The following is a 46,748-nucleotide window of genomic DNA, read 5'->3' on the forward strand; positions in this document are numbered from 1 at the left end:
TCAGTCATTGAGACGATAAAGAAACTTGCCAGTTTGAAGCAATATGCCCTAAGCGACAGGCGCCGGTTCCAGATTCAACTTTCATTTGCTCTGCGAAAAACTAATTGCTCTGAATTGATCGATTTTCTGCGAATGGCTGCTGAATTACAAGTCGATGGTGTTTATGTACGGCAACTCTTAGTGCATTTCCCCTCAATGGCATCTGAAACCTTGATTGACAAACCGGAGATCCTTAATCCCCTGATCGAACAGGCTTCGCGAGAAGCCGAGAAATTAGGACTTTCGGTCTTTCTTCCCGCACTCATCAATGACTCATCACATGTGATTCATAGTGCGCCAGTGATAGAAGTTTTGAGTGAGGCAGAAGTTCCGCAGAAGCAAGTACCAGAACAACCATTGGATGCAAACCCACAAAGTAAAAGCCGTGTGAACTGTGCTTTTCTTTGGCGCTGCATGGGAGTTCGCTCAACCGGGCATGTTTTTTCTTGTGGTTGCTTGAGTGCTCCACTTATAGGTGACATTAAAACAAATAGCCTTGCAGAAATATGGAACTGCGAAACTTTGAGAGATATGCGCAAGAGACTGGATACTGAAGACCCCCACCCGGCATGCAGTCATTGTTGGTACCGTGAGGTGTCATATTTTGATTCATTTGAAGGATCCGATTTTTCTCTTCAAAACGTCAGCCAACCAAAAGAAAAAACTTACGACGATAGCTCTTTCAATTCAAAGGACGAAGGATGAAAATCTACCTTATAAATTAATACTGTATAGTGTGTTGGCACAATTTAAGGACCTACTATATCTGCAAATCCGAATCAGGCACAAACTACATCGACGTCAACCGACGCACAGTAGAAATCGTCCACCAGAAAGACGCCGTCATCACCAAACTTTACGAATCAATCTCCTGGAAGATTACCGCACCGCTTTCAGAAGGTTCATGACAAGCTGTTTGGCTGATCGATAACAATGTAACCTTGTCAGTCCCAGCTGCGAGATGCAAAGATGGCCAACCACATGCCTGATTCACTGAAAAAAATACTGCTTCCCCCCAACAGCCGTCGTCGGCTGCTTGTAGACCTCATCTCCCGCGCCGTTGCCCAGCCGCGTGATTTCTTCCGCTATGTCAATTTTTCTTCGCTCCGCTATTTCCTGAATTATTTGAGAAATACCGATCCCGAGCTCGTGGGGAAAATGGTTGACGAGGTTCTGGCGCGCGACAGGATGCAAGGTGACAAGGCGGCGCAGATCAACCATCACTTCCTTCAGGTTGTTGCTGGAGAAAGCAGCCGTTCGAAGTGTGTTCCTCGGTCTACACAGGTAGATATTATCATTCCGATTTTCAATGCACCGGATCTGACTGCGGCGTGTATTGCCAGCGTGCTGAACAATTCGGAAAACTGCCGGGTTTTGATTGTCGATGACGCCAGCACCGACCCGCTGGTTGCCGGGGTTATAGCTGCTTTGCAGGCGGTGCCTGAGCGAGGCATAGAACTAGTAACGCATCGCAATGAAAGCAACCTCGGCTTTGTGCGCACCGTTAATCATGCGGTTGCCATGACCAGTAATCATTTCGTCATCCTCAATTCCGATACTGAGGTCCCTCCAGGATGGCTTGACCGGCTGTTCGCCCCAATCTTTGCCGGGCCGGACAGGGTTGCCAGCGTAACCCCCTTTTCCAATGCCGCCATGGCCTGCAGTTTCCCAGTGCCGGACCGCGATAATCAGCTTTTCAAAGGATTAACAGTTGCGGAGCTTGACGGTTATTTCCGGTTATTCGGAACAGATGAGCCGATTGAGCTGTTCAGCGGGGTCGGTTTCTGCATGGCGTTCAACCGGAGGGTGGTTGAACGGATAGGGATGTTTGACGCGGAAACCTTTGGCAGAGGGTATGGCGAAGAGACCGACTGGTCTCTCAGGGCCTACGATGCCGGTTTCTCTAATGTTCTGGCTGCGAACCTGTTTGTTTACCATAAACACGGCGCTTCTTTTGCTGCTGATGAGAAGGCGCGGTTGCTGGAGGCCAATCAAGACCTCTTGTGGAAACGCCATGGTCGCCATATGCCCCGGTTGCGGGCGATGGTCAGCCAGGATGCTCCTCGCGCCATTCGCGAAACGATAATGGTTGGCATCGATGCCCGGACAAAGAATCAATTGCGGGTGGCGATTCTGGATGTGGATATCCCGGGAGGGGGTACTGTTTACAGCGCCAAGCTCTCTGAGGAGTTGCAGCGGGCCAGCATGGAGGTGGTGCATTATCGCTTCAACCATAGGCAAAAATACCTGAAGATGCAGCTGTCGAGCGATGCTGCATCTCTAAGCCTGGTATTGCCGCCTGACTCGGTTGGCGAGTTTCCTGGTTTTTTGTCATTCTGCGGCATCGATGTCATCGTGGTAAATGAGCTCTTTTCCTGGCCTGAAATATTGAAAATAATGGGATGGCTCGTATCTGGGCAGTTGCCTTATCTGGTTATGTCCCACGACTTTTTCATGCTCTGTCCAAGCTGGTTTCTCCTCGACAAAAACGGCAAATTCTGCAAAGTGCCTGATAACATGTCGCCTTGTGAGAGTTGCCTGCCTGCAAACAGCCAATCGATGCACCGGGAATTTTATGGCACTTGTCTGGATAACCCTGGAGTTTGGCGAGCAAAGGCTGGTGAGTTTCTCGCCAAGGCTCGCGCCGTAATCTATTTTTCGAACACTACGCTCGATTATTTCAAGAGAGTTTATCCACAACTAACCAATCACTTTTTGAACGAACACCCGATCCCTAACGCCGAAAGGTTTATCTGGAAAGAGCGCCGTTATGACGGTGATGGCATCCTGCATCTGGCTGTTATCGGTCATCTCTTCCCTGTCAAGGGTGAGCGGATTATTAAGGAGATGATCGAGTCGGAAAGGTTCAAATCCTTACCGGTCAGTTTGCAGGTGTTCGGTGAGTCACCTCTCTACCCTCCGGGGCATGTCTCGTCGGACGGCCGGGTGTCTTTTCTTGGAAGTTACCGGCAGGAGGCCCTCCCACAACTTCTTGAGCAGCACGTCATTCACGCTGTACTCTTGCCGAGTATATGTCCGGAGACTTTTTCTTACACTACTTCAGAAGCGATACTGCTCGGTTTCCCGGTTATCTGCTTCAATCTTGGGGCGCAGGCTGAGCGGGTGAGACAGCACAAATGCGGGTTGATAGTTGATGATGTCTCTGCCGAAGCTCTGCTCAACGCTGTCGAACATTTGCTGGGCAATCCGGCACTGGTTGCTGAGTTCAGCAAAAATTGCCGTCAATATGTTCCTGCGAGGGGAGAAGCGCATTATGACGCAATTGTTTCCCTGATAAAAAACAATGCTGCTATTGCCAAGATCGTAGAATCTTGCCCGGTTTGATTATGCCTTGATCTAGGTTCAACCCTTTCTGTGTTGAGTAGGAGCAGGAAATAACATAAACTGCCTGAATTAAAACCCAATACTCCAACCTCAGGATCCTGGTCTCATGCAATCAGCTAACTCCTTTAATCGAAACTCTGTTTACGCCTCTTTGGCGTTTACCCTGCTTTTTTGCATGCTGACCCTTCCCCTGCTAAGGCAGACGGTGGCACCTGTCTGGGATGCCTTGGATTTGGTCTATCCTTCGTTCTGCTATCTTGCTGAATCTTTGCGGGATGGCCGGCTCCCTCTTTGGGACCCTTTTACCAACTGTGGCGATCCTTTTCACTCAGATCCTAACCGGCTGACCTTAAGTCCAATTGCGCAACTCTTTGCGCTACTCTTTGCAAAGCCTTCCGCCGGCTTCACTGCCTACTGGCTTACCCATTGGTGGCTCGGGGGCATCGGCATGCTTTGGCTTGCCCGCATTTTTGGTGCAGAGGCCATCGGTGCTGTTGCCGCTGCATTTTGTTATGCTTTTTCAGGATTTTTTGTCGGCCACGCCGAGCACACCACCTTTATTGTAATTGCCGCGTGGTTTCCCTGGATAATCGGCCTAGCGGAACTGTCGGTGGTGCGCAAGAGAATTTCATATGCACTTCTGGCTGGAGCGGCTTTTGGTTTCTGTGCCATAGACGGTGGTTATCCCGGCTTGATAGCTATGACCGGAGTAGCTCTGGCCTTCTGGCTTCTTATTCATCATCTGGTACCATCAACAACAGGGAGAGTAGATTCTCAATTCACGATAATAAAATGGATCTTGTTGACGTTGATGGTTGTGGGGGCACTTCTGGTAATGGTTTGGGCCCCCTACCTCAATGCTTTTTTCGTAGAAGGCGCCGGCTTCACGGATCGGGTATCGTCGCTTGACTCCAATGCTGCTATTTATGGTAACCCCTTCACTCCGAAGGCCCTGTTGTCACTGTTGTTTCCCTTTTCTACAATCCTGTTTTCAAATGTCACCAACCTTTTCAACGGAGCAAACTGGATGGGGGCCGATCTGTCCATGACCAATGCCTATCTTGGCATTATCGGCATTCCCCTTGCCTGGATTTGGCTGCGGAGGGAAGGAGATGGCAAAAAAAATCTCTGGCTGGCCATTTTCGCAGGAGTAATGTTTCTTATTTCCATGGGTGGCTACGGAGGAATAAGGACTGTCCTATTTTACCTGGTGCCGCCTACTCGATTCATGCAATACAATGCCGCATTTCGCCTCTTCTGGATCCTCCCCCTTTGCCTTGCTGCCGGTTTGGGGGTTACGCAATTAACCAGGGATCCGGGATCAAGAAAGGTATTCCTGAAGGCTCTGATGCTCTGGCTGGGGCTATCGGCAGCGGTTGCCGCTGTTGTTGGCTGGTTCCCTTACAGCAAAGGCTTTCCGCCTGCAGACTATTTGCCGCGACTGCTTATGCCCGGCATTGTCGTTCTGCCATTGGCCCTTGGCGTTGTCTGGTTCTGGACACGGAACCGGTCACCACTTATGGACCGGATGTTTCCTTTGATGCTTGCCGGGCTGGTAGTGTGCGATCTGGGAGAACATCTCTATGTCAACAGCTTTACGGTGTGGAGTAGAGAGAATGCGGCAATTGTGCAACAACTCGAAACCAACCTCAATAAAAGAGGCCTGACCTCTCCGGGGGAGCCTCCCTCCAGAAGTGCGGAACGGCCGACAGGAAACACCAACTCCCAACAACTTACCAAGATACCGGTTGTCTCTGGCTACATGCCTTATCACGCATTCAATTTTAACGAAACCCTTGTCAAAAGCAGGTTCATTGAGGTTTTGACCGCTCCTTACCGGTTCTGGTTGTCTCCCGGTGCGGAGCCTGTGCCGAGCAGGGAGCAGGCGCTGGCAGTTTTAACTCAAAGCGGGCTATCATCTCCAATCCCGGTATTTGTTGAAAAGAGGACCCAGTTGCCCTCTTCCCGGGTTGTGCCTGGGAGTTATGGCATTGCCCGAATTACCAGTTATGCCCCGGAAGAGGTGAAGCTTACAGCCTTTGTTCCGGGCAGCGCAGGGGCGATCCTTGCCAGCACCGAAAGGTATGCACCTGGATGGAAGGTATGGATTGATGGGCGGCAGGAAGAATCACTGCGAATTAATTTATATTTCCGTGGGGTTCGGGTCCCTCCGGGGGAGCACTCAGTTGTTTGGAGATATCAGCCCGCTAGGTGGGTACCGCTGGTTGTTGCCGGCTACGCGACAATACTCTTGTCTGTTATTGTGGCCACTTTATTGCTAAAGCGTGATAATATCAACGCGCGGCAGCGCCTGAAGAAAAGCGGACCTTTTCAGTGAAACTATCAGTTTGCATGGCAACCCGGAACGGTGAGCGGTTCATCGGCAGGCAACTGTCGTCGATCCTCATGCAGCTTGGCCATGATGATGAAATAGTCATCTCGGATGATTCTTCCACCGATCGGACCATTGATATCATCCTGAGTTATGCAGACCCCAGAATCCATCTTCTTAGAGGGAATACCTTTTTCAGCCCGGTTTTCAATTTTGAAAACGCTTTGAGGCACGCATCGGGCGATGTTATTGCCCTGTCGGACCAGGACGATGTTTGGCTGCCGAATAAGGTGTCGGTAATTCACCGCCTGTTTGAGAATCGGCCTTCGCCTGTTTACTTGGTGGTGATGGACGGCTCGGTCATTGATGAGACCGATAACGAGATTGCGCCCTCAATATTCGGGAGCCTCCGGCGACCAGGCCGCGGTATAGCACGGAATATTTTCGATAACAGTTACATTGGGTGTTGTATGGCCTTTTCGCGGGAGCTGCTGCCTATTGCCCTACCTTTCCCTGGGAAAATTCCGATGCATGATATGTGGCTGGGGATTTTAGCAGAAGTATTCGGCGTGACAGCTTTCGTCAGCGACAAAACAGTTTGCTACCGTAAACATGGTGCAAGCATGACCGGTTTTGCCATTCGCTTCATGCCGTGGATCCAGATAAAGCGGCGATGGTTCCTTGCAATGAATCTATTGAAACGATGGGTTCTCATGAAGCGCAGAGGCTGAAATCCTATGAGTTCCCAGTTTTCCGTATCCAGCAATGATGTCGATTCTCTGTTTCCTGGGACTGTGCCCCGGGTTTCGGTCATAATCGTCAACTGGAATGGCCGTGAGCATCTGGTTGAATGCCTGGATAGCCTTGCTGCGCAGACATTTCGTGATTTCGAGGTGTTGCTGGTCGATAACGGCTCTACTGACGGTTCTGTTGCTTTGGTCAAAGAACGCTACCCGTGGGTTAAGCTGACGGAACTATCTGAAAATACCGGGTTTGCCACCGGAAATAACCGTGGGCTACTGTATGCAACCGGCGAGTATCTGGTAACCTTGAACAACGATACCAGGGTTGACCCTGCCTGGCTGACTGAATTGGTTAGCGTGGCTGACTCGCATCCCGCAGCAGGGATGGTCGGTTGCCGTATCTGTTCGTATGATGAGCCTGATATCATTGATTCGCTGGGGTTCGGCATCTGCAGCGACGCCATGTCAAGGGGGCTGTTCAGGCGGCAGAGGTATTCATCTCTGACAATGGCACCGGTTGAGGAAATACTGATGCCGAGCGCCTGTGCTGCCCTGTACCGCAGAGCAATGATCGAAGAGGTCGGCTTCTTTGATGATGATTTTTTTGCCTATGCCGAAGACACCGACCTGGGGCTGCGTGGCCGCCTCGCCGGTTGGAGCGCACTCCTTGCAACCAGGGCCGTGGTGCTACACAAGTATTCTCGAACCGGTGGGACTTTTTCGCCGTTCAAGATTTTTCTGGTGGAACGGAACCATTACTGGGTGGCAGTCAAGAATTTCCCGGTATCATCGCTCCTTATGGTGCCGATGTTCACCATTGCCAGATACTGGAGGCAACTGCAGCTGATAATGGTTGGTGCCGGTGCCGGCGGGGAGTTCAAGGAGAGCGGTGCCACCGGGATGATTGTTGCCGCGTTGTTAAAGGGAATAATGATGGCCTTGCTAGGAACTCCGCGCGCACTGGTAAAAAGGGCACGGATCATGAATAAACGCAGGCTGTCTCCTGAAGAGATGTCACAGTTATTGCGCAGATACCGGCTTTCGTTTCGGGAGCTGCTTGACGATGCCGGACCCAAATAGGCTTTACCATGGTGATCAATGTATTTTGAAAAGATACAAGCGTTTTCGTTGCTGTTCAGCCTGATAATTTTTACTTTTATCTTCGGGCTGGTGCAGAAGCGCCGGGTCAAGGAAGAGTATTCGATACTCTGGTTCCTGATGAGTATCTTTTTCATCTACCTGTCTCTGGACAAACACGCCATAGACCGCTTCGGTGACCTGTTCGGCGTAGCCTACAAGCCGAGCATTCTGATGCTTTTTACCACTGCCTTCACCTTCCTGGTACTGATTCATGTCTCAATAATAATCACAAAACTGTCCGATCAGAACAAGGAGCTGATCCAGGAACTGGGATTGGGCAACCTTATCGGTCATTATGCACGAGAGAAAAACGCTGAAATCCTTGTGATTGTTCCCGCTTACAACGAAGAAGCAAGTATTGCGGAGGTCATAGCCGATTTACGATCCAATCAACGACCATTGGACATCATTGTGGTCAATGATGGGTCTATTGATCGGACCAGCGCGATTGCCCGTTTGCATGGGGTTGCCGTGATTGATCTCCCGAAAAACCTGGGAATCGGTGGTGCCGTGCAGGCAGGATTCAAGTATGCCGACCGGCTTGATTACCAGGTGGCGATCCAGTTTGATGGCGATGGCCAGCATATCGCCTCAGAGATTGAGAAACTGCTGGCTACGATGGATGAGAAAAAAGCCAATGTCGTGATCGGCTCACGCTTTATCGGTTGGAATGAAGGATATCGTTCTACCTTTGTCAGGAGATTTGGCATTCACCTGTTCGATGCGGTCAATTCCATCCTTATTGGTCAGAGGGTTACTGACAATACCTCCGGTTTCAGGGCATACGACAGCCGGGCCATCTCATTTCTCGCGAGTCATTACCCGATTGATTATCCTGAGCCGGAAGCGGTCATTCTTTTGGGACGGAACGGGTTCAAGCTTGCCGAGTCATCAATCTGCATGCGGGAGCGACAGGGTGGGACCTCCTCAATCAGTAGTTTGGGCGCGATCTATTACATGGTCAAGGTGTTGCTGGCCATAGTAATGACGGCATTGCGCAAGCCGATTATTAGTGTCGATTGACCTCCTTCTTGCCAATTGCGGTAAAAAAGTGCACAATACCGACCCCATGTCCCTGATCGGACTAAATTAAGTTACTGGGAGCTGCCATGAAAGTCGTCATCCTGGCCGGAGGTTTCGGCACACGTATCAGCGAGGAATCGCACCTCAAGCCCAAACCGATGATCGAGGTCGGTGGCAGGCCGATTCTCTGGCATATTATGAAGATCTACTCCAGCTATGGTTTCAACGATTTTGTGATTTGCCTGGGGTACAAGGCCTACAGCATCAAAGAATACTTTGCCCATTATTTCCTTCATGAGTCGGATGTCACCTTTGATTTCCGCAAAGACAATCAACGGGTGGTTCATAGCCATACTGCCGAGCCCTGGCGGGTGACTCTTGTGGATACCGGCCTGGAAACCATGACCGGTGGCCGGGTGAAACGGGTCGCTCCATATCTGGACAATGAGCCGTTCATGCTTACCTATGGTGATGGTGTCGGCGACGTGAACATCCGGGAGCTGGTTGCCTATCATGAAAAGAACGGCAAGCTGGCGACCGTTACTACCACCCAACCGAGCGGCAAGTTTGGCGCGCTGAATCTTTCCGACAGCAATCAGGTCTTGAGTTTCCAGGAGAAACCCAAAGGTGATGGCCACTGGATTAACGCCGGGTTCTTCGTCATGCAACCCGAGGTCTTGGACTATCTTGGTGATGACAGCACTGTCTTGGAAAAGGAGCCGCTGGAGCGACTGGCAGCCGGTGGGGAACTGGTGGCTTTCAAACATCACGGCTTCTGGCAGCCGATGGATACTCTGCGGGACAAGAACCACCTTGAAGACCTCTGGAAGGATGGTACTGCTCCCTGGAAGCTGTGGTAACCAGTTTGGGACAGGAATAACGAAATGATCGATAACTCATTCTGGCATGGGAAAAAAGTTTTCCTGACCGGCCATACCGGCTTCAAAGGGTCGTGGCTGTCGATATGGCTCCATAGCCTCGGGGCGCAAGTGACCGGCTACGCCCTTGATCCGCCTACCAAGCCGAGCCTCTTTGAGCTGGCTCGGGTCTCGGAGCTGGTAAACTCGGTTATTGCCGATGTCAGAGATCTCGACAGGCTTAGGTTGGAAATGGCCAAGGCTGCCCCTGACATTGTAATTCATATGGCTGCCCAGCCCTTGGTGCGTGACTCCTACAAGATTCCGGTGGAAACGTATGCCATCAATGTCATGGGCACGGTGCACCTGCTGGAGGCGGTGCGTAACTGCCCGACGGTCCGGGCGGTGGTAAATGTCACCACGGACAAGGTCTACGAAAACAGGGAGTGGGTTTGGGGATACCGTGAGCAAGAGCCTTTTGGCGGCTATGACCCTTATTCCAACAGCAAGGGGTGCTCGGAACTGGTGACAGCAGCCTACCGTTCCTCATATTTCAACCCCAGCCACTATGACCGGCACCGTGTGGCCGTGGCTTCGGCGCGGGCCGGCAATGTCATCGGCGGTGGTGACTGGGCCGGCGACCGGCTGGTGCCGGATATCGTCCGGGCCATAATGGCCGGGGAAAAAGTCCTGATCCGCAATCCTAATGCCATTCGCCCGTGGCAGCATGTGCTGGAGCCTCTCTCCGGCTATCTGTTGCTGGCGCAACGGCTCTTTGCCAGCGGAGCTGACTATGCCGAAGGGTGGAACTTCGGCCCGGCTGATGATGATGCCCGACCAGTGGAGTGGATTGTCCGGGAACTCTGCGAAAAATGGGGAGACGGTGCCGGATACCTGATCGACAATGGTGATCACCCGCATGAGGCCCATTACCTGAAGCTCGACTGCTCCAAGGCTCGGGCGCGGCTCTGCTGGGTGCCTCGCTGGGGGCTTGCCGCGGCATTGGACCGGATAGTTTCCTGGACCAAGGAGTATATTGCTGGCAATGACTTGCGCCATGTCTGTCAGCAGCAGATTATTGAATACGGGAGAGGGTTTGATGAGTGATAACGCCAAGCGCGATGCTGAGCTGCGCAGTAAGGCCATAGCTGCTGCGACAGAATATTATCGGTTCAAACATCAAAACGACAAGGCTTTTGAGCCAGGAGACAGGGTTGCCTACGCCGGCCGGGTTTTTGATGAGAAGGAAATCAGTGCCCTGATTGATTCATCGCTTGATTTCTGGTTGACTACCGGTCGCTATGCCGAAAGGTTCGAGCAAGAGTTCGCTAGGTTTCTCGGGGTGCAGCACTGCTCGCTGACCAATTCCGGGTCATCGGCAAACCTGCTGGCATTCATGGCCCTTACCTCGCCAAAGCTTGGCGAACGGAGGATCAGGCCTGGCGACGAAGTGATCACGGTTGCTGCGGGTTTCCCAACCACTGTTGCTCCGGTGATTCAGTATGGTGCAGTGCCAGTGTTCGTTGACGTCACTTTCCCGACTTATAACATTGATGTCAGCCGTCTTGAATCGGCCTTGTCGCCGCTTACCAAGGCGGTCATGGTGGCTCACACCCTGGGTAATCCCTTTGACCTGACCTCGGTAAAGGCGTTCTGCGACCGGAATGGCCTGTGGCTGATCGAGGATAACTGCGATGCCCTTGGTTCCAGGTATATGTACAAGGGCAAATGGCAGTACACCGGGACCATTGGGCATATCGGCACCTCAAGTTTTTATCCGCCCCACCATATGACCATGGGGGAGGGGGGCGCGATCTACACCAATGACATGCAGCTGAAAAGGCTGGTCGAGTCTTTCCGGGATTGGGGGCGCGACTGCTGGTGTCCGTCTGGTCGGGACAACACCTGTGGCAACCGCTTCGGCCAGCAGTTCGGCGAACTGCCGTTCGGCTACGATCATAAATATGTCTACTCGCATTTCGGCTATAACCTGAAAGTGACCGACATGCAGGCGGCCATCGGCTGCGCCCAGCTGGAAAAACTCCCGGGGTTCATCGAAGCGCGCAAGCGCAACTGGCAGCTCCTGCGCAATGGCCTCGATCCGCTTGCCGATAGCTTTATTCTGCCGGAGGCAACTGAGAATTCCGATCCTTCCTGGTTCGGATTTCTGCTGACGGTGCGGGACGATGCCGGTTTCAGGCGCGACCAACTGGTCAACCATCTGGAGAGTAAGGGGATTCAGACCAGGATGCTCTTTGCGGGCAATCTTACCAAGCACCCCTGTTTTGACGAGATGAGAAAAAGCGGCACAGGCTACCGGGTTGTCGGTGAACTGACTACCACCGACCGGATCATGAACGATACCTTCTGGGTAGGGGTATATCCGGGCATGACCGACGGGATGCTGGAATACATGGTGCAGCAGATTACTGCCTGCTGCCGGGGTTGAGGTTATGAAACTTTCCGATTATGTCATAGATTTCACCGCACGGCAGGGGGTGAACCATGTTTTCGAGTTCATCGGCGGCGCCATAACGCATCTGATCGACTCCATTCACCATCGTGAAGACATGGAGTGCATCTCCGTGCATCACGAGCAGACCGGCGCCTTTGCCGCCGAAGCCTATGCCCGGATCAACGGCCGGCTCGGACTGGCCATGGCAACCAGCGGACCGGGTGCGCTCAACATGGTCACCGGTATCGGGAGCTGCTGGTTCGACTCGGTCCCCTGCCTGTTCATCACCGGCCAGGTAAACACCTACGAATACAAGTTCGACCGTCCGGTACGCCAGATAGGCTTTCAGGAAACCGATATCGTATCAGTGGTCAAACCGCTTACCAAGTACGCGGTGCTGGTGACCGAGGCCGAATCGATCCGGTATCATCTGGAAAAGGCTGTCTGGCTTGCCCAGAATGGCAGGCCCGGCCCGGTGCTGCTGGATATCCCGATGAATATCCAGCGGGCGCAGATCGATCCCGACACTCTTGCCGGTTTCCTCGGTTCTGCGGAGCATGCGGCGCTGGCAACCGTTCCTGGCATTGACCCGGACGCGGTGCGCCAGGTGGCAGCGATGATCGCCACTGCGCAACGGCCGGTAATTCTTGCCGGTGGCGGGGTCAGGACGGCACAAGGGACCGACGAGCTTCAGTCGCTTGTGGAGCTGACCGGCATTCCGGTGGTGGCGACCCTGATGGGGCTCGATGCCGTGCCGCATGACAATCCAGCGTTTTTCGGCATGATCGGCTCCTATGGCAACCGCTTCAGCAACATGACCCTTGCCAATAGCGATCTGCTGCTGATTCTGGGAGCGCGGCTGGACAGCCGCCAGACCGGCACCCGCCCAGATACCTTTGCCCGCGCCGCCACCAGGGTTCATGTGGATATTGATCCGAACGAACTCAATGCCAAGGTGCAGGTCGATCTTGCTCTGCAGGGTGATGTGCGCGAGTTCCTGGCGGCTCTCAACCGCGAACTTGCCGGGAGTGCCAAGCCGGACCTGAAGAGCTGGTATGCGGTCATCAACGGTTACCGAGCAAAATATCCGACCTATGCTGATCCCGAGGAGTTTCCCGGCATCGATCCGAACCGCTTCATGGAGATCCTTTCGGACCGTTGTCGCGAAGGGGACCTGATCAGTCTCGATGTCGGGCAGAACCAGATGTGGGCCGGGCAGTCGTTCCGGCTCAAGAAGGATCAACGGATGCTCATCTCGGGAGGGATGGGGGCCATGGGGTTTGCCCTCCCCGCAGCCCTGGGCGCGGCCAAGGCTGTTGCGGGAAGACGCTCTCTGGCCATTGCCGGTGACGGCGGAATCCAGGTGAACATCCAGGATCTGGAAGTCATTGTATCCCGCCGGCTGCCGGTGAAGGTTATCGTGCTGAACAACAACTGTCTCGGCATGGTTCGTCAGTTTCAGGATATGTATTTCGGTGGTCGGCGCCAGTCGACAGTTATCGGCTACGGCTGCCCGAACCTCGTGAAAATCGCCGAAGCTTACGGCCTGCCGGCGTTTACTATCGATTCGCTCGAAACGGCTGCTTCTGTCCTGGATCAGGCCTTGGCCCTCGACGGCCCGGCCTACGTCGAAGTGGCGATCACCCAGAACAGCTGCGTCAACCCCAAACTGGTGGTGAACCGGCCGATTGAGGATATGTCGCCCCATCTGGACCGCAAGGAGCTGGAGGACGCCATGCTCATCGACCTGGTGGACGAGGGTGAGGTGCCGGAATAGCATGGAGAGGGACTGTTGACAGGGTCACTGCGCGTGGCGATTCTTGGCGCCACCAGCCATATCGCCAAAGGGCTCATCGCAGCATGGCTGAATGATCCGCGGCGGATAATGCATCTCTACGCCCGTTCCCCGGAACTGGCAGGTGCATTCGTTGCGGGACTGGGCGGAGGGCAGGTTGAACTGTTTCCGGTCGAGGCGTTCGGCGCAGAGCCGTTCGACGTGGTCGTCAACTGTATCGGCATCAGCGATCCGGGGAAATTGCGCGATCAGGCAGCAACCATCTTTGCTCTTACCGAAACCTGGGACAACCGGGTCATTAAGTCCCTTGAGCGGTGGCCGGAAGCGTTGTACCTGAATTTCAGCAGCGGTGCCGCCTACGGGACCGATTTCAGCAAAGCGGTTGACGCATCAACCCCGGCCTGTTTCCGGCTCAATTGCCTGGCGTCGAGCGAGTTCTATGGGATTGCCAAACTGCACGCAGAAGCCAAACACCGGGCTTTGCAGTCGTTGAACATCGTTGATTTGAGGGTTTTCAGCTATTTCAGCCGGTTCATTGATCTTTCTACGCGGTTTTTGCTGAGTGATATCATTGTAGCGATACAGAGCGGGACGGAGTTGGTCACCACCCCGTCAAATATCGTTCGGGATTATGTCCACCCCGATGATCTTGCTGCCCTTGTGGATTGCTGCATTAAGGCTCGCCGTCTGAACGAGGTTTACGATGTCTACAGTGCAAAACCGGCAGCCAAATTTGAGATTCTCGAAGCGTTTGTCGCCCGTTTCGGGCTTCAATACCGCGTTACGGATGATGCCGTGACCGTTGATGCAACCGGCTCCAAGGATCATTACTACTCCAGAAACCACCGCGCCGAAACACTGGGGTACACACCCTGCCAAACCTCTCTCGATGCGCTCATGGGCGAAGCCGGGGCGATACTGGTAAAACAGGGCCAGCAGTTCACATAGGATCGTACATGCTCAAGAAACTTCTCCCCTACAGCCTCAGAAAGAACCTGCTCGACCTGCTGCAACCGGACCGGCCGGGAATCGGCCCGGTGTTGCGCCGGATGGACCGGGACAAGAAAGTGATTTTCGATATCGGTGCAAACGTGGGTGATGTCTCCTGCTACCTGCTGCATTATTTTCCACAGGCAACAGTCTTCGGCTTCGAACCGTGCTTGGATACGCATGCCCGGCTGCTGGAAAATGTTGCTGCTGCCGGATTTTCAGACCGCTTCAAGCCGTTTCGCCTCGGGTTTTTCGACCAGGAGACCGAGGGCACGCTCAATGTCGCGTCTGCACATGGCGCCAGTTCAATGCTGGAGCTGGGCGCTGAGTACCGGCTCCTCAATCCCCACATTGAGATGGTTGCCACGGAAAAGATTCCGTTGATGCGCCTCGATGATTTTGTTGCACGGGAGCGGATCGCCCATATCGATCTAGTGAAGATCGATGTCGAAGGAGTTGAACTCCAGGTGCTGCGTGGCGGTGCAGAAACCTTTTCCCGCCTAGTCGACACCGTTGTGATGGAAATCTCCTTTGTCCGAAGGCCACGGGAGGAGAGTGAGTATATCCGGTTATTCCAGATCCTCCACGACTACGGATTTGCCCCTGCTGAAATCTACGATGTTGCCCACGCCGGTGACGGCCCCTGGAAACTGGCCCAGTTCGACTGCGTATTCCGCAGGTTCTGACATGCCTGTTGCCACCATAGCTTTTCACAATATCTACGAGGAATTGAACCGCGACAATGCCCTTTTCGACCGGAACGATGCGCCGATAGGGGACGACCTGCTTCTTCCTTTCGGAGAACTCCGCCAGAAAGGTGCCGCACGGGGGGTGACCGTTGCGACAACCGCTGTTCTCAAGGCTGATCGAGTCGATGCGTATGTGTTTGTCGATATGCCCGACCCGGAGTCGCAACAGTTCCGTCAGGCCCGTGCCAGCGGCCGCCCACTATATCTTCTGATGATGGAGAGTCCGCTGGCTGTGTCGCGTAATTACGACGCTGCCAGTTATGACTATTTCAATAAAATTTTCACCTACAACGATGCACTGGTCGATGGCGAACGTTTCATCAAGCTGAACTATGCGTTCCGGCTGCCAACGGCTATTCCGAAAGACCTGGCCCGCAAGGAGCGGCTCTGTGTCACCATCGCGGGTTCAAAAAAATCACGCCATCCTCTGGAACTTTACTCCGAGCGTCTGGCCGCCATCCGCTGGTTCGAGGAGAACCACCCCGCGGAGTTTGACCTTTACGGCGTAGGGTGGGACGAGATCCGCTCAGCCCGAATACCGAAGCTGAGTCTCCTGAACCGTATCAGCTGGCTCAAGAACGCTCTTGCCCCCGCGTTTCCCTCCTGGCGCGGACCGGTGGCCCGCAAGCGCGACGTCATGGGGCGCTACCGCTTCGCCCTCTGCTATGAAAACATCCGCGATGTGCCCGGCTACATCACGGAGAAGCTGTTCGATGCCTTTTTTTCCGGCACGGTGCCGGTGTACCGGGGAGCGGACAATGTCGCCGATCACATTCCGGCAGACTGTTTCATCGACCTGCGGGAGTTCGGCGGCTATGGGGCGTTATACGATTACCTGACCTCCATGCCGGACGAACGCTATATCCGGTATCTCGAAGCGATCGAAAATTTCCTGACCAGTGACCGGGCAACGCCGTTTTCCTGCGATTTTTTCGCCGAAACCCTGCTAAAAGGGGTGCTGAATGACTGAGCGGCTGCTCCTCACCATTGCTGTTCCCACGTACAACGGCGAACGGACCATCGACCGATGCCTGGCCAGCGTGCTGCCGCAACTGAGGGGTGGAGTGGAACTGCTGGTCTGCGACAACGCTTCAACCGATGCCACTGCTACGGTGGTCGGCGGTCTGGCCGGGGGTGAGCCGCGGCTGCGCTATATTCGCAACGATGAGAATGTGGGGTTTGACCGCAATATCGATCTTTGCCTGCAGCGGGCGCATGGAGAATTTGTCTGGCTGCTGGGGGACGACGACATCCTTTGCCGGGCCGATGCGATCGAGATGGTCCTCCGGGTGATCGAGGAACATCCCGAAGTCTCCGCCATTTTTGCAGATTCACGCCATCCGATCCTGCTTGATCCCCGCGATTCCGGTCTTTGCCGGGATGGTGCAGATTTCCTGCGTAAAAGCCGCTTCAAGAGCGGACTCGTTTCGTCAAACATCTTCCGGAAGAGCGCCTGGCAGGCTGTGCCGCTTGAGAGCTATCTAGGCAGTGGCTGGTTGCATATGGGTTTTCTGGTCCAGGCACTGGCACGCTTTCCGTCGTATGTAATCTGCGAAGAGCTGGTTGCACAGCTGGTGTACGAGGAGGGGTTCGGAATCGGTCGCTGGGGGGGGACCGGCAGTTTCATCCATACCGGGCTGAACTTGGTGCGGATTTACCGGGAGATGCCCTCGCTGGGCTACGATCAGGCAACGGTGAGAGCCGCCTACATGACCATCAAGGGGGGGTATCCACGGTATATCCCGACTGCCAAGGCCAAGGGGTTGCGGGTGGATTGGCGGCTCATCCGGGAGTTCGCGGAGCTGTATCGGCAATTTCCGTCGTTCTGGCTGCTGGATCTTCCGCTCCTGCTGCTGCCGGGATGCCTGTTCCGGGCAGGGCGCGCCTTGCGGCTGGCGCTGCAGGGAAAGGGGCGCGCCAATGGGAAGTGACCGTCGCCGGAAGGTTATTCTCGGCACATCGTCCGGCTACCTCAGCATCCTGGTCACCAACCTGCTGTCGGTTGTTTCCGTGCCGTTAACCCTGGGCTATTTCGGCGCCGACCGCTACGGTGCGCTGGCGCTCCTGATGACCATGGTCAACTACCTGTCGGTCACGAATTTCGGCATCCCTTCTGCCTGCGCCATCCTGGCGGCAAAGTCCGCAGACCGTCGCGAACAGCTGGCCATTGTCGCACGCTCGTTCGTGATCCTTGCCGGTATCAGCGTGGTGGTGCTGGCGATTTTCCTGCTTCTGTCCGGCTATCCGGGATGGGTGGCCGTGCTGGGGAAGATTCCCGACGGAATTGCGGGTGAGATCAGCCGGGCCGCGTTCTGGACCGCGGTGCTGTTCCTGCTGAACCTGCTCGCCGCTCCGTTCATGTCCGGTTTCATCGCTCTCCAGAAGGTGCATGTGGAGCGGTTTTACAATACGGTCAGCACCAACAGCTATGTGCTGGCGCTGGCAGCCGTGATCTTTTTCAGAGGGGACCTTGCCGACTACGCCATTGCCAGGGGGGGATTGGTGCTGCTCTGCAACATGGCCGGCGTCATGCACTTCCTGTGCGGATATACGGAGAACCGGCGTATCTTTAGCGAGGGTTCCCGGCACCTGCTCCAGGCCGCAACCCCACCCGAGTTCGGCAGCCGTGCGATTATCGCCTCCGGCGGACGGCTGTTCGTCGCCGGGCTGGCTGCCCTGGTGGTATGGCAGACCGACAATCTGGTGATCAGCCATTTCATGGGGGTTGGCGCCGTAACCCCCTATCAGGTGACATTCAAGCTGATCACTATGACCTTTATCCTCTTTACGGCAATCAATCCTGCGATTTCGCCGCACTACGGTCGGGCCTGGGCAACCGGCGACATCGGCTGGATTGCCGGAACCTATAACCAGATCGCCCTGGCGGCCTCGGCTCTCGGCGGCCTGGTCTGGGTGGGGGCTTTGGCCTTTGCGGAGCCGATCATCGATCTCTGGGCAGGCCATGCCGCTTATGCCGGCCCGCTGGCGGTTTTCTCCCTGGGCGGCTATGGCTACCTGCTCTCCCTCATCGGTGTGCATGCCGCACTGCTCTCCAGTCTCAATCTGGTGAAGAATCTGCCGCTCATCTCGTGGCTGGAGGCCGGGGCCAACTTGGCGCTCTCCCTGGTTTTTGTCCGCCTGCTCGGACTGGGAGGGGTTGCGCTCGGAACGTTTCTCGCTGCGCTCGTCACGGTGTTCTGGCTCATCCCGGCGGAGATTGCCCGGCGCACGGACGGCAAAATCGCGCTTGCCTGGGGACCAGTCGCTGCCCAGACCGCTTTTGCCCTGTTCCCTGCCCTTGCCGGGGTGCTGCTGGCGAACCGCTTCATCCCCGCAATCTTGCCGAAGCTGCTGGTCAACTTTGCCATCGTGGCCGGATACCTGGCACTCTCCTGGTGGCGGCTGCCAGAGGCGATCCGGCAGCAGGCAGTGGAGCTGGCCGGCAGTATCCTGCCCCGGAAGCTGCGGAAAGGAGGCGGACCATGAATGGCAACCAGCCGCTGGTTTCGGTCTGCATCCCCACCCGGAACAGTGCGCGCTATCTGGAAGCAGCCCTGGACAGCATTGCCGCTCAGACCTGGGAACATCTCGAGGTACTCATCGGCGACAATGCCTCCACCGATGAGACGCTCGAAATAGCAGAACGTTACGTGCTTCGCTACGGCTGGAAGCTGCTGCGGAGCCCCCGCGATCTCGGGGCGTTCGGTAACTGGAACCGGCTTGTCGCTGCTGCTCAGGGCGATTATATCGCGATCTACCATTCCGATGACTGTTACGAACCGGCAATTGTGGCAGAGTCCGTTGCGGTCCTGGAGGGGAATCCAGAACTCGGGCTCGTTGCCGCGCTGGCAACGGTAATTGACGCCAAAGGGGTGGAGCAGTATCATGTCGAGCTCCCGGAAGGGGTGGACGTAGCCCCGTCATACCGGTTCGAAGACGTTTTCCAGGCCGTTCTCGGCAATGGGGGAGAGCGCATCTTTCTGGTCACTCCTACGGTGATGGTCAGGCGCCGCATGTACGACGGACTGGGCATGTTCGACACGAGCGGACGCTTTGCCTCTGCCGGAGATTACGAGATGTGGTTGCGGATCGCGGCGCAGAACCCGGTTGCGGTCATCCCGCGGCCGCTCATGCGTTACCGGGTACATGAAGGGCAGGGGAGCGAAACAGAGCTGCGCCGCAACCTTGAGCTTCCCGACCTGCTGGCGGTTCTGGAGCAGTACTCGGAGATGATCGAAGACCACGATATCCGGTTGGCGTACGACTGCTACCGCTCCCGGACCTATCTCAAAACAGCGCTCAAGCAGAACTGCGCCGGTGATTTCAGCCGCAGCAGCATGACGGCGGATCTCATCCGTTCCGGCCGGTATCTCCCCATCGCAAAGCTGGTCCAAGTAGCAAACCGTTTCGGAATCAATCTCCGCTGCTGGCCGGGGCGCTCCTGGCCATGCCGCATCCTTTCCGGGAGCGACTGATGGAGAAACCGCTGCAGGTGCTCTATGTCATTCACGATGCCCGTCGTGGTGGGGTGCAGTCGGTCATGCTGCGGGTCATTGCCGCTCTCGACCGGAACCGGGTAGAGCCGACCGTGCTGTTCCCTTTTGACGGACCGTGCGCCCGGGAATTGCGGCAGCTGGGGATCAGGGTTATCGCGGACGGAGCTCAGTTGCCGCTACTCTGGCGCTTAAAAAGGTTCACAATGATCCCGCGGCTGCTGGAACTGGCAAAGCAGGCGGATATCGTGCATCTGAACAGCGTGATGCTGGCTCTTCCCGCTCTGGCCGCGAGCCTGTTCGGGGCCAGGACCGTCTACCACCTCCACGAGCTGCCGGGAAAGATGGGGCGGCTGCTCACAGCTGCCATCATGATGGCTGACTGCGCAGCATTCTGCTCGCAGACCTGCGCAGACCATTTTGCCGCGGTCCGGGCGAAAAAAAAGGTTGTCCTGGTGAATGCCGTCCAACTGCCCGAAGCGCTTGATAAACCGGATTCCGGCAGGGTGCCGAAGGTTGTCATGCTCGGCAGCATCAATTACGGCAAAGGACAGGACCTGCTGCTGGATGCGTTCGCCCTGGTGAGGAATCGGGCAGAGCTCCACTTCTACGGCAATGTTGGGTTGTCTGCCAGAATGTATGCCCGGACCCTGCGGGCAAAAGCCGCTGAAACGCTGGCAGGCACGGTTTTTTTTCACCCCCCTACCGATGACGTCAGCGGACTGCTTGCCGAAACCGATCTTCTGGTGCATACTTCGCGGCGTGAATCGTTCGGAATGGCCCTGGTCGAGGCCATGGCTGCCGGGATACCGGTGATCGCCAACAATCTCGGCGGCATGCGCGAGGTCGTCGCTGATTGTGAAACCGGTTATCTTGTCGAGCCGGGCAACCCGGAACTGCTAGCTGCGCGGATCGATACCCTGCTTGCCGATCCCGGCCTCCGGAAGCGGATGGGGAGGGCGGGGCATGAGCGGGTCCGTGAGCGTTACGACATTGCCGTGCGGGTCAAGGATTACCATGAACTCTATGAAACCTTGCAGCATGCGGAGAGATAACCCTTGAAGATCGTTTTCCTCGCACCGTTCGGCATTCGCCCCAAGGGAACACTGATTGCCAGGATGCTCCCCCTGGCGGACGAACTGCAGCGGCTCGGGCACACGGTGACTATCATTGCGCCACCCTATACCAACCCTGAGGATTCCGGGAAGGTGGAGACGGTCCGCGGGGTGACCATCCGCAATATCGAGCTCTGCGGTGGCGGGCTGATGGCTCCGCCAAGGCTTGCCTGGCGGATGTACCGTGCAGCTCTCGCCGAACAGCCGGATATTGTTCACCTGTTCAAACCCAAAGGGTACGGCGGCCTTGCTGCCATGTTCCTGGCCCAGTTCCGCCGCATGGGGATCAGGCAGCCATTGCTGTTTGTCGATATGGACGATTGGGAAGGACGGGGCGGCATGAACGACCTGCACCCGTATTCCCCAACCGAGAAGGCGCTGTTCCAGTTCCAGGAAGATTGGCTTCCCCTGCAGGCACGAGGGGTGACAGTGGCGAGCAGGACCCTGCAGACCAAGGCCTGGGGGATGGGGCTTCCGCGGCAACGGGTGCTCTACCTCCCCAACTGCGTGGAGGATATCCCGCCGGGAGATGGTACCGGGGTGCGGCAGCGTCTGGGCATCCCTGCTGATGTGCCGGTTTTGCTTCTATATACCCGTTTTTTCGATTTCAGCCAGGACAAGCTCCATTTCGTTTTTGCCGAGATTTTCCGGCAGGTGCCTGAGGTGCGTTTTCTGGTGGTCGGCAAGGGGCGGAACAACGAAGAACAACTGCTGCTGGCAAAGGGGGAGGAACTCGGCTTTGCCCCTGCCCTGGTCATGGGGGGGTGGCTGGAACCGGAGGATATTCCGTCGTATCTCGCCGCGGCAGATGTCGCCATTTATCCGTTCAGCGACAACCTGATCAGCCGTTCGAAATGCCCGGCTAAGCTGACCGAAATCCTCCGGGCCGGAGTCGCCGTGGTGGCGGATGCCGTCGGACAGCTGGCCGAGTACGTCAAGCCGGGCGTATCCGGGGTGCTGTGCAATCCCGACGACTGGCAGGAGATGGCGGATCGGGCCGCGGGACTGCTGCTAGACGTGAAGTTAAGCCGAGAGACTGGCGCCACCGCTCGGAGATATCTGCTGGAAAAGTTTTCCTGGAGCGATTATGCTGCCAGGCTTGATCAATTTTACCTCAAGAGTTCCGGAGCTGAACAATGACAGAACGGAAAAAAGAACTGCTCGTCCTCGGCTCTCTGCTGGGGCTGTTGATAGCGTTCTATGCCCCAATTCTCTTTACCGCTAAGGTTATTCGCGCCCCCGACATCATCAACGAATTTTACTGGGGCGTGGTCGATATCTATAACGGCGGCTTGGTAAAGGCGCTCTCCATCGATTTTTCCAAGGCGGGCTGGGATATCTATACCAACAGCGGGTCAACGGCAGAGGGGGGGGGCGCGTCGCAACAGTTCCTCCTGCACCTGAAACTGCTATTTGCCTTGGTGCCGCCACCGATGAGCGTTTCCTGGTGCATTGTTCTGCATCTCTTTTTCGGCGCCTCGGGCCTGTATGCCTATTGCCGTCTCATCGGGATCAGCAGGCCGGCCGCTTTTCTCGGGGCGCTCATCTTTGCCATTGCCCCTGAAAACGCTTCCCTGATCAATGCCGGGCATGTGATGAAAATCGCCACGATCTCCTATGCGCCGTGGGCATTCTATTTCTTTGAAAAAGGGTTCCGCACGAGGCGGGTGTTCTTTTTCCTGTTCACCGGCTTTACCCTGGCGTTCCAGTTTTTCAACACCCATTGGCAGATCGCTTATTACACCTGCCTCGGCGTCGCGGTCTATGCCCTGATCCGAATCTTGGGACAGCTCCGCCGGAAAGAAGAAACACCGGCTGCCATGGGCAAACTGCTCGGGCTGAACCTGCTGACGCTGATTTTTTTCCTCACAACGGTTTCGATCGCCCTGCTCCCGTTAGCCAATTGGTCCAAGGATACCAACCGGGGGGCACAGAGCGGTGCCAATGCGGGCAAGGGAGGACTTGATCGGGAAGAGGCGATGTCCTGGTCGCTCCCGCCTGAAGAGGTTGCCGCTTTTGTCATCCCCGGTTTTTTCGGTCTTTCCCGCCAGGAAGGGGGTGAAAACCCGACCAATATCCGTTCCTATTACTGGGGGAGGATGAATTTTACCCAGACGGTCAGTTACATGGGGGTGCTCCCCTGGCTGCTGCTCCCGCTTCCTCTCCTGTTCCGGCGTGACCGCTTCACCTGGATCACCCTGTTTGCGGTTGCCGGAGGGATTGTTTTTTCAATGGGACAGTATACCCCGGTCTACAATTTCCTGTTCGACCATTTCCCGGGGATCAACCGCTTCCGCGTCCCCAAGATGATGCTGTTTGCAACGGTCATGGGGTTGGGGGTTCTGGCGGCCCGTGGCATCGACTGCCTGCGGGACGAGGAACTTCGCCGCACCCCGGCGTTTCGCCGTTACCTGACAGGAATCTGCACCCTCCCGCTTAGCCTGCTGATGCTGCTTGCCGTTGAGCTGTTCGGCAAAGCGCACTGGCTTTCCCTTTTTCAGGATATCCTGTCCCAGCCTACCCGCTTCGAGCAGGGGAGTTATCTCATAACTCAGCGTTGGGACAACCTGGTGCTGGAAACCGGGATTGCCGCTGGGTTTGCCCTAGCCTGCGTTGCTGTCCTTGCGGCACTGCACAAGCGTCTCATCCCTGTCAAGGTAGTTCTGCTGGCCCTGTTAGTTCTTTTTATCGCTGACACCGCCAGGGTGGACAGCAAATTCATGTTCACGATCAAGGTCCCCGAGCATGTCCGCGCGACCAGAACGCCGGTCATCGAATATCTTTCCACGATGCCGAAAGAATACCGGGTGCTGCCGCTTGACGGTTCCGACCCGATGCAGTTCGTGAGCAACAAGGTACCGGTGGTGTTCACCTCGAACGCCGTCCAGCAGCGCCGGTGGCAGGAGTTCCTCGATGCGTTCGCCCTGAATTCCGGCATGTCCGACATCATAAACCTCAGGTTTCTCGTTCATGATCCGGCAAAATATCTGGCTGAAAAAGGCTCTCTGGGCGAACGGTTTGTGCCGGTATACCAGTCACCGGACGGCAGGCAGATGGTTCTTGAAAACCGCAGCGTCCTCCCCAAGGCCTGGATGGTGCCATCGGTTGTGGTGGTGAGCAATACCACCCAGTTGCTGGGGATGATGCAGAGCCCGATGTTCGATCCGCGGAGACTGGCCCTTGTCGAATCACCTCCCCCTGTGCAGCTGCCCTCTCCGGGTGAGGCTTCGCCCATTCCCGTTAGCGCGGTTCAGATGATGAAATATGAAGGGGATCGGATCAGGGTGAGGGCTTCCAACGCGTCTCCTGCGCTGCTGGTACTGGGCGAAAAATATTACCGCGGCTGGAAGGCCACCGATAACGGCAACTCCCTCGCCATCGTGCCGGTCAACCATGTTCTGCGCGGCGTCTACCTGCAACCCGGTAATCACGATGTTTCGTTTTCGTTTGATCCGTGGCCATACAAGGTGGGCAAGTACCTGACGTTTACATCGTTTGCCATATTGCTCTGTTTTCTCGGTCGGGAATGGCGACGTTCGGCGCAGGAAGCTGCGGCGACAGAGTAAAGATCGAATGGCAACTCCGGGAAGGGCTACTAATGGGACCGACGAGACGCTGGACGAGTTGAGACGTTACAGCTTGTCGCTGGTTCAGCCGCGTACCGGGTACCGCTACTCCCTTGATCCGCTGCTCCTGTGCGCTTTTGTCGCCGAGCGCGCCACCGGTGGCTCGCTTATCGATCTCGGCACGGGGTGCGGCATCATCCCGCTGCTGATGACCCGCCATTACGGCGCTGCTAGCGCCGTTGGGGTGGAGTGCCAGGAGGCCATGGCTGGTCTGGCAGAGCGGAATTGTAGCCTGAACGGCTCCCAAAACCATGTCCGGATACTGCGAGAAGACATTCTCGATCTTCGCCGGCATTTCCCGGTTTCTTCATTCGATAGTGTGCTTTCCAATCCGCCGTTTCGCAATCCGGGGACCGGCAAGACCAGCCCGAGAGCGGGCCGGGATATTGCCCGCCATGAAACAACTGCCGGGTTGAGCGATTTTCTTTCAGTTGCGAAATACCTAGTGAAGCCGGGCGGCAGCATCTTTTTTGTGTATCTTCCGTCGCGGCTGCAGGAGTTCATGGCTGTTGCCGGGGAATTGAAACTGGCTGTGGCTCGACTCAGGATGGTGCATGGCACGATTGGCGCCGAAGCGCGGATCTTTCTGGCAGAGCTGAAAAAGGGGCGGAAGTGCGATCTGGCGGTTGAGCCGCCGCTGGTGATATACAAGGATGACGGCAGCTACAGCGACGAGGCGGAGCAGATACTGGAGTCTTAATCCTTTTGGTTGGACAGGTGTAGCGTGTAGAGCGCTGCCAGGGTCTTGCGCAGTTCCTGATCGGTCAGCTCCTCGGTGGCCTTGGCAACGGTTTCCAGCTCCTCGGGGGTCAATGGCCGCGGCTTTTTTGGGGGGAGCGGTTTTTTGACGGCAGCATCCGGATCGTTCCGCAAGGTGCCGGCCTTGAGGAAGATATCTTTTACCAGTTCTTCGCCGATCGCTTCATTGAGCTTTTCACGGATCTGGCTTTTCATGAAGTTAAGTTGTTGCAGCCATGGGGGGCTGGAGACCACGATTGTCAGCACACCGCTGCGGATGGCGACCGGCTTGGCGCGGGAGGCGATTTGGGCGCCGACGGCACTGTTCCAGACCTCCCAGATGGCACCTTCCTTGAGGCGGTTTTCCGCCGGGGTGCCACTGAAGAGGGTGGCGAGCAGTTGGGAAACGGCTACCGGCCGTTTCATCTTGGGGCGGACCGGTTTAGTCACTGCGCTTGAATCTCCGGTTGATGCGGCCACCGATCAGTTGCCCGGCTACTGCAGCGCCAAGGGTAACCGGGATGAAGTGCCAGCTGAAACCGGCCTTGACTCGGAGGAAGATGATCACCGGGATCGAGATGTGGACGTAGAAGTACCAGCCAAAGGTGAATTTTTCGCAGTTCTGCCGCAGATAACCGAGCGGCAGATTAATTAGTAACGCCAGCAGCGTTACCCCGAACAGTTTTAAGGCGAAATCCATGACAACCTCTTGCGGCATACTAAGCTGTTTGCCGCACTTTTGTCAACGAATCGGGGACGCGGTACGGAAATGGAGGCAGTTGTGGTAGCTGACGGCGATTATGTTGTAGTGTTCCAGTCGATCCACCGGGTGATGAAGGCGGAGAAGCTCTTAAAGGGGAAAGGCCTGGCGGTGCTGCTCATTCCGGCGCCCCGGTCGATTACCTCGGACTGCGGGCTGGCCCTGCGCTATGGGGCTGATATCCGCGAGGCGGTAGAGCAGGCGCTCAGCGAGGCTTCGCTGCTTCCAGAGGACCGGTACCTGAAAGAAGGGGAATTCAAAAAAATATAATGAAGTAACAATCTATCAATGGCACAGCTGTAAATCCGAAGGATTTACCGGTGAGAAGTAACTACAAAAGCTCCAGCTGCAAGGCTTGCGAAAGCTGAGGAGTAAGTCGTGTCGTAGGCTACGTCGCAGCGACGTGTAATTGCGCTGCAATTACCGGCGCGTGAGCGAAGCGGACGCGCTAAAGAAAAGCTGATTACTAAGCAGATGGACTTTTTCCTGCGCCATTCACCCCACGGTTTTCCTGAACCGCGCCACGGCGATCAGTAGTACCGCCAGTCCCAGCCCGCCCAGAGCCGCCATCTCCTTCCAGAGGATCTCCATCCCCACCCCTTTGAGGAAAATCGCCCGCAGGATGACCATGAACCAGCGGAGCGGGTTCAGAATGGTCACGTAGCGGATCGACTCCGGCATGTTATCGATGGGAAAGGCGAAGCCGGAGAGCAGCATCCCCGGGAAGATCACGAAAAAGGCAGACATCAGCGCCTGCTGCTGGGTGCTGCTGATGGTGGATATCAGCAGCCCGGCTCCCAGTGAACTCATCAGAAACAGGCCGGTAGCTACAGCTAGCAGGCCGAGGCTGCCACGGATCGGGATGTCGAACCAGTGGACCGCGACCGCTGCCACAATTGCCACGTTGGCGTAACCCATCAGGATGAACGGCAAGGTCTTGCCGATGATGAATTCACTCCTGGTAATCGGCGTGACCACTACCTGCTCAATGGTCCCCATCTCCTTTTCCCGCACCACTGCCATGCTCGACAACACCATGGTCACCACCATTACCAGCATGGCGATAACCGCCGGGATGAAGTAGACCCGGCTCTCCAGGTTCGGGTTGAACCAGGCCCTAGACTGGAGCACCACCCCGGCAAGGGGCTGGGCCACCCCCTCCCGGGCAGCCCTGGCAGAGAGCCGTTCAATGTTGTAGGCGGCGATGATCGCGGAGGCATAGCTCAGGACGATACCGGCGGAGTTGGCGTCGCTGCCGTCGAGTACCAACGCCAGGGGCGCCTCCCCTTTTCCCTGAACTCTCCCGCCAAAACCGGCGTCAAAGACCATCACCCCCCGCACATCGCCTCGGTTGAGCAGCTCAGTCATTCGCCGCTCGTCGGCAATCCGCTCGACCGTCTGGAAATAGCCTGACCGAGTAAAGCGCTCGACTATTTCGCGACTTTCGCTGCTGTTGTCCCGGTCGAGGATCGCCATCCGGCTGTTCCTGACATCGGTGTTGACCGCATAGCCGAAGACCACCACCTGGAATACCGGGATCACGAAGATGACGAAGCGGGTCCGCTTGTCCCGCAGCACCTGGATGAACTCCTTGATCAGCATTGCTTTGAGGCGCTCGAACATTTTAAATCCTTGCATCCGGTATGTGAGCGGTTTCCGAAGAGAACGACTTTTCGCAAAGCGTTGCTGCTCTTGGCGCAATGAAGCGAGACGCAGCCGGGCTGTCTGAGCCTGAAAGGCGAGTTTCCGGCTGCCGCGGAATGAGCCTTAGAGCAGCAGCTGAAGCGGAACTGGAGTGAATGAGGGAGCCGCTCATATAACGCATATCAGTCGATCTTCTTCCTGAATTTCTTCACTGCCAACGCCAGCACCACCACACTGAAGATCGCCAGCACCACAGTCTGCAGGTAAATTTCACTAAAACCGGAATCCTTCAGGTATATGCCGCGCAGGATATGCACGAAGTGCCGGGCCGTGATGATGTTGGTGAAAATCTGGATCGGCTTGGGCATGTTGTCGATCGGAAAGATGAACCCGGACAGGAGAAAGGCCGGGAGCATGGTGGCCACCAGGGCGAACTGGCTTGCCAGCAGCTGGCTCTTGGCAACGATGCTGATCAGCACCCCCAGTGCCATGGCTCCAACCAGGAAGACCAGCGACAGGGAGAAGAGCAAGAACAGGTTGCCGCGCAGCGGCACCCCGAAAAAGTAATACCCCACGACTACGCACAGCACCAGATCCAGCACGCCAATGGCAATATAGGGGGCCAGTTTGCCGGCGATGATCTCGCCGCCGGTCAGCGGGGTGGCGATCAGCTGCTCCATGGTGCCGGTTTCCCATTCCCTGGCCACGGTGAGCGAGGTAAGCAGGGCGGCGATGACCATCATGATTACTGCTATCAGGCCGGGAAAGATGAAATGCCTGGATACCAGATCGGTGTTGAACCAGGCCCGCGGCCGCAGGTCCACCGGCGCGACTTTGGGGGAATAACCCTGGCTGCCTGCCTTGTTAACAATGATCTCCGAGGAAAACTGGCGTGTTACCCCCTCGGCATAGGCAAGGACAATGGTGGCGCTGTTGGCGTCGCTGCCGTCGAGGATGGCTTGTACTGCGGTCTCCTTGTTTTGGGCCATGGTTCGGGCAAAGTCGGGCGGGATGATGATGGCAATGATGGCGCGCCTGGTGTCAATGGCCTGCTCGATGTCGCGATAGGAGGCGGAGTTCTCTACCAGGCTGAAATAGCGCGACGCTGCGAACCGGGAGACGAAATCACGGCTCTGTGGGCTGCTGCTCTGGTCCCAGAACGTAATCCGCGCCTTCTCGATGTCCAGATTCAGGGCGTAGCCGAAGAGAAACAGCATCAGCATCGGGATGGCGATCCCCATGATCAGGCTGCGCGGGTCGCGTAGCAGGTGCAGCGACTCCTTCCAGGCAACCGCCTTGATCCGGTACGGTTTCATCTACTTGACCGTCACGCCGAATTCCACCCGGCTGGGGCTCTGCTCTTTTTTCTCGGCAGGCTTGAACGGGTCGTCCTGTTTCAGAAAGAGCCGCTCCCTGGGCATGCCTCCCTTGTCGCGCAGGAAACTCTGCACGGCAACGGCCCGCTCGCGGGCCAGCGCTTGCAACTCCTTGTCTCCGGCCGGGAGGTGAGTAAGAATCAGTTTTTTCATTTCATCATCGGGCAGGTCCTTGAGCATACCGATGGCGTTGCGCGGTTTCGGGAAATCCTCTTTGCGGTAGACCGCTTTCAGGTAGACCGAGTACTCGGCCGGGGTGACGCTGACCGTCTCGGGACTGTCCTCGGGCCGGTTCTGCTTTGACTTGACCATGGCCAGGAATTTTTCATTGTGAATCCGGTGGGTCAACTGCAGCTGCCGGTACCCTTCCGGGTCACGTTGCCGGTCAAGATACCCGGAAATCTCCAGAGAGACCGCCGGCCGGTCCTTGAGCGCCTTGGCCAGTTTGACCAGTTTCTCCTGCTCGTTTGCTGAGACAGCCGCTGAGCCTGGGGCAAAACTGACGGAGCTGAAGTCCTCGCTGCTGCCGAACATCGATGACAGCAAGGAGAACGGAGAGGTGGCGGCCTTGACCAGCAGGTTCTTCAGCATTTGGAAGGCGACCTTCCAGACGCTGAATTTTGGGTCATCGGTACGGCCTGAGACCGGCAGGTCGAGATGGATCTCGCCCTTGCCGTCCTTGAGCAGGGCCACGGCCAGCCGGACCGGCAGATTGGTCGCCTTGTCGCTCTCGATCTTGCGGCCAAAGGTGAACTGGTCGATGAACACCTTGTTCTCGGCTGACAGTGCCTTGTTCTCGATCTTGTACTTCAGGTCGAGGAACAGTTTTCCCTTGTCGATGCTGTATCCCAGGTAGGTACCGGAATAGGGGGTGACCGGAGACAGCTCGATGTCGGTGAAAGCTGCGGTCAGATCCATGAACAGGTCGCCGCGCAGGGGGTTCAGGGTGCCGCTGATCTTGAGCGGCGAGCGGTTCTCCAGCACCCCGCGCAGGTCAACGGTGGCGAAGCGGCTGGATTCGGAGGACAGCCCGCTGACCCGGCCGCCGAGGTTGAAGAAGGTGGAGGCGAAGCCGCCGGGGAGCTTGCGGTCGATGAACGCCAGAGTACCGTCCTGGATGGTGATGGTGTCGATGGCCACCGGCGGCGCGGTGGTTGCTGGCACGGCCGGTTGAGGTGCCGGGGTGGCCACCTGTGGCGCAACTTCTCCCTTGGGCACCTTGCCGATCTGCTGGAGGTTGAGGGTGCCGTCCTTGTTGACGATAACCCGGGCAAACGGCGAGGTGAGGGCAATATCCTTGATCGCCAGGGAGAACGGCTGCAGGGTGCCGCGGATATTGTCGATCTGCAGGCTTTCCCATTTCAGCAGCTCTTCCGACTCGATCGTATCGAGGCTGTAGAAGGAGCGTACCCCAAGGCTGCCGCTGTAATTACCGGTAATCTTGTCCCCTTTTTGGGCAAGATCGAGGTTCAGCCGGGTGTCAACCGTGCCTCCGGCGATGAAGATCCCCATATCATCCGGGTAGTAAGGGTCAAAGTCGCGGAGCGGGATCTGCGACAAGCTGACCAGGCCCTTCAGCCGGAACGGCTCTGGTATTGCGGTGCCGCTGGCTGCGATCTTCGCTTTCGTGCTACCGAAACCGGCGGTCAGGGTGAACGGTATCGGTCCGAAGGTGGGGCCGGTGATGTTTTTGGCACCGGCGCTGATCCCTTTCAGGGTAAAGGTCGGCGCCGGCTGGTAGCCGTGGTCAGTAAAGGAGGCATCAACCCCTTTTATCGCCACGTCGCGCACGGTGTAGCGGAACGGTTTTTCGACTGGTTTTGCGTTGCCTGCCGGTGCCGGTATGTTCTGGGCTGCGGCCGGCTTTCTCAGCAGTTGCCGCGGAGACAGGGTGCCGTCGCTCTCCTTGCTGACCGAGACGCTGCCGCGCTGGAGGGTGACGGTGGCGATATCAGCCTGCCGCTCCTTGAGGTCGATGCCGGTTCCGGCAACTGTCAGGCTCTTCAGCGCTAGTTTATCGGTCGGGCCGAACGGAACCAGCAGGTCGCTGACGCTCAGCGTGGTATCGCTAACCTTTAGTCCTGACTCGTCGCTGTAGGTCAGGACGCTCTCCAGTCCTGCTGAACCGGCTATCGGCGCCGTGAGCAGCCCGCTCAGGTACGGGTAGTACCGCTTCAACTGCACTGCAACGAGCTTCAGCTTTGCTTCAGCCTTAACAGGTGCGGCGCTGAAGGTGCCATTGACCGACAGCTGCTCTTTGGCATCGGTGTCACAGGCAAGCTGCCACTGGGCCGTCTTTTGGGGGGCGGTGCTGAAATCCCTGACTTCAATGGAGATATTCTGCAGGGTCGTGGCAAATCCCCCCGGCGGTTGGGCATCGCGGAGATGGAGCGTACTGTTGGTCAGTGCAAAGCCAGACAGCGTGACCACCGGCATTGGCGAGGGTTTATGCTCTTTGGCTTTTTCTGTTGCGGGAGGGGCCGGTTTTACTGTCGAGGCGCCGGTGAACAGGTGGCTGAAATTCCAGCTCCCCTGCCGGTCACGGCTGATATGCGCCTCCAATCCGTCCAGCTGTATCCGGCCGATGTCTGCCTGCTTGCTGAATGCCGCCAAGCGGTTAATCTTCGCGCTTGCCTGGTTGAGCGCCAGCAGCGGCGTACCCTGCCGTTCGGTGAAGGCCAGTCCCGCCAGGTCAAGCTTGCCGGCAATGTTCAGTTCCGGTTTTTCTTTGGCGCCGATCCGGTAGGCCAGTTCCAGATCAGTGGAAAGGGTGCCACTGGGCATGGCAAAGCCGGGGTCAAACGGGAGATACGCCAGATAGTGCGGCAGGTTCAGCTTGTCCAGTTTCAGGGTCAGCACGGTTTCCGCCGATTTGGTCAGCGGTTTGAGTTTGCCGTCCAGCCTGAGCGGAGCGCCGTTGATGATCGCTCCGAAGTGCGGGGTGACGTACTTGTCGGCCAGGTACGGGATGTTGCTGATGAACGGAATGGCCAGCGTGAGGCTGCGCAAGGTGTGGCTGGCCGGTTGCCGGGCAGCCCGGTCGTCGAAGTCGATGCTGCCGTTGTCGATCCTGATGTTATTGAGCGAAAAGAGGGTTTCCCCTTCGCTTTTCGGCTGCTTTCTGATCCGCTCGACGATATCTGAGAAGTTGTAGTTGTTATCGCTCACCCGCACCAGTGAGAGCTGGGGCCGGACCAGGGTCAGCTCGCCGACAACCGGGGCGCGGCGGATAATGGAGGCGGTGGAGACCCGGACCTTAAGGCTGCTGAAGGAGGCAAAGACCGCAGCGCCGTCGGCCTCTTTCATTCGAAACCCGTCGATTCTGGCGCTCAGGGTAAAGGGGTTGATCGAGACCCGGTCAATGGCTGCCTGGCGGCCGGTGGATTTCTTGATTCCCTCAACCGCCTTGGTTTTGACGATCCCTGGCAGGACCAGGATGATGAAGAGCAGCAACAGGGCTGCGCTAGCTGCTAGCGCTATAAGAATTTTGCGTTGTCGTGACATGAAATACTCCTCCATTGCCATTGTATCCCGGTTTCAGCGGACAGCACGCCTGTCTGGTGCCGTCGCTGTTCTCTCCCTGGCCTCGATGAGAGACACGAACAGGTCCTCAAGCGAAGGGATCACGGCGCGGAGCGTTACCCGGCCAGCAAGCGCGGAGCCAAGCAAGCCGTTTTCCGTGGCATTCTGGTCTTCGGTGACCAGATGAGCGCCACGCCCGTAAAGCGCTGCGTGCCGGACCGCCGGCAACTGCTCCAGTTGGGAAAGGATCTCCTGTGGCCGGTCGCAGGAGGCCTCCAGCACGATCTCAGACATCTTCTCCTGCTTCAGCTGTTGCGGGGTGCCGAGGGCAACCATCTCCCCCTGATGGATCATGGCCAGACGGTCGCAATACTCGGCCTCGTCCATGTAGTGGGTGGTGACAAAAACGGTTACTCCTCCTGCGGCAAGGCTCCTGATAAGTCGCCAGAAAGCGCGGCGGCTGAGCGGGTCCACTCCGGCGGTCGGCTCGTCGAGAAAGATCACCGGCGGCTCGTGAAGCAGGGCGCAGCCCAGGGCCAGCCGCTGCTTCCACCCACCGGACAGCTCGCCGGCAATCGCTGTGCGCCGCTGCTCCAGTCCGGCCATTGTTATAGCCCAGTCACCCCGCTCTGTCAGCTTTTTCCCGCTAAGCCGGTAGATGCCGCCATAAAAAGCGATGTTTTCCTCCACGGTCAGCTCTTCGTAGAGCGAGAACTTCTGGCTCATGTAGCCGATCCGTTTCTTGATCTCTTCCTGGCCGGTGCGGATGTCGCAACCTGCTACCCTGCCGCTGCCGGATGTTGGTTCCAGGATGCCGCAGAGCATCCTGATGGTGGTTGATTTGCCTGCTCCGTTTGGTCCCAGGAAACCGAAGATCTCGCCATGCTCGACTTCGAGGTCGATCCCCTTGACGGCAACGAAATCGCCGAAGCGCCTGGTCAGCCCGGTTACGGATACCGCCTTTGCCCCGAGCTCCTGGCCGTGATCGACAGCAACGCTCAGCTGGTTGCCAACTACCGGGCTTTCCCGGTCGCTGACCATGGCAACAAAGATATCCTCCAGGGACGGCTCGACCTCTTCAATCGAGTAGACCTCCAGCTGGCCGCTGGTCAGGAGTTGTCTCGTCTTCGCTGCCATCGGCTCCGGATCGACGGTCGAGAGGTGGATGCGGTCACCGAAGAGCATCACCGCCGCATCCGGAAAGGCGGTGCGCAGCAGCCGGTCGGCTGTCTTGGGGCTGGCGGAGACTATTTCCAGGATCTTTGCCTGCGCCAGGTTGCGCAGGTTCCCCGGGGTGTCGCAGGCAATCAGCTTGCCGTTATGGATCAGCCCGACGCGGTGACAGCGGTCAGCCTCGTCGAGATAGGCGGTGGCAACGAAGATGGTGACCCCTTCGTCCAGAAGCGCATATAGCAGCCGCCAGAATTCGCGGCGAGATACCGGATCAACCCCGTTGGTCGGCTCGTCGAGAAACAGAATCTTCGGGGTGTGGATCAAGGCGCAGGCCAGTCCCAGTTTCTGCTTCATGCCGCCGGAAAGGTTGCCGGCCTTGCGCTGGCGGAATGCGCCAAGGTTAGTCGCGTTCAGTAGCCGCTCGATGTTGGCGCTGCGCTCGCTTTTGCTCAGGCCGAAGATATCGGCGTAGAATTGGATGTTTTCCCCCACCGTGAGATCGGGGTAGAGTCCGAATCTCTGGCTCATGTAGCCGATCTCGCCGCGAATGGCATCTAGACTGGAACAGGGGTGATCCAGCACGGTCGCAGAGCCTGAGGTGGTGTCCAGGACCCCGGCTAGCATCCTGATGGTAGTAGTCTTGCCGGCGCCGTCGGAACCGACCAGCCCGAACAGCTCCCCAGCCTTGACCTGCAGGGTCAGCCCGTCAACCGCTTTAACCTCGCCGAAACTCTTTGACAGGCTGTCCGCTGTCAGGACCGTGGTCACTGCCTTGGTACCCCGGTTTCTATGGTGGCATCAGCCGGCATGCCGGGTTTCAACTCCATCTTCGGGTTGGGGAGGGTAATCTTGATCCGGTAGACCAGTTTGACCCGCTCTTTTTCGGTCTGGACGTTTTTCGGGGTAAACTCGGCCTGCGGGGAGATAAAGGTAATCTTTCCCTCGTAAGCCCTGCCCGGCCAGGTATCGGAGGTCACACGGACCGGCTGGCCGACCTTGACCCTGCCGAGTTCGGTCTCCGGAATGTACGCCTTGAGCCAGACCTCGTCCAGCTTGCCGATCGTCACTACCGGCGCACCCGGAGCCAGCATCTCCCCTGGTTCGGCATGTTTGGCCAGCACCAGACCAGCGACCGGAGATGCTACGGAGGTATCGGCAAGCCTGGTCTCTGCCAGTGCCAGCACAGCAGTGGCCGCATCGACCCGCGCCCGCGCCTGGTTGACGGCATCCGGCCTGGGGCCGATCCTCAGCAGTTTCAATCGCTCTTCGGCCTCTCTGACCGCTGCTGTCGAGCTGTCGCGACCGGCGCGGGCTGCATCCAGCTCTTTAAGGGGGATGACCTCGCGTTTGAACAGTGCCTCGGCCCTGGCAAACTCCTTGGCCATCCGGTCGGCTTCAGCCTTCATCCGTGCCAGCACCGCCTCGGCCTGGGTCAGCTCCTCCTTACGGCTCCCGGCAACCAGATCGGCCAGGGCCGCCCGGCTTGCTCGTGCCTCGGACGAGCGGGCGTTTTTCTCGTCGACGAATTCATTGGTGTGGAGGAGCGCCACCGGCTGGCCTGTTTTTACGACATCCCCTTCGTCAACGAGCCGCTTGTCGAGACGCCCTGCGACCTTGAACGAGACCTGGACCGTGGTCGCCTCGATGCTCCCCGAGACCTTGAGGCCGGTTGCTGCCACCGGCGTTCGGCGGATGACGGCTATTGCCAGCACTGCAGCAACAGCAATGACTGCAGCGATAATAATCGGTTTCTTCATCTCAATCCTCCTGCCTCCAGTTTACCAATTGCCGCAGCGGATGCAGCTTTTTTTTCAGGCGAGGTGGCATTAAGGCTTTAGAACTGTTTTTTAGATTGACAATGTCGCTGGGAGCCCCGTAAAATCACGGTTTAATTTCATCTTTTCCGAAAGTGGAGGGGGCATGGGCAAGACATTCAAGGTTGCGGTTCTTCCTGGTGACGGCATTGGCCCGGAGGTCATGGCCGAGGCACTCAGGGTGCTGGACGCGGTGGAAAGCAAATATGCGGTAAAATTCGAGCGAACCCATGCCAACGTGGGTGGTGCCGGTATCGATCTTGAGGGGAAGGCGCTGCCGGAGACCACGGTCAATATCTGCAAGGCCTCCGACGCGATCCTGTTCGGCTCTGTCGGCGGTCCGAAATGGGAGAGCCTCCCCCCGGACGAGCAGCCGGAGCGGGGCGCGTTGCTGCCGCTGCGCAAGATTTTCGGGCTTTACGCCAACCTGCGGCCGGCCATCATCTTCCCGTCCTTGACCGGCGCTTCATCATTGAAGGAAGAGGTCATTGCCGGCGGGTTCAATGTGCTGGTTATCCGCGAATTGACCGGCGGCATCTATTTCTCGCAGCCGAAAGGGATCGATGGTGTCGGGCGTGATCGGGTGGGCGTGGATACCATGCGCTACAGCGTACCCGAGATCGAGCGGATCACCCATGTTGCCTTCCAGGCCGCCCGCAAGCGGGGCAAGAAGGTCTGTTCCATCGACAAGGCTAATGTGCTTTCGACATCGGTCCTGTGGCGCGAGGTTGTCATCGGTATCGCCAAGGAGTACCCGGATGTGGAGCTGACCCACATGTATGTAGATAACGCTGCGATGCAGCTGGTCAAGTGGCCGAAGCAGTTCGACGTCATCCTCTGTGAGAACATGTTCGGCGATATCCTTTCCGACGAGGCTGCCATGCTGACCGGTTCGCTGGGGATGCTCCCGTCGGCATCGCTGGCAGAAGGAACCTTCGGTATGTATGAGCCGTCAGGCGGCTCTGCACCTGATATCGCCGGGCAGGGGATCGCCAACCCCATCGCCCAGATCCTCTCCATGGGGATGATGCTCAAGTTCTCCTTTGCCATGGTGGATGCTGCCGATGCCATTGATAATGCCGTGGCCAAGGTGCTGGACCAGGGGTACCGTACCAGGGACATCTACCAGAACAAGCCGGGTGAGAAGCTGGTGAATACCAAGGAGATGGGCGCCGCCATTATCGCCGCCCTGTAGGCCGCACCCTTTCCGCAATATCTGCGTAAGTCTTCGAGATTCCTTGTGCGGCGTAGCGCTGCTACGCCTCCGCGCAATCCCTTGACAGCCTTGATCTTGCGAAAAAATCGCGGCCTATTAAGATCAACAACAGACTTAGGTTTGTCTTTTTTTAATACGCCACATTGTGAAAGGAAACGTGACTATGAAAGTCGGAATCGTTGGTTGGCGCGGTATGGTCGGTTCGGTCCTCATGCAGCGGATGCAAGAGGAGAACGATTTTGCTCTCGGTTTTGAGCCGGTGTTTTTTACCACCTCGCAGGCCGGACAGCCTGCGCCGATGGGTGGGGGCACCCTCAAAAAGGCAGACGACATTGAAGAGCTTAAGAAACTCGACATCATCATCACCTGTCAGGGTGGCGACTACACCAAGGCGGTACATCCGGAGCTGCGCAAGCAGGGGTGGAACGGTTACTGGATCGACGCGGCTTCCACCCTGCGGATGGAAGACAATGCCGTGATCATCCTCGACCCGGTCAATCGCAACGTTATCGATGCGGCCCTGGCCAAGGGACAGAAGGATTTCATCGGTGGCAACTGCACCGTCAGCCTGATGCTGATGGGGCTTGGTGGACTGTTCCGCGCCGGCTTGGTGGAGTGGCTCTCGTCCATGACCTATCAGGCAGCATCAGGGGCCGGAGCGCCGAACATGCGCGAACTGCTCTCGCAGATGGGCGTGCTGCAGGGTGTTGTCGCAGAAGAGTTAAAGAACCCCGGCTCTGCAATACTGGAGATCGACAAGAAGGTTACAGCCACGCTGCGCGACGGTTCCATGCCGATGAAGGAGTTCGGCGGCTTCCCTCTGGCAGGCAACGTCCTTCCCTGGATCGACCGCGAGGTGGAGGATGGCCAGAGCCGCGAGGAGTGGAAAGGGTTTGCTGAGACCAACAAGATCCTCGGCACCACCAGCCCGATCCCGGTGGACGGCATCTGCGTCCGGGTCGGCGCCATGCGCTGCCACAGTCAGGGGATTACCATGAAGCTGACCAAGGACCTGCCGCTGGCCGAGATCGAGCAGATCATCGCCAACGACAACCAGTGGGTCAAGCTGATCCCCAACACCAAGGCGGATACCCTTGCCGGGCTTACCCCGGCGGCAGTCTCCGGCCTGCTCACCGTCCCGGTCGGCCGGGTGCGCAAGATGAAGATGGGCCCGCAGTACGTCCAGGCGTTCACCTGCGGTGATCAGCTGCTGTGGGGCGCTGCCGAGCCGCTGAGAAGAATGCTGCGGATATTGATGGAGAAGTAATGGTCTTTATTTTACGTTTCTAGATGTGGAAAGGCGCGGGGTTTCGACTCCGCGCTTTTTTTGTTTGTGGATTATTAATTCTGATGGCAACCATGCTTGATTTTAGCGTGGTGCTGCATTAAATGCAGAACTTAATCATGCGTGTGTCGTTGTCTCCTTCATTCCGCACAGAATCCGCTGTCCGACCCACGCGCAGCTTTTACCTGTCGCGGCCAACTTCCTCGACTGTATCAGCGAGGTTAGGTGCATCATGATAAAGAGCGGCACAAGGAATGCCGGGATCAGAACGAGGGGAAGACGCACCATCGGGAATGTGCTGATCGTCTCTGATGTCCCGATACCGAGGTACGCACTGAGCGCCCCAAGACTGACTGCGGTTACGAGGTCCAGTATCCCCAGCAGGTTCCAAGTACGGTATGCTTTGCTTTTCACGAAGTCGGGACGGTCTCTGAGCGCGCGTATGACCCATACTGCAGTAATGCCGATGGCCATGTCTCCAAGCCCGGCGGGCCAAGCAAAAAGGCCCGGCAGCACCCCGTAGACGTAAAGGGCTATGAAGGCAAGACCGCCGAACCTCCATGTCTGGATGCCGGCAGCGAACTGAAGGTCCGACGACAATACAAGCTCACGGAACCGAGCCACGGACCAGTACGCAGTGAGGTACACTAATATCGGTGCCACAACCGCTATTAGCAGAGGTATGGGTGGGGTGCCAGGTTCACGTGCAAGCGTCTCGTTCACGCCGAGGAACAGGACAATCGCGAGCCATGCGAGGAGCGTGACCCAGAGAATCGGTTTCGTCTTATTGCTATTTTCTAGGATTATGTTGTCTGACATGACACGTACCTCCTTTTTACTTCATTTTAGCACATGAAGGCATTTACTCATACCTCCCTCGTAGCCGGGTGATCCTTAGTGAGAGTTTGAGTGAGGAATCAACTGCGGGGTTATATCCGCCAGGGACACGCACCGAAAGGAGCGTGCAGACTATGAACAAGAAACTTAAAAAAATCCTGAGATTGCCAGTGAGGCCGAAGAAAAGGAGTTCTGGCTGACTCATGCTGATTGAACGAGAAACTTGAAGAAACAGTTTAAAAGTTTATCATTCGGGGCCGAAGTGCAAGCTGTTGAATAATATTGCAAAATATGGCAATACAGGGTAACGCTGGTGTAACGGAAAGAGGAGATTAAATCAATATGAGTAAATTGTGGAACGTAGCAATAGTAGGCGCCACCGGCGCTGTGGGTGCCCAGATGATCGAGTGCCTGGAGGAGCGGGAGTTTCCGGTGGGAGAGATCAAGTTTCTGGCCAGCAGCCGCAGCGTGGGGGAGGTTCTGGAGTTTAAGGGAAAACCGGTGCTGGTGGAGGAGTTGAAACACGATTCTTTCAGCGGAATCGATATCGCGCTTTTTTCTGCCGGAGGGGAGCGTTCCCGGGAGTTCTGTCCTGCTGCCGCTGCTGCCGGCGCGGTCTGCATCGACAATTCATCTGCCTGGCGGATGGACCCGGAGGTGCCGCTGGTGGTGCCGGAGGTGAACCCGCAGGCAATCGCCGGCTATGCTAAAAAAGGGATCATTGCCAACCCGAACTGTTCGACGATCCAGATGGTCGTTGCCCTGAAACCACTGCATGACGCGGCAACCATAAAGCGGATCGTTGTTTCCACGTACCAGGCGGTGTCCGGAACCGGCAAGAAGGCGATTGACGAGCTGCGCAAGCAGGTTGGGGAGCTGCTCAACTGCCGCCCGGTGAACTGCAATGTCTATCCCCACCAGATCGCTTTCAACTGTATTCCGCAGATCGACTCCTTCGAGGAGAATGGATATACCAGGGAAGAGCTGAAGATGGTCAACGAGACCCGCAAGATCATGGAAGCGGATATTCGGGTTACGGCGACCACGGTGCGGGTGCCGGTTTTTTACGGTCATGCGGAGTCGGTGAATATTGAAACGGAAAAGCCCCTGACTGCGGATGGCGCGAAAAAGCTGCTGAAAAAGGCACCAGGGGTGAAGCTGGTCGATGATCCGGCTAAGGAGGTTTATCCGATGCCTTACACGGCTGCAGGTCAGGATCTGGTGCATGTGGGGCGTGTCAGACAGGACGAATCCATTGATAACGGTCTTAACCTGTGGGTAGTGGCCGACAATATCCGTAAAGGGGCTGCCACCAATGCGGTGCAGATTGCCGAGTTGCTGGTGCAAAAATATCTGAACCGGTAATGCGCAATATTCTCCTGACCATAGAGTACGACGGCACGAACTATGCTGGCTGGCAAGTTCAGCCTAATGGTCTAGCAATCCAGCAGGTTCTGGAGGAGGCGCTGGAAAGGCTTCTCAAGGAGCAGGTCCGGCTTTACTCCTCGGGTAGGACCGATGCCGGGGTGCATGCCATGGCCATGCCGGCCAGCTTCACGACGACCAGGGATATCCCGCTCAAGGCCTTTACCGCCGGGTTGAACGGGCTCATTCCCCCTGATATTGCCGTCAAGGATGCCAGGGAGGTGCCGCTGGAGTTTAATCCTCGCAGGGAGGCAACGCTAAAGCACTACTGTTACTCGCTTCATCTCGGGCAAAATCGCTCACCGCTTCGCCGTCTCTACTCCTGGCATGTTCGTGGTTCGCTGGATGTCGGTGCTATGCGCATTGCTGCCGGTCATTTTGTGGGAGAGCATGATTTTGCCTCATTCCGCGGGACGGGGTGTGCGGCAAAAACCACGATTCGCGTGGTAAAATCGGTAACACTGTCTGAAAATGGGGAGTTTTTGCAGATCGATGTCAAGGGTGTCGGATTTTTGCGGAACATGGTAAGGATCATGACCGGGACTCTCGTGGAGGTCGGGCTTGGCAGGCGTAACCCTGAATCGATTCTGGATTTGCTGAGGGTTCCTGATCGCTCTGCTGCCGGAGTCACAGCCCCGCCACAGGGGTTGTCACTGGTTGAAGTCAGCTTCGGAAGTTTTTTCGCCGAAGATAAAAAACCTTGACATGTGGAGCAAATTGTTTTATCAAACATCTTTCTTGGAAGAATATTAGACGGATGTGAGAGGGTTCGATGAAGACGTTTCTGCCAAACAATGATCAGGTAAATCGGGACTGGTATGTGTTCGACGCCGAAAATCAGGTGCTCGGAAGGATTGCCACCCAGATCGCGAATATCCTTCGCGGAAAGAATAAGCCGACTTATACACCGAGCGTCGATACCGGCGACTTCGTAATTGTTGTCAATGCCGAGAAGATCATGCTCACCGGTGCCAAGTATGATGACAAGATCTACTACAGCCACTCAGGGTTCCCCGGCGGCATCAAGTCGATCAGCGCCGGCAAGCTGCTCCAGAAAAAGCCTGAGGATGTTATCCGCAAGGCCGTTAAAGGGATGCTCCCGAAAAACAAGCTTGCCCGCCACATGCTCAGCAAGCTGAAGATATATGCGGGTACTGATCATCCGCATAAGGCTCAGCAGCCTAAGACCGTTCAACTCTGATAATTTAGTTCAGGAGATATTAAGATGGCAGCAAACACTTATTACGGAACAGGAAAAAGAAAGTCCTCTATCGCCAGGGTTTGGATGAAGCCGGGTACCGGGGCAATTACGGTTAATAGCAAGTCACTCGACGACTACTTTGGTCGCGAGACTTCAAAAATGATCGTTCGCCAGCCGCTTGAGCTGGTTGAAAAGGTCGGCATTTTTGATATCAACGTTACTGTTAGCGGTGGCGGAGACTCAGGTCAGGCCGGTGCCATTAAGCACGGGATCACCAAGGCGCTGCTTGAGGCAGACGCTGAGCTTCGTGGAACCCTCAAGAAGGCAGGATTCATTACCCGCGACGCACGGGTCAAAGAGCGGAAGAAGTACGGCAAGAAAGCTGCTCGCGCAAGCTTCCAGTTCTCCAAGCGTTAATCCTTCAAGGATACGTATGTTCAAGGGGATATCCGCAAGGGTATCCCCTTTTTTTCGTGGGGTAATGGCAATTGCCTGCACCTTTGGCCGTACCTGACGAACAACGCCTGATGCGAAACGAGATCCACCTGAGTATTGGAGGTAATAACATGATTAACGTTGCGGTTGTCGGTGCCAGCGGTTACACCGGAGTCGAACTCCTCAGGATTTTGCATTGTCATCCGGAAGTGGCGGTCACCTGTGTTACTTCTGAGCAGAGCGCCGGCAAGCGGATATCTGACTTGTTTCCTTCCCTTCGCGGGCGATGCGACCTGGTTCTGGAAAATCTTGAGCCGGTCAGGATTGCGGAAAGGGCAGAGCTCATATTTACGGCATTGCCGCACAAGGCGGCAATGGAAGTGGTGCCGACTTTTCTGAAACTGAAGAAGAAAGTGGTTGATCTGTCGGCAGATTACCGTCTGCATGATGCCGCTGAATACGGTAAATGGTATGAGCCGCATATGAATCCTGAATTGCTTGGCCAGGCGGTTTACGGCCTTCCCGAAATCAGGCGGGCCAAGATTGCCAAGGCGCAACTGGTGGCAAACCCGGGTTGCTATCCTACCAGCATCACCCTGGGGCTGGCGCCGCTTCTTAAAAAAGGGCTGATTGATGTCTCCACCATAATTGCCGATGCCAAGTCCGGGGTTAGCGGTGCCGGCCGGAGTGCCAAGGTTGACAATCTTTACTGTGAGGTGAATGACGGGTTCAAGGCCTACGGCGTCGGCGGTGTTCACCGGCATATTCCGGAGATCGAGCAGGAGCTTTCAGAATTAGCCGGCAAGCCGGTGGTCATATCGTTCACGCCTCATCTGGTGCCGATGGATCGTGGGATTCTCTCAACCACCTATGCAACCTTGCTTAAGAAGATGACGGCCGCTGATCTGGTCAAGCTTTACACTGATTTCTACAAAGGCGAAGGGTTTGTCAGGGTGCTTCCTGAGGGGCAGTTTCCGTCAACAGCCTACGTGAGGGGCAGTAACTTCTGCGATATCGGCTTGGGGTTAGATCAGCGTACCGGGCGGGTTATCGTTGTTTCTGCAATCGACAATCTTACCAAGGGCGCCTCAGGTCAGGCGGTGCAGAATATGAACATCGTCTGCGGCTTTCCGGAGAATCTGGGGTTGGAGGGGCTGGGCCTGTTTCCGTAACCGCCCGGCTTCGCTAAAAGTCCATCTGCTGAATAATCAGCTTTTCTTTAGCGCGTCCGCTTCGCTCACGCGCCGGTAATTGCAGCGCAATTACACGTCACTGCGACGTAGCCTACGACTACGCCTCATTCCTCAGCTTTCGCAAGCCTTGCATCTGGAGCTTTTTGCTGTGCCGGAATTTTGAGTGAGTTAAATGTTCCTTCCAACAAACAAAGAAGAAGCTTTGCAGCGCGGTTGGGGCGAGCTTGACGTCGTCTTTGTAACCGGAGACGCGTATATCGACCATCCTGCGTTCGGCGTGCCGCTGCTGGCTCGCTGGCTGGAGCATCATGGCTATAGGGTCGGTATTATCGCCCAACCGGATTGGAAGGACCCTGATGCCTTCAGGGTGCTGGGGCGACCGCGCCTATTCTTTGCCGTAGCTGCCGGCGCAATGGATTCCATGGTTGCGCACTATACCCCGGAAAAACGGATCCGCCGTGACGATGCCTACACTCCGGGTAATCGGCACGGCGCCAGGCCCAATCGAGCGACCATTGTTTATACCTCTTGCTGCAGGGCCGCCTACAAGGATGTTCCGGTGGTTATCGGCGGCATTGAGGCCTCGCTTCGCCGGTTTGCTCATTACGACTATTGGGACGACAAGGTTCGCCGCTCAATTCTGTTTGACTGTAAGGCTGATGTTCTTGTCTTTGGCATGGGAGAGCGGCCCCTGCTCGAACTGGCCAACCGGCTGCGAGACGGTGAGCCGTTAGCCTCCATTACCGATATCAGGGGAACCGCTTTTGCCTCAGCGCACTTGCCCGCTGGTTCTAGTCTGCTGCCTTCATGCGAGGAGGTGCAGGACGACCGCCTTGCCTATGCCAAGGCTTTCAGGTTGGTGTCGGAGCAGCACACTTCTCAGGACTCCAATGTTTTGGCTCAGGGGCACGGCAGCCGCTTCCTGGTCTGTAATCCGCCAGCAGTGCCACTTACGACAGTAGAACTCGATGCCGTCTATTCTTTGCCATTTACCAGGCTGCCCCACTTTTCCTATTCAGAGCCGATCCCGGCCTGGGAACAGATTAAGGCATCGGTAACAACGCATCGTGGTTGTTACGGCGGCTGTGCTTTCTGTGCAATTACCTTGCACCAGGGCAGGACTATCCAGAGTCGCAGCATCGCCTCCATTACTGCCGAGGTTGAGGCAATGGCAAAAAACTCATGGTTTCGCGGGGTCGTCAGCGATCTTGGCGGGCCTACGGCCAATATGTACGGCACCGCTTGCGGGGCTCCTGATGGCGGAGCCTCATGCAAACGGCATAGCTGCCTGCACCCTTCGCTGTGCCAGCGGTTGCAGGTTAATGACAGGGCTGGGGCTGATTTGCTGAGCGCTGTTCGGAAGTTGCCGGCAGTTCGTCATGTTACCGTAACCTCTGGGATTCGCTATGATCTTTTGGCTCACCAGCCTGCATATTTCCGAGAACTGGTTGCTCATCACGTGGGGGGGCTGCTCAAGGTTGCTCCAGAGCATTGCTGTGAAAAAGTTCTGCAGGTGATGAGAAAGCCAGCTCCTGCACTGTTTGAGGAGTTTCTGGCCCTGTTCAGGGACGAATGCGCACGGCTTGGCAAACGCTATGGCATTGTTCCCTATCTGATGTCCGGGCATCCGGGAACGACACTCTCCGACATGGTGGATCTCGGCCTCTTTCTGCGTCGTAACCGATTGCGGGTGGAGCAGGTTCAGCAGTTCACCCCGACTCCGGGAACGCTTGCCACGGCAATGTATCACACAATGATTGATCCGCTCACCGGCGGGTCGGTGTATGTTGCGCGATCGGATCGGGAAAAGCAGCAGCAAAAAGCATTGCTGCTTGCCCATTTATCTGAAGAACGTAATAAGGTTATGGCGGCACTTGCTGCCTGCGGCAGAGAAGCTGATGCTGAAAAACTCCTTGGCGTACAGCTGGTTAGGGGTAAGGGCAAGGTTGCATCGAAGACCGTTGACGGTAGCCACGCCCCGGAGCTGAAAAAACTATCTAGAAAAAAAATCAGAAAATAGCTTGACAACTTCTGCTGGTTTCGACTATATAACAAACTTCTGTCCGCCAATGGTATTTGTGGCTGGCACACAATATGTTGTTTATATTGCTGGCGTAGCTCAACTGGAAGAGCAGCTGACTTGTAATCAGCAGGTTGCGGGTTCGAGTCCCATCGCCAGCTCCATTTGCATGTAACAGTGTTAGGCCTGTCATCCCTGGAGGGATTCCCGAGTGGCCAAAGGGAACAGACTGTAAATCTGTCGTCGGACGACTTCGGAGGTTCGAATCCTCCTCCCTCCACCATAAACTCTGCAGAAGGCGGAGGCGAGTAGTAACCCCCAGGAGGCCGCTGGTCGTATGTACTGGGTTTGCGCTTGACTGCTGTCTTCACAACGCTTCGAATGCAGGATTAGGCGGGAGTAGCTCAGTTGGCTAGAGCATCAGCCTTCCAAGCTGAGGGTCGCGGGTTCGAGTCCCGTTTCCCGCTCCAAATTCTGTGCAGGCCCACATAGCTCAGGAGGTAGAGCACTTCCTTGGTAAGGAAGAGGTCTCCGGTTCGAGTCCGGATGTGGGCTCCATTTTTAAAACTAACCAATAGAGAAGAGATTCTCTGCAAACCTAGCTATTAGATCGGAGGATGCCATGGCAAAGGCAAAATTTGAGAGGAATAAGCCGCACGTAAACATAGGGACGATTGGTCACGTAGACCATGGCAAGACGACCCTGACAGCGGCTATCACCAAGGTATTGGCAGGCAAGGGTCAGGCCGAGTTCAAGGCATTCGACCAGATCGACAACGCACCGGAAGAGCGTGAGCGTGGTATTACCATTGCTACCGCCCACGTAGAGTATGAAACCGACAAGCGTCACTATGCTCACGTTGACTGCCCAGGCCACGCAGACTATGTAAAGAACATGATTACCGGTGCAGCGCAGATGGACGGTGCAATCCTCGTCGTTTCCGCAGCAGACGGTCCCATGCCCCAGACCCGTGAGCATATCCTGCTCGCTCGTCAGGTAGGCGTACCTTACATCGTAGTATTCCTGAACAAGGCGGACATGGTTGACGATGCCGAGCTTCTTGAGCTCGTAGAGCTTGAGATTCGCGAACTGCTCTCCAGCTATGACTTCCCTGGTGACGACGTACCCATCATCAAAGGGTCTGCCCTCCAGGCACTCAATGGCGAAAAAGGTGAACTGGCAGAGCCTGCCATCTTTGCCCTCATGGACGCAGTAGACAGCTACATTCCTGAGCCAGAGCGCGCCATCGACAAGCCGTTCCTAATGCCGGTAGAAGACGTATTCTCCATCTCCGGTCGTGGTACTGTTGCTACCGGCAGGGTAGAGCGTGGTATCGTCAAGGTTGGCGAGGAAATCGAGATAGTTGGTATCAAGGCAACCGCCAAGACCACCGTAACCGGTGTTGA

Annotated in this window: 38 protein-coding genes and 4 tRNA genes (1 of these 42 only partly in view); 34 read left to right on the forward strand and 8 right to left on the reverse strand. The window is 56.5% G+C overall.

Annotated features, from left to right (window positions below; genetic code table 11):
* From KI809_RS18390 to KI809_RS18485, 20 genes are all read left to right on the forward strand, one after another.
* A protein-coding gene (locus KI809_RS18390; RefSeq protein ID WP_214173067.1) for a radical SAM protein crosses the window boundary here: on the forward strand, window positions 1-744 show its 3' portion. It extends 555 nt beyond the left edge of the window; only the last 744 of its 1,299 coding nucleotides appear in the window; its start codon lies beyond the left edge, outside the window; it ends in the stop codon at window positions 742-744.
* 264 nt (window positions 745-1,008) lie between these two features.
* Window positions 1,009-3,384 (forward strand): glycosyltransferase family 2 protein, encoded by a 2,376-nt coding sequence (locus KI809_RS18395; RefSeq protein WP_214173068.1) that lies wholly within the window; start codon window positions 1,009-1,011, stop codon window positions 3,382-3,384.
* A 106-nt stretch (window positions 3,385-3,490) separates the two neighbouring features.
* Window positions 3,491-5,722 (forward strand): hypothetical protein, encoded by a 2,232-nt coding sequence (locus tag KI809_RS18400; RefSeq protein ID WP_214173069.1) that lies wholly within the window; start codon window positions 3,491-3,493, stop codon window positions 5,720-5,722.
* On the forward strand, window positions 5,719-6,447 hold the full coding sequence (locus tag KI809_RS18405; RefSeq protein ID WP_214173070.1) for a glycosyltransferase family 2 protein: 729 nt from the start codon (window positions 5,719-5,721) through the stop codon (window positions 6,445-6,447). The genes KI809_RS18400 and KI809_RS18405 overlap by 4 nt, the downstream gene beginning before the upstream one ends.
* A 6-nt stretch (window positions 6,448-6,453) precedes the next feature.
* A complete protein-coding gene (locus tag KI809_RS18410) occupies window positions 6,454-7,539 on the forward strand; it encodes a glycosyltransferase family 2 protein (RefSeq protein WP_214173071.1) in 1,086 nt (361 codons plus the stop codon).
* A gap of 18 nt (window positions 7,540-7,557) precedes the next feature.
* Window positions 7,558-8,622, forward strand: coding sequence for a DUF2304 family protein (locus KI809_RS18415; RefSeq protein ID WP_214173072.1), 1,065 nt, complete (start codon window positions 7,558-7,560; stop codon window positions 8,620-8,622).
* A gap of 86 nt (window positions 8,623-8,708) precedes the next feature.
* The gene (gene rfbF / locus KI809_RS18420) at window positions 8,709-9,482 is read left to right on the forward strand and encodes a glucose-1-phosphate cytidylyltransferase (protein WP_214173073.1); all 774 of its coding nucleotides are present in this window, start codon (window positions 8,709-8,711) and stop codon (window positions 9,480-9,482) included.
* A gap of 24 nt (window positions 9,483-9,506) precedes the next feature.
* Window positions 9,507-10,586 carry a CDP-glucose 4,6-dehydratase gene (gene rfbG / locus KI809_RS18425; RefSeq protein WP_214173074.1) on the forward strand — a complete coding sequence of 360 codons (1,080 nt, stop codon included), beginning with the start codon at window positions 9,507-9,509 and terminating at the stop codon, window positions 10,584-10,586.
* On the forward strand, window positions 10,579-11,928 hold the full coding sequence (gene rfbH / locus KI809_RS18430; protein ID WP_214173075.1) for a lipopolysaccharide biosynthesis protein RfbH: 1,350 nt from the start codon (window positions 10,579-10,581) through the stop codon (window positions 11,926-11,928). Before rfbG ends, rfbH begins: the two co-directional genes overlap by 8 nt.
* Window positions 11,929-11,932: 4 nt before the next feature.
* Complete coding sequence (locus tag KI809_RS18435; RefSeq protein WP_214173076.1) at window positions 11,933-13,711, forward strand: thiamine pyrophosphate-binding protein; 1,779 nt, start codon at window positions 11,933-11,935, stop codon at window positions 13,709-13,711.
* A 15-nt stretch (window positions 13,712-13,726) separates the two neighbouring features.
* A complete protein-coding gene (locus KI809_RS18440) occupies window positions 13,727-14,677 on the forward strand; it encodes an NAD-dependent epimerase/dehydratase family protein (protein ID WP_214173077.1) in 951 nt (316 codons plus the stop codon).
* An 8-nt stretch (window positions 14,678-14,685) separates the two neighbouring features.
* A complete protein-coding gene (locus KI809_RS18445) occupies window positions 14,686-15,405 on the forward strand; it encodes an FkbM family methyltransferase (RefSeq protein ID WP_214173078.1) in 720 nt (239 codons plus the stop codon).
* A 1-nt stretch (window position 15,406) separates the two neighbouring features.
* Window positions 15,407-16,438: a glycosyltransferase family 10 domain-containing protein gene (locus tag KI809_RS18450; protein WP_214173079.1), complete on the forward strand. Its 1,032-nt coding sequence runs from the start codon at window positions 15,407-15,409 to the stop codon at window positions 16,436-16,438.
* On the forward strand, window positions 16,431-17,399 hold the full coding sequence (locus KI809_RS18455) for a glycosyltransferase family 2 protein (RefSeq protein WP_214173080.1): 969 nt from the start codon (window positions 16,431-16,433) through the stop codon (window positions 17,397-17,399). The genes KI809_RS18450 and KI809_RS18455 overlap by 8 nt, the downstream gene beginning before the upstream one ends.
* Entirely contained in the window at window positions 17,389-18,954 is a 1,566-nt protein-coding gene (locus KI809_RS18460; protein ID WP_214173081.1) for a lipopolysaccharide biosynthesis protein, read from the forward strand. The genes KI809_RS18455 and KI809_RS18460 overlap by 11 nt, the downstream gene beginning before the upstream one ends.
* On the forward strand, window positions 18,951-19,943 hold the full coding sequence (locus tag KI809_RS18465; RefSeq protein WP_214173082.1) for a glycosyltransferase: 993 nt from the start codon (window positions 18,951-18,953) through the stop codon (window positions 19,941-19,943). Before KI809_RS18460 ends, KI809_RS18465 begins: the two co-directional genes overlap by 4 nt.
* Entirely contained in the window at window positions 19,916-21,016 is a 1,101-nt protein-coding gene (locus KI809_RS18470; protein WP_214173083.1) for a glycosyltransferase family 4 protein, read from the forward strand. The genes KI809_RS18465 and KI809_RS18470 overlap by 28 nt, the downstream gene beginning before the upstream one ends.
* A 3-nt stretch (window positions 21,017-21,019) precedes the next feature.
* Window positions 21,020-22,216 (forward strand): glycosyltransferase family 4 protein, encoded by a 1,197-nt coding sequence (locus KI809_RS18475; protein ID WP_214173084.1) that lies wholly within the window; start codon window positions 21,020-21,022, stop codon window positions 22,214-22,216.
* Window positions 22,213-24,642, forward strand: a complete 2,430-nt coding sequence (locus KI809_RS18480; RefSeq protein WP_214173085.1) for a glycosyltransferase family protein — start codon at window positions 22,213-22,215, stop codon at window positions 24,640-24,642. The genes KI809_RS18475 and KI809_RS18480 overlap by 4 nt, the downstream gene beginning before the upstream one ends.
* 7 nt (window positions 24,643-24,649) lie before the next feature.
* Window positions 24,650-25,402: a tRNA1(Val) (adenine(37)-N6)-methyltransferase gene (locus KI809_RS18485; protein WP_214173086.1), complete on the forward strand. Its 753-nt coding sequence runs from the start codon at window positions 24,650-24,652 to the stop codon at window positions 25,400-25,402.
* Here the strand turns inward: KI809_RS18485 and KI809_RS18490 are convergent.
* Both KI809_RS18490 and KI809_RS18495 read right to left on the reverse strand, forming a co-directional pair.
* Window positions 25,399-25,890, reverse strand: a complete 492-nt coding sequence (locus tag KI809_RS18490) for a DciA family protein (protein WP_337833336.1) — start codon at window positions 25,888-25,890, stop codon at window positions 25,399-25,401. The two genes, KI809_RS18485 and KI809_RS18490, sit on opposite strands and share 4 nt — an antisense overlap.
* Window positions 25,883-26,140, reverse strand: coding sequence for a hypothetical protein (locus tag KI809_RS18495; RefSeq protein WP_214173087.1), 258 nt, complete (start codon window positions 26,138-26,140; stop codon window positions 25,883-25,885). Before KI809_RS18495 ends, KI809_RS18490 begins: the two co-directional genes overlap by 8 nt.
* Window positions 26,141-26,209: 69 nt before the next feature.
* Between KI809_RS18495 and KI809_RS18500 the strand changes: the two genes are divergently transcribed.
* Entirely contained in the window at window positions 26,210-26,470 is a 261-nt protein-coding gene (locus KI809_RS18500) for a putative Se/S carrier protein (protein WP_246559507.1), read from the forward strand.
* Between the two features lie 225 nt (window positions 26,471-26,695).
* Here KI809_RS18500 and KI809_RS18505 read toward each other — a convergent pair whose 3' ends face one another.
* The 5 genes from KI809_RS18505 to KI809_RS18525 all read right to left on the reverse strand — a co-directional run bounded on the left by KI809_RS18505 (window position 26,696) and on the right by KI809_RS18525 (window position 35,672).
* Window positions 26,696-27,823 carry an ABC transporter permease gene (locus KI809_RS18505; RefSeq protein ID WP_214173088.1) on the reverse strand — a complete coding sequence of 376 codons (1,128 nt, stop codon included), beginning with the start codon at window positions 27,821-27,823 and terminating at the stop codon, window positions 26,696-26,698.
* 203 nt (window positions 27,824-28,026) lie between these two features.
* A complete protein-coding gene (locus KI809_RS18510; RefSeq protein ID WP_214173089.1) occupies window positions 28,027-29,160 on the reverse strand; it encodes an ABC transporter permease in 1,134 nt (377 codons plus the stop codon).
* Window positions 29,161-32,724, reverse strand: coding sequence for a DUF748 domain-containing protein (locus tag KI809_RS18515; RefSeq protein ID WP_214173090.1), 3,564 nt, complete (start codon window positions 32,722-32,724; stop codon window positions 29,161-29,163). It lies immediately after the preceding gene.
* A gap of 33 nt (window positions 32,725-32,757) precedes the next feature.
* On the reverse strand, window positions 32,758-34,683 hold the full coding sequence (locus KI809_RS20895; RefSeq protein WP_337833337.1) for an ATP-binding cassette domain-containing protein: 1,926 nt from the start codon (window positions 34,681-34,683) through the stop codon (window positions 32,758-32,760).
* Window positions 34,680-35,672 (reverse strand): beta-barrel domain-containing protein, encoded by a 993-nt coding sequence (locus tag KI809_RS18525; RefSeq protein ID WP_214173091.1) that lies wholly within the window; start codon window positions 35,670-35,672, stop codon window positions 34,680-34,682. The genes KI809_RS20895 and KI809_RS18525 overlap by 4 nt, the downstream gene beginning before the upstream one ends.
* 163 nt (window positions 35,673-35,835) lie before the next feature.
* Here KI809_RS18525 and leuB point away from each other — a divergent pair, with 163 nt between their 5' ends.
* Window positions 35,836-36,924 (forward strand): 3-isopropylmalate dehydrogenase, encoded by a 1,089-nt coding sequence (gene leuB, locus KI809_RS18530; RefSeq protein WP_214173092.1) that lies wholly within the window; start codon window positions 35,836-35,838, stop codon window positions 36,922-36,924.
* 184 nt (window positions 36,925-37,108) lie between these two features.
* Entirely contained in the window at window positions 37,109-38,212 is a 1,104-nt protein-coding gene (asd, locus tag KI809_RS18535; protein WP_214173093.1) for an aspartate-semialdehyde dehydrogenase, read from the forward strand.
* A gap of 135 nt (window positions 38,213-38,347) precedes the next feature.
* On the opposite strand, the gene KI809_RS18540 is transcribed toward asd, so the two are convergent.
* Window positions 38,348-39,049: a DUF8737 domain-containing protein gene (locus KI809_RS18540; RefSeq protein WP_214173094.1), complete on the reverse strand. Its 702-nt coding sequence runs from the start codon at window positions 39,047-39,049 to the stop codon at window positions 38,348-38,350.
* Window positions 39,050-39,409: 360 nt separating this feature from the next.
* Between KI809_RS18540 and KI809_RS18545 the strand changes: the two genes are divergently transcribed.
* From KI809_RS18545 to KI809_RS18595, 11 genes are all read left to right on the forward strand, one after another.
* A complete protein-coding gene (locus KI809_RS18545; protein WP_214173095.1) occupies window positions 39,410-40,432 on the forward strand; it encodes an aspartate-semialdehyde dehydrogenase in 1,023 nt (340 codons plus the stop codon).
* Window positions 40,432-41,196 (forward strand): tRNA pseudouridine(38-40) synthase TruA, encoded by a 765-nt coding sequence (gene truA / locus KI809_RS18550; protein WP_214173096.1) that lies wholly within the window; start codon window positions 40,432-40,434, stop codon window positions 41,194-41,196. Before KI809_RS18545 ends, truA begins: the two co-directional genes overlap by 1 nt.
* Window positions 41,197-41,264: 68 nt before the next feature.
* Entirely contained in the window at window positions 41,265-41,693 is a 429-nt protein-coding gene (gene rplM, locus KI809_RS18555; protein WP_214173097.1) for a 50S ribosomal protein L13, read from the forward strand.
* A 24-nt stretch (window positions 41,694-41,717) separates the two neighbouring features.
* On the forward strand, window positions 41,718-42,110 hold the full coding sequence (gene rpsI / locus KI809_RS18560; protein WP_214173098.1) for a 30S ribosomal protein S9: 393 nt from the start codon (window positions 41,718-41,720) through the stop codon (window positions 42,108-42,110).
* A 149-nt stretch (window positions 42,111-42,259) separates the two neighbouring features.
* Window positions 42,260-43,300, forward strand: a complete 1,041-nt coding sequence (argC, locus tag KI809_RS18565) for an N-acetyl-gamma-glutamyl-phosphate reductase (RefSeq protein WP_214173099.1) — start codon at window positions 42,260-42,262, stop codon at window positions 43,298-43,300.
* 193 nt (window positions 43,301-43,493) lie between these two features.
* Window positions 43,494-45,341, forward strand: coding sequence for a YgiQ family radical SAM protein (locus tag KI809_RS18570; protein WP_214173100.1), 1,848 nt, complete (start codon window positions 43,494-43,496; stop codon window positions 45,339-45,341).
* 88 nt (window positions 45,342-45,429) lie between these two features.
* Window positions 45,430-45,505: transfer RNA gene (locus KI809_RS18575), tRNA-Thr, on the forward strand.
* Between the two features lie 33 nt (window positions 45,506-45,538).
* Window positions 45,539-45,624: transfer RNA gene (locus KI809_RS18580), tRNA-Tyr, on the forward strand.
* A 110-nt stretch (window positions 45,625-45,734) separates the two neighbouring features.
* A tRNA-Gly gene (locus KI809_RS18585) sits at window positions 45,735-45,811 on the forward strand.
* 12 nt (window positions 45,812-45,823) lie between these two features.
* Window positions 45,824-45,899 (forward strand) — tRNA-Thr (locus KI809_RS18590).
* Between the two features lie 64 nt (window positions 45,900-45,963).
* The coding region (locus KI809_RS18595) for an elongation factor Tu (RefSeq protein WP_214173101.1) at window positions 45,964-46,748 on the forward strand (785 nt) is incomplete at its 3' end.

The organism is Geoanaerobacter pelophilus, assembly GCF_018476885.1.
GTDB classification, from domain to species: domain Bacteria; phylum Desulfobacterota; class Desulfuromonadia; order Geobacterales; family DSM-12255; genus Geoanaerobacter; species Geoanaerobacter pelophilus.

Excerpts from the sequence above, each read along its gene's own strand:
- KI809_RS18570 (WP_214173100.1), top strand. The coding sequence starts at position 43,494 with ATGTTCCTTCCAACAAACAAAGAAGAAGCTTTGCAGCGCGGTTGGGGC.
- KI809_RS18495 (WP_214173087.1), bottom strand. The coding sequence starts at position 26,140 with ATGGATTTCGCCTTAAAACTGTTCGGGGTAACGCTGCTGGCGTTACTA.
- rfbF (WP_214173073.1), top strand. The coding sequence starts at position 8,709 with ATGAAAGTCGTCATCCTGGCCGGAGGTTTCGGCACACGTATCAGCGAG.
- KI809_RS18415 (WP_214173072.1), top strand. The coding sequence starts at position 7,558 with ATGTATTTTGAAAAGATACAAGCGTTTTCGTTGCTGTTCAGCCTGATA.
- rfbH (WP_214173075.1), top strand. The coding sequence starts at position 10,579 with ATGAGTGATAACGCCAAGCGCGATGCTGAGCTGCGCAGTAAGGCCATA.
- KI809_RS18505 (WP_214173088.1), bottom strand. The coding sequence starts at position 27,823 with ATGTTCGAGCGCCTCAAAGCAATGCTGATCAAGGAGTTCATCCAGGTG.
- rpsI (WP_214173098.1), top strand. The coding sequence starts at position 41,718 with ATGGCAGCAAACACTTATTACGGAACAGGAAAAAGAAAGTCCTCTATC.
- truA (WP_214173096.1), top strand. The coding sequence starts at position 40,432 with ATGCGCAATATTCTCCTGACCATAGAGTACGACGGCACGAACTATGCT.
- KI809_RS18545 (WP_214173095.1), top strand. The coding sequence starts at position 39,410 with ATGAGTAAATTGTGGAACGTAGCAATAGTAGGCGCCACCGGCGCTGTG.
- KI809_RS18445 (WP_214173078.1), top strand. The coding sequence starts at position 14,686 with ATGCTCAAGAAACTTCTCCCCTACAGCCTCAGAAAGAACCTGCTCGAC.
- KI809_RS18510 (WP_214173089.1), bottom strand. The coding sequence starts at position 29,160 with ATGAAACCGTACCGGATCAAGGCGGTTGCCTGGAAGGAGTCGCTGCAC.
- asd (WP_214173093.1), top strand. The coding sequence starts at position 37,109 with ATGAAAGTCGGAATCGTTGGTTGGCGCGGTATGGTCGGTTCGGTCCTC.
- KI809_RS18395 (WP_214173068.1), top strand. The coding sequence starts at position 1,009 with ATGGCCAACCACATGCCTGATTCACTGAAAAAAATACTGCTTCCCCCC.
- KI809_RS18435 (WP_214173076.1), top strand. The coding sequence starts at position 11,933 with ATGAAACTTTCCGATTATGTCATAGATTTCACCGCACGGCAGGGGGTG.
- KI809_RS18455 (WP_214173080.1), top strand. The coding sequence starts at position 16,431 with ATGACTGAGCGGCTGCTCCTCACCATTGCTGTTCCCACGTACAACGGC.
- KI809_RS18465 (WP_214173082.1), top strand. The coding sequence starts at position 18,951 with ATGAATGGCAACCAGCCGCTGGTTTCGGTCTGCATCCCCACCCGGAAC.
- rfbG (WP_214173074.1), top strand. The coding sequence starts at position 9,507 with ATGATCGATAACTCATTCTGGCATGGGAAAAAAGTTTTCCTGACCGGC.
- KI809_RS18470 (WP_214173083.1), top strand. The coding sequence starts at position 19,916 with ATGCCGCATCCTTTCCGGGAGCGACTGATGGAGAAACCGCTGCAGGTG.
- KI809_RS18515 (WP_214173090.1), bottom strand. The coding sequence starts at position 32,724 with ATGTCACGACAACGCAAAATTCTTATAGCGCTAGCAGCTAGCGCAGCC.
- leuB (WP_214173092.1), top strand. The coding sequence starts at position 35,836 with ATGGGCAAGACATTCAAGGTTGCGGTTCTTCCTGGTGACGGCATTGGC.
- argC (WP_214173099.1), top strand. The coding sequence starts at position 42,260 with ATGATTAACGTTGCGGTTGTCGGTGCCAGCGGTTACACCGGAGTCGAA.
- KI809_RS18460 (WP_214173081.1), top strand. The coding sequence starts at position 17,389 with ATGGGAAGTGACCGTCGCCGGAAGGTTATTCTCGGCACATCGTCCGGC.
- KI809_RS18485 (WP_214173086.1), top strand. The coding sequence starts at position 24,650 with ATGGCAACTCCGGGAAGGGCTACTAATGGGACCGACGAGACGCTGGAC.
- KI809_RS18410 (WP_214173071.1), top strand. The coding sequence starts at position 6,454 with ATGAGTTCCCAGTTTTCCGTATCCAGCAATGATGTCGATTCTCTGTTT.
- KI809_RS18450 (WP_214173079.1), top strand. The coding sequence starts at position 15,407 with ATGCCTGTTGCCACCATAGCTTTTCACAATATCTACGAGGAATTGAAC.
- KI809_RS18400 (WP_214173069.1), top strand. The coding sequence starts at position 3,491 with ATGCAATCAGCTAACTCCTTTAATCGAAACTCTGTTTACGCCTCTTTG.
- KI809_RS18480 (WP_214173085.1), top strand. The coding sequence starts at position 22,213 with ATGACAGAACGGAAAAAAGAACTGCTCGTCCTCGGCTCTCTGCTGGGG.
- KI809_RS18525 (WP_214173091.1), bottom strand. The coding sequence starts at position 35,672 with ATGAAGAAACCGATTATTATCGCTGCAGTCATTGCTGTTGCTGCAGTG.
- KI809_RS18540 (WP_214173094.1), bottom strand. The coding sequence starts at position 39,049 with ATGTCAGACAACATAATCCTAGAAAATAGCAATAAGACGAAACCGATT.
- rplM (WP_214173097.1), top strand. The coding sequence starts at position 41,265 with ATGAAGACGTTTCTGCCAAACAATGATCAGGTAAATCGGGACTGGTAT.
- KI809_RS18500 (WP_246559507.1), top strand. The coding sequence starts at position 26,210 with ATGGAGGCAGTTGTGGTAGCTGACGGCGATTATGTTGTAGTGTTCCAG.